The organism is Myroides odoratus (assembly GCF_965118575.1).
Classification (GTDB): domain Bacteria; phylum Bacteroidota; class Bacteroidia; order Flavobacteriales; family Flavobacteriaceae; genus Flavobacterium; species Flavobacterium odoratum_B.
The window spans coordinates 1-57,671 of record NZ_CBCPHW010000006.1; the positions used below are offsets into that span (position 1 = coordinate 1).

The 57,671-nt window shown below is 32.0% G+C and carries 41 protein-coding genes and 1 tRNA gene (1 of these 42 running past the window's edge); 22 read left to right on the forward strand and 20 right to left on the reverse strand.

The window, feature by feature from the left end:
- Window positions 1-352: 352 nt before the first annotated feature.
- Entirely contained in the window at window positions 353-2,278 is a 1,926-nt protein-coding gene (locus ACMHJ2_RS06415) for a polysaccharide biosynthesis protein (protein ID WP_413512280.1), read from the forward strand.
- A gap of 27 nt (window positions 2,279-2,305) precedes the next feature.
- Here ACMHJ2_RS06415 and ACMHJ2_RS06420 read toward each other — a convergent pair whose 3' ends face one another.
- From ACMHJ2_RS06420 to ACMHJ2_RS06430, 3 genes are all read right to left on the reverse strand, one after another.
- On the reverse strand, window positions 2,306-2,938 hold the full coding sequence (locus ACMHJ2_RS06420) for a hypothetical protein (protein WP_413512136.1): 633 nt from the start codon (window positions 2,936-2,938) through the stop codon (window positions 2,306-2,308).
- 62 nt (window positions 2,939-3,000) lie between these two features.
- Complete coding sequence (locus tag ACMHJ2_RS06425; RefSeq protein ID WP_413512137.1) at window positions 3,001-3,729, reverse strand: YggS family pyridoxal phosphate-dependent enzyme; 729 nt, start codon at window positions 3,727-3,729, stop codon at window positions 3,001-3,003.
- Window positions 3,730-3,789: 60 nt separating this feature from the next.
- Entirely contained in the window at window positions 3,790-4,236 is a 447-nt protein-coding gene (locus tag ACMHJ2_RS06430) for a GNAT family N-acetyltransferase (protein WP_413512138.1), read from the reverse strand.
- Window positions 4,237-4,319: 83 nt separating this feature from the next.
- Here ACMHJ2_RS06430 and ACMHJ2_RS06435 point away from each other — a divergent pair, with 83 nt between their 5' ends.
- The gene (locus ACMHJ2_RS06435) at window positions 4,320-5,777 is read left to right on the forward strand and encodes a PLP-dependent aminotransferase family protein (RefSeq protein WP_413512139.1); all 1,458 of its coding nucleotides are present in this window, start codon (window positions 4,320-4,322) and stop codon (window positions 5,775-5,777) included.
- Window positions 5,778-5,814: 37 nt separating this feature from the next.
- On the opposite strand, the gene ACMHJ2_RS06440 is transcribed toward ACMHJ2_RS06435, so the two are convergent.
- Entirely contained in the window at window positions 5,815-6,879 is a 1,065-nt protein-coding gene (locus ACMHJ2_RS06440; RefSeq protein ID WP_413512140.1) for a 2,3-butanediol dehydrogenase, read from the reverse strand.
- Between the two features lie 254 nt (window positions 6,880-7,133).
- Here ACMHJ2_RS06440 and tpx point away from each other — a divergent pair, with 254 nt between their 5' ends.
- From tpx to ACMHJ2_RS06475, 7 genes are all read left to right on the forward strand, one after another.
- On the forward strand, window positions 7,134-7,631 hold the full coding sequence (tpx, locus tag ACMHJ2_RS06445) for a thiol peroxidase (protein WP_413512141.1): 498 nt from the start codon (window positions 7,134-7,136) through the stop codon (window positions 7,629-7,631).
- A 147-nt stretch (window positions 7,632-7,778) separates the two neighbouring features.
- Window positions 7,779-10,301, forward strand: coding sequence for a DNA translocase FtsK 4TM domain-containing protein (locus ACMHJ2_RS06450; RefSeq protein WP_413512142.1), 2,523 nt, complete (start codon window positions 7,779-7,781; stop codon window positions 10,299-10,301).
- A 19-nt stretch (window positions 10,302-10,320) separates the two neighbouring features.
- Entirely contained in the window at window positions 10,321-10,965 is a 645-nt protein-coding gene (locus tag ACMHJ2_RS06455) for a LolA family protein (RefSeq protein ID WP_413512143.1), read from the forward strand.
- Between the two features lie 9 nt (window positions 10,966-10,974).
- Entirely contained in the window at window positions 10,975-12,489 is a 1,515-nt protein-coding gene (locus ACMHJ2_RS06460; RefSeq protein WP_413512144.1) for an LptF/LptG family permease, read from the forward strand.
- 39 nt (window positions 12,490-12,528) lie between these two features.
- Complete coding sequence (gene ribB / locus ACMHJ2_RS06465; protein WP_413512145.1) at window positions 12,529-13,665, forward strand: 3,4-dihydroxy-2-butanone-4-phosphate synthase; 1,137 nt, start codon at window positions 12,529-12,531, stop codon at window positions 13,663-13,665.
- A gap of 126 nt (window positions 13,666-13,791) precedes the next feature.
- A tRNA-Ser gene (locus tag ACMHJ2_RS06470) sits at window positions 13,792-13,876 on the forward strand.
- 272 nt (window positions 13,877-14,148) lie between these two features.
- A complete protein-coding gene (locus tag ACMHJ2_RS06475; RefSeq protein ID WP_413512146.1) occupies window positions 14,149-15,468 on the forward strand; it encodes a site-specific integrase in 1,320 nt (439 codons plus the stop codon).
- Window positions 15,469-15,578: 110 nt separating this feature from the next.
- On the opposite strand, the gene ACMHJ2_RS06480 is transcribed toward ACMHJ2_RS06475, so the two are convergent.
- Window positions 15,579-15,833 (reverse strand): DNA-binding protein, encoded by a 255-nt coding sequence (locus ACMHJ2_RS06480; RefSeq protein ID WP_413512147.1) that lies wholly within the window; start codon window positions 15,831-15,833, stop codon window positions 15,579-15,581.
- Window positions 15,834-16,050: 217 nt separating this feature from the next.
- Between ACMHJ2_RS06480 and ACMHJ2_RS06485 the strand changes: the two genes are divergently transcribed.
- Window positions 16,051-16,449 carry a helix-turn-helix domain-containing protein gene (locus ACMHJ2_RS06485; protein WP_002985533.1) on the forward strand — a complete coding sequence of 133 codons (399 nt, stop codon included), beginning with the start codon at window positions 16,051-16,053 and terminating at the stop codon, window positions 16,447-16,449.
- 150 nt (window positions 16,450-16,599) lie between these two features.
- Window positions 16,600-17,271 (forward strand): hypothetical protein, encoded by a 672-nt coding sequence (locus tag ACMHJ2_RS06490; RefSeq protein ID WP_002985531.1) that lies wholly within the window; start codon window positions 16,600-16,602, stop codon window positions 17,269-17,271.
- Between the two features lie 183 nt (window positions 17,272-17,454).
- On the opposite strand, the gene ACMHJ2_RS06495 is transcribed toward ACMHJ2_RS06490, so the two are convergent.
- Entirely contained in the window at window positions 17,455-17,997 is a 543-nt protein-coding gene (locus ACMHJ2_RS06495; protein ID WP_413512148.1) for a hypothetical protein, read from the reverse strand.
- A gap of 227 nt (window positions 17,998-18,224) precedes the next feature.
- Between ACMHJ2_RS06495 and ACMHJ2_RS06500 the strand changes: the two genes are divergently transcribed.
- The 3 genes from ACMHJ2_RS06500 (at window position 18,225) to ACMHJ2_RS06510 (ending at window position 22,063) form a co-directional block, all read left to right on the forward strand.
- Window positions 18,225-19,859: a hypothetical protein gene (locus tag ACMHJ2_RS06500; RefSeq protein ID WP_413512149.1), complete on the forward strand. Its 1,635-nt coding sequence runs from the start codon at window positions 18,225-18,227 to the stop codon at window positions 19,857-19,859.
- A gap of 22 nt (window positions 19,860-19,881) precedes the next feature.
- A complete protein-coding gene (locus tag ACMHJ2_RS06505) occupies window positions 19,882-21,414 on the forward strand; it encodes a hypothetical protein (protein WP_413512150.1) in 1,533 nt (510 codons plus the stop codon).
- 178 nt (window positions 21,415-21,592) lie between these two features.
- Window positions 21,593-22,063 carry a JAB domain-containing protein gene (locus ACMHJ2_RS06510; protein ID WP_413512151.1) on the forward strand — a complete coding sequence of 157 codons (471 nt, stop codon included), beginning with the start codon at window positions 21,593-21,595 and terminating at the stop codon, window positions 22,061-22,063.
- A gap of 64 nt (window positions 22,064-22,127) precedes the next feature.
- Here the strand turns inward: ACMHJ2_RS06510 and ACMHJ2_RS06515 are convergent, their stop codons facing one another.
- Entirely contained in the window at window positions 22,128-24,428 is a 2,301-nt protein-coding gene (locus ACMHJ2_RS06515) for a restriction endonuclease (RefSeq protein WP_413512152.1), read from the reverse strand.
- A 196-nt stretch (window positions 24,429-24,624) separates the two neighbouring features.
- Window positions 24,625-25,059, reverse strand: a complete 435-nt coding sequence (locus ACMHJ2_RS06520; protein WP_413512153.1) for a DUF3408 domain-containing protein — start codon at window positions 25,057-25,059, stop codon at window positions 24,625-24,627.
- A gap of 820 nt (window positions 25,060-25,879) precedes the next feature.
- Here ACMHJ2_RS06520 and ACMHJ2_RS06525 point away from each other — a divergent pair.
- From ACMHJ2_RS06525 to ACMHJ2_RS06555, 7 genes are all read left to right on the forward strand, one after another.
- The gene (locus ACMHJ2_RS06525) at window positions 25,880-28,000 is read left to right on the forward strand and encodes a hypothetical protein (RefSeq protein WP_413512154.1); all 2,121 of its coding nucleotides are present in this window, start codon (window positions 25,880-25,882) and stop codon (window positions 27,998-28,000) included.
- 228 nt (window positions 28,001-28,228) lie between these two features.
- A complete protein-coding gene (locus ACMHJ2_RS06530) occupies window positions 28,229-29,998 on the forward strand; it encodes an ATP-dependent nuclease (protein WP_413512155.1) in 1,770 nt (589 codons plus the stop codon).
- Between the two features lie 268 nt (window positions 29,999-30,266).
- Entirely contained in the window at window positions 30,267-31,607 is a 1,341-nt protein-coding gene (locus ACMHJ2_RS06535; protein WP_413512156.1) for a hypothetical protein, read from the forward strand.
- Window positions 31,608-31,675: 68 nt separating this feature from the next.
- A complete protein-coding gene (locus ACMHJ2_RS06540) occupies window positions 31,676-33,979 on the forward strand; it encodes an ATP-binding protein (RefSeq protein WP_413512157.1) in 2,304 nt (767 codons plus the stop codon).
- Window positions 33,980-34,372: 393 nt separating this feature from the next.
- Window positions 34,373-34,930 (forward strand): hypothetical protein, encoded by a 558-nt coding sequence (locus tag ACMHJ2_RS06545; RefSeq protein ID WP_038987123.1) that lies wholly within the window; start codon window positions 34,373-34,375, stop codon window positions 34,928-34,930.
- 112 nt (window positions 34,931-35,042) lie between these two features.
- On the forward strand, window positions 35,043-35,318 hold the full coding sequence (locus ACMHJ2_RS06550) for a hypothetical protein (RefSeq protein ID WP_038987122.1): 276 nt from the start codon (window positions 35,043-35,045) through the stop codon (window positions 35,316-35,318).
- A 261-nt stretch (window positions 35,319-35,579) separates the two neighbouring features.
- Window positions 35,580-36,203, forward strand: coding sequence for a GIY-YIG nuclease family protein (locus tag ACMHJ2_RS06555; protein WP_283840008.1), 624 nt, complete (start codon window positions 35,580-35,582; stop codon window positions 36,201-36,203).
- A gap of 117 nt (window positions 36,204-36,320) precedes the next feature.
- Here ACMHJ2_RS06555 and ACMHJ2_RS06560 read toward each other — a convergent pair whose 3' ends face one another.
- From ACMHJ2_RS06560 to ACMHJ2_RS06615, 12 genes are all read right to left on the reverse strand, one after another.
- Window positions 36,321-36,809, reverse strand: a complete 489-nt coding sequence (locus ACMHJ2_RS06560) for a hypothetical protein (RefSeq protein WP_286397775.1) — start codon at window positions 36,807-36,809, stop codon at window positions 36,321-36,323.
- Window positions 36,810-36,812: 3 nt separating this feature from the next.
- A complete protein-coding gene (locus ACMHJ2_RS06565) occupies window positions 36,813-37,727 on the reverse strand; it encodes a relaxase/mobilization nuclease domain-containing protein (protein WP_286397777.1) in 915 nt (304 codons plus the stop codon).
- 2 nt (window positions 37,728-37,729) lie between these two features.
- On the reverse strand, window positions 37,730-38,029 hold the full coding sequence (locus tag ACMHJ2_RS06570) for a plasmid mobilization protein (RefSeq protein WP_286397779.1): 300 nt from the start codon (window positions 38,027-38,029) through the stop codon (window positions 37,730-37,732).
- A 95-nt stretch (window positions 38,030-38,124) separates the two neighbouring features.
- Complete coding sequence (locus ACMHJ2_RS06575) at window positions 38,125-39,078, reverse strand: toprim domain-containing protein (protein WP_413512158.1); 954 nt, start codon at window positions 39,076-39,078, stop codon at window positions 38,125-38,127.
- 218 nt (window positions 39,079-39,296) lie between these two features.
- Window positions 39,297-40,532, reverse strand: a complete 1,236-nt coding sequence (locus ACMHJ2_RS06580; RefSeq protein ID WP_283840185.1) for a primase-helicase family protein — start codon at window positions 40,530-40,532, stop codon at window positions 39,297-39,299.
- Window positions 40,533-40,629: 97 nt separating this feature from the next.
- A complete protein-coding gene (locus ACMHJ2_RS06585; RefSeq protein WP_286397898.1) occupies window positions 40,630-40,929 on the reverse strand; it encodes a DUF3853 family protein in 300 nt (99 codons plus the stop codon).
- A gap of 208 nt (window positions 40,930-41,137) precedes the next feature.
- The gene (locus tag ACMHJ2_RS06590) at window positions 41,138-42,034 is read right to left on the reverse strand and encodes a hypothetical protein (RefSeq protein ID WP_286421107.1); all 897 of its coding nucleotides are present in this window, start codon (window positions 42,032-42,034) and stop codon (window positions 41,138-41,140) included.
- On the reverse strand, window positions 42,031-43,302 hold the full coding sequence (locus ACMHJ2_RS06595; protein ID WP_286421106.1) for a site-specific integrase: 1,272 nt from the start codon (window positions 43,300-43,302) through the stop codon (window positions 42,031-42,033). Before ACMHJ2_RS06595 ends, ACMHJ2_RS06590 begins: the two co-directional genes overlap by 4 nt.
- A gap of 582 nt (window positions 43,303-43,884) precedes the next feature.
- Window positions 43,885-45,834, reverse strand: coding sequence for a T9SS type A sorting domain-containing protein (locus ACMHJ2_RS06600; RefSeq protein WP_413512159.1), 1,950 nt, complete (start codon window positions 45,832-45,834; stop codon window positions 43,885-43,887).
- 105 nt (window positions 45,835-45,939) lie between these two features.
- Complete coding sequence (locus tag ACMHJ2_RS06605) at window positions 45,940-50,832, reverse strand: PKD domain-containing protein (protein WP_413512160.1); 4,893 nt, start codon at window positions 50,830-50,832, stop codon at window positions 45,940-45,942.
- 517 nt (window positions 50,833-51,349) lie between these two features.
- Window positions 51,350-52,324 (reverse strand): 3-oxoacyl-ACP synthase III family protein, encoded by a 975-nt coding sequence (locus tag ACMHJ2_RS06610; protein ID WP_413512161.1) that lies wholly within the window; start codon window positions 52,322-52,324, stop codon window positions 51,350-51,352.
- Window positions 52,325-52,888: 564 nt separating this feature from the next.
- Window positions 52,889-53,197: a hypothetical protein gene (locus ACMHJ2_RS06615; RefSeq protein WP_413512162.1), complete on the reverse strand. Its 309-nt coding sequence runs from the start codon at window positions 53,195-53,197 to the stop codon at window positions 52,889-52,891.
- An 837-nt stretch (window positions 53,198-54,034) separates the two neighbouring features.
- Here ACMHJ2_RS06615 and ACMHJ2_RS06620 point away from each other — a divergent pair.
- A protein-coding gene (locus ACMHJ2_RS06620) for an FG-GAP-like repeat-containing protein (RefSeq protein ID WP_413512163.1) crosses the window boundary here: on the forward strand, window positions 54,035-57,671 show its 5' portion. 2,606 nt of this gene lie beyond the right edge of the window; only the first 3,637 of its 6,243 coding nucleotides appear in the window; it begins with the start codon at window positions 54,035-54,037; its stop codon lies off the right edge, out of view.

The window sequence follows — 57,671 nt, forward strand, 5'->3', positions numbered from 1 at the left end:
TATGAGGTATGAGAAATGGGTGAAGGGAAGAGTATTCTTCACTCATAACCCATAACTCATCATAACTCATAACCCATAACTCATAACCCATCACCAAAAAAAACTATTTTTTGTAAAGTTTAAAGTAAATATTTTATGATAAGGATAGTGATTTTTGTACGGTTTACGTATCGCATTTCGTGTATTTATATATTATTCTAATTTTATTATATAATTTGCTATTTAAACATTTAATTTTTAGTAATATCTCTGTAGTTATTGCTTTGAATAGAATTATTGCTTTGATTTTTATCTAAATAATGTTGAAAATGTACTATCTTTGATATTGAAGAAGATTATCCATTATATTGCTATGATTGAGCGTTTAAAGAGTAGATTAAAGAGAGATATCCCGAGGGGAATTATTTTTGTAATAGATATTTTTATTATACTTTTTACTTATTTTATTTCTTTACTTTTTTTAAGTAATTTTTATGGGACTTATGATGTTGAATTGTTTTACTCTAAGTTACCTATTGTACTTTGCGCCTACATTTTAAGTTTTTGGTTAGTAAAACCTTACCGAAGCTTAATTCGACAAACTTCTATTAAAGATATTGAGTTAGTCTTTATTACTTGTTTATTTGCGAGTGTATTGATTACTATTCCAGCTGCTTTACAGAGAAATGGGGTGATATCAGGTGAGCAAATGGTGGATTATGTTCGACAATCCTATTCATTTATTGTATTGCATATGTTGCTTTCTGCGGCGATGTTGATTTGTGCCAGGTTATTTTATAGTCAATTTTATCGTAGTTATATTTTAGATTTCCGCAATGAAAAACGAGTGTTGATTTATGGCGCTGGTGATTCTGGTTTGATTACCTTAGGTGCGTTGGCTAGTGATACAAAAATTCGAACGCAAATAATTGGGTTTATTGACGATAATGATAAAAAATCAGGACAGCGTATCGCAGGATACAAGATTTATAATAGCAAGGAAATTAATACTGATTTTGTCAAGCAAAATAGAATTGACGATATCATTATTTCGATTCAAAATATACAACGAGAACGCCTAAATGAAATTGCAGAGTATTTAGTAGAACTCCCTGTTCGGATTAAGATTATTCCACCAGCAACCGATTGGTTGGATGGAAAATATACGAATAGACAGATTAAGGAATTGCGTATTGATGACTTGTTAGGCCGTAAGGCTATTAATTTGGAAAACCCTATTGTAGTGAATGAGATTGATGGAAAGGTAATACTAATTACTGGAGCTGCTGGATCTATTGGTAGCGAGATTGCCAGACAGATAGCGCTGTTTAATTTTAGAAGGTTAATATTAATTGACCATGCAGAGTCTTCGTTGTATGATATTCAACAAGCTATGGTATCCCCACATAAAGATCGCATTGTTTATATAGTGGGAAATATTCGTGAAGAAAAGAACATGCGTGAGATTTTTAATATCTATAAGCCTGATTTAGTGTATCATGCTGCAGCTTATAAACACGTACCTTTAATGGAATCTTTTCCTTATGAAGCAATACATACTAATATCAAAGGAACTAAAAATATTGCTGATTTATCTGTTGATTTTGATGTACAAAAATTTGTTATGGTATCAACCGATAAAGCAGTAAACCCAACGAATGTTATGGGTGCCACAAAACGCGCGGCCGAAATTTATGTTTCTAGCTTGAAAGATAAAGGGAAAACAAGTTTTATTGTGACGCGATTTGGAAACGTTTTAGGATCTAATGGCTCTGTCATCCCTTTGTTTAAACGCCAGTTAGATTTAGGCGGTCCTTTGACTGTTACCCATCCAGATATAACGCGTTATTTTATGACTATTCCCGAAGCTTGTCAATTGGTATTGGAAGCTTCTATTATGGGAAATGGGGGTGAAATATTTGTTTTTGATATGGGAAAATCAATGAAAATTATTGATTTGGCAAAAAGAATGATTCAATTAAGTGGGTTTGTTTATCCAGATGATATAGATATTAAAATCACAGGACTTCGACCAGGTGAAAAAATATTCGAGGAGTTATTAGCGAATGATGAAAATACGGTAAAAACGCACCACGAAAAAATCATGATTGCTCAAGTGAGAGAACAAGATTTGAGCGCGTGTAAAGAAAAAATAGAAAGGCTTTGTTTAAGTGTATGTGATGAGAACAAGAAAGGAGATGTGGTGTATTTGGTTGCAGAGTTAAAAGAGATAGTACCCGAGTTTAAATCTCAAAATTCTATTTACAGCGCCTTAGATTTAGTAAAAGAAAAGATATAAGATAAGGCTATCGGTTGATAGCCTTATTTATTTTTGCCAAAGCTCAATGCTTTGAAATTTGATTTCTTTGATTGTATTTCCTTTTTTATCTCCCGTAGGTTTTTCAAAAACTACCCAATACATCATTCTTTTTTTGCTATCTGGATTGGTATAAATACAACTTAGTAAAGGGGATTCTGGATTATTACCACTGCCATTTTTATATTTCATTGGTGTGGTACAATACAGGTTTAATTCGTCGTAGTTTGTATTATAGCTATAAGTAGGATTTTTATATTGTATTTGATTTTTACTATTTACTGCGTATTCACTTTGAAGTAAAAACTGAACGCCGAAATAGAGTTTGTTATCTCGTTTTAACTGTTCTATAGTAAATCTACTTTCATCGGAAGTAGTAAAGGGAATGTAATACATTTTATCTCCATCAAATCCGTCGAAAATACTATACGATAAATTGCCCTTTTTAACTTCTTTATTGTCAATAGACAAGGAGTTTACTGTAGCCTGAATTTTTAGGGTATCTGGTACAGATGCAGTCATTTCATATAATAAATCACCGATTTTTTGTCCAAAATTTTTAGCTTGTGCAAAACCAGAGAGAGAAGTTGTTAAAAAAAGAATTACTATAGATAGTTGCGTGTATAGATTGTGTTTTTTCATTGTGAATGATTTAATTCAATATTAAAAATACAATTTTTTAATGAGAATAAGTCTTTTGAAGCTTATTTGTTTTCATTCCAGTAATAACTATCGGGGTATGTTCGTTCGCCAAAGATGGCTGTGCCAACTCGTACAATTGTAGCTCCTTCGGCAATAGCAATCTCTAAATCCCCGCTCATTCCCATCGATAGTTCTTTCATTTCAACCTGGGGTAAGTTGAGTTCTAGGGCTTGGTTTTGGATGGTTTTGAGCAATTTAAAACAAACTCTAATTTTGGTTTCATCTGCAGTAAATAGTCCAATCGTCATTAAGCCTTTGATTTTTAGTGTTTGTAATTGAGCCACTTGTTGTATAAGTTCTAAAGCATCTGCAGGTGCAATTCCAAATTTACTTTCCTCGTTTGAGGTGTTAACCTGAATAAGTATATCGATTGTTTTATTTTCTAGTTTTAAACGTTGATCTAGCTTTGTCGCTAAATCTAATCGATCAATGGAGTGTATACATGAAATATTGTATTTTACTATTTCTTTTATTTTATTCGTTTGTAGATGACCAATAAAGTGATTCGTTGGGTGAAGATCTACTAAATCAGCGTATTTTTCTTTGACTTCTTGAACCTTATTTTCTCCTAGTAAAGATTGACCCATTTGAAGTGCTAAGCGAATGCGTTCAGCAGAAACAGTTTTAGTAGCAAGTAATAATTGAACTTCATTGGGATTTCTATGGTTAGCGATACAAGCGTTTTCAATGCGCTGTAAAATGTGGTTTAAATTTTTTTGAACGGATGTCATAAGCATTAAAATTAATTCAAACAAAATTGGCGAAGCCGTGACTTCGCCAAAAAAAAAGATTTATTTCCACCAATAGTAGTAGTTGTGTGCTCCATCATATTGAAAGCCACATTTTGGATAGAGATTATTACCAATGATATTTGTTTTTTCTGTTTCGAGCATCAGACCACAAGCTCCGGTTTCATCACACCATTGTTTACTTCTGTCGATTAAAGCAACTGACAACCCTTTGCTTCTGTGGTCAGGATGGACAAATAAATCACTTAAAAGCCATTGTTTTTGTAGTTTGATGTAGTGAAAAAGCTTGTATAATTGAACAAATCCAACCGCTTTATTATCAGCAATGGCCAAAAAAATATCTGACTCGCCATGGAGTAATCTTTCTTTAATAAAGGCGGTACTTTTTTCTAAGTCAGCTTCTTGACGATAAAAAATACGATAAAGATTAAAAAGTTCGGAAGCTTCTTTTAAGTCTTCTAAGCTAGCTTTTTTAATTGTGTAGTTCATATTTTGTTTTTATTTATAGAGCAAAAGTATAGGTGATTAGGACTATCTTTGTCGTCCAGTTGTGTTATAACTAATAGTCCACTATGTTGCCATTTGAAAGAATAATAACAATTGATAGGTCGAGTAATGTGCCGATTTATCGACAAATTGCAATTGCATTAATCAATGCAATCAGTCAAGGGATTTTAAAAGCAAATGCACATTTACCTAGCACGCGCGATTTGGCTAAGCTGTTAGGGGTGCATCGCAAAACAATTGTCGCTGCTTATGAAGAATTAGAAGCGCAAGATTGGATTGTTGCCCTACCGCGAAAGTATGTTGCAGTTTCAGATAAGATTCCTCATCTAAAACCCAAGCAATGGATTGCGGATGCAATCGATGAAGCACCTTATTTTAGTTTTAAATTGCCCTTTAAAGAAATCGAAACTCCAAAAGAAAAGGTGACAAATAGCTGGCCATCAATTAGTATTGATGATGGTTTTCCTGATGTTCGATTATCTCCTATTGCCGATTTACTAAAAATATATCGTTCCTATACTTCAAAAAAGCATATTATAAAATCGGTTACTTTTGGAACAGCCCAAGGTAGTCTTAAGTTAAGAGAGGTGCTAGTTACGTATTTATCAGAAACGCGAGGATTAAATATTGAGAAAGAGAATATTTTAATTACTCATGGTGCGCAAATGAGTATTTATCTAGCTGCTCAATTGTTGTTAACTCAAGGAGATATCATCGTAGTAGGCAAGCCAAATTATGCCACGGCGACGAAGGTTTTTGAGCAAACGGATGCAACAGTAATCGAAGTTGATGTAGATGAGTGTGGGCTTATAGTGGACGAGATACAAGAGATTTGTAAAGAAAGGCTTGTTAAAGCAATTTATGTGATTCCTCATCATCATTATCCTACCACAGTTACAATGAGTGTTGAGCGACGTATCGCCTTATTAAAGTTATCTCAGTACTATGGATTTGCTATTATAGAAGACGATTATGACTACGACTATCACTATGCTTCTTCTCCTTATTTACCTTTGGCAAGTAGTCCACATACGGGAAATATTATTTATATAGGCTCATTCTCTAAACTATTGGATCCCTCTATTCGCATTGGTTTTATGGTTGCCCCTTTCAATTTTATTGAGCAAGCGGTCGCTTTGAGAAAGTTGATCGATGTAGGAGTGGATGGGTATATGCAACATGCAATCGCGGAGTTAATTAAACAAGGAGAATTAAAAAGGCATATTAAAAAAGCGAAGAAGTGTTATTTTTTACGTAGAGACTATTTGGATGCGTTGTTACAGTTGCATTTAAGTGCGTATGTTGCATATGTTTTACCTTCTGGAGGAATGGCCATGTGGGTGGTATTAAAAGAGCCTACTAGGATTGAGCAGTTAATTACCCATCCACTGCTAGCTATAAAAAGAGTCGATGTTGAATTAAATGCTTTTCGCTTTGGTTTTGCTTCGATGAATGAAGAAGAATTGGAACAAGCTGTTTTAGTATTGCGCACTATATTTGAAGAAAAAGAAAAAAAAATATAAACCAAAGACTGCTTGAGAGCAGTCTTTGGTTTATTATTTATTTAGCAATTTCAATTAATATTTTTACTTCGGATGGATTTTTAATCAAAGCTTCAAAACCTTTATCTACAATTTCATCTAAACTAATCTTATTGGTGATTAATTGCTCTACAGGCATTTTTCCACTTGTAATTAGTTTCATGGTTTGAGGGAAAATATTTCGATAAGCTATCACCCCTTTTACTGTAATTTCACGTAAAACTTGTTGTAAAGCATCATGTTGAACGGGTTTACCAAATAAAGCCACAAGAACTGCTGTTCCTCCGTTTCTAATGGTGTTTAGTCCGGTGTCATAGGAAGCTTGTACGCCTGCGCAATCTAGGAATACGTGGGGACCTAATTCATCTGTAACTGCTTTTATTTTTTGATTTAACTCTTTATCAGTGGCATTAAACACATGGGTTGCGCCAATTTCTCTTGCTTTTTCTAATCGTTTTTCAGCTACGTCGGTAACAATTACAGTACTCGCACCTGCTGCTAAAGCCGCTTGGGTACACAGTAATCCAATAGGACCTGCTCCTGAAATAAATACCGTTTCCCCCAATTGCAAGCCACTTTGCATAACCGCATATACGGCAACAGCGGCTGGTTCGACCATTGCACCTTGTTCAAAAGTCATGGAATCAGGCATTTTGTGTACCATATAGTCTTCTACTACTACATAATTTGCAAATCCACCATCACCAGCTAATCCAATAAAACCAAGATGCTCTCCTAGATTATAAGCGCCAGCTGTAGTGAATGGACTCTCAAAGTTTTTGTAAATAGGCTCTACAACAACGCGATCTCCTTTTTTGAAATGAGTAGTTCCTTCGCCAATTTCTTCAATAATACCTGAAAATTCATGTCCTAACGTAGTAACTCCTTGATGACCATTAAGTGGGTAAGGCGCATCCATGGGAATTAATTGAGGACCGTGGTTGTATTCATGTAAGTCTGAACCGCAAATTCCCGCAAAATGTACGGCAATTTTTAGTTGTCCCTTTTGTGGGGTTGGGATGTTTACTTCTTCCACTCGGATGTCTTTTGCAGCGTACCAACGTGCAGCTTTCATTGTTTTCATAGGTAGTTTTTACGTGTTTACTTCAAAGTTAAAAAAAACTTGTATACAAAAAGGGTTTAGAAGTTAAGCGTATATGAAATAATGAGGTTTAAGACATTTGAGCCTAAGAAAAGTACTGTAATGAATAAAAATAAGGAGATTATCAGTTCAATTTTTAATGAAATTAATTTGTTATTTGCGCTAAGTCTTCGCAATATTTAAACAGTATTGTTAGGCAATTTTTCGTATTTTTGTGTGAATAAAACAAGTAAGGTATGGCAACAGTTACATTAAAAAATAATCCATTTCACACCCTTGGTGAGTTACCAAGTGTACAAACAGTAGCTCCTAATTTTGAATTAGTAGCTACAGATTTATCAACAAAGAAACTAAGTGATTTTGCAGGAAAAAAAGTAGTATTAAATATTTTTCCAAGTATTGATACTCCTACATGTGCTGTATCTGTGCGTACATTCAATCAAAAAGCAGCGCAGTTAGCAAACACAATCGTTTTGTGTATATCTAAAGATTTGCCTTTTGCCCAAACTCGTTTCTGTGGAGCTGAGGGAATTGAGAATGTCATCCTGTTATCTGATTTTAGAGACGGATCATTTGGCAAAGCGTATGGTTTGACTTTTGTTGATGGACCTTTAGAGGGATTATTATCGCGTTCTATTGTAGTTATTGATGAGACGGGTTCTGTTGTATATACAGAACAAGTGGCAGAAACAGCTAATGAACCAAACTATGAATTGGCTTTAGCTGCATTATAAGACTATAATTCAGGTAATGAAGTAAGATATTTTTAAAGGAAGGTGTTAATTTGTTATTTAAAGTTAACAGCATGCTTTAAAGATATCTTTTACTTTGTTACATTAGCGAGAAAGAATAAAGCCTATTTTATCAATTGCAACGTATAAATGGAAAAAGAAAGTAAATCAACGAAGAAAAAAACGGTTCCACCTGAATCTAAGAAATACGATACAACTATTTTAAAGAATTCGCGTTTCCTGTTTTCTATCTTATTGATTATTATAGGGATATCCCTAACACTGAGTTTTATCTCTTATTTTATTTCAGGAATAGAAGACCAAAGTAATTTAACGGATGTCGGAAATAGAGAACTAGAAGTCTATAACTGGTTAGGTAAATTAGGAGCTTATTTGGGGCATGTTTTTATTTATAGTGGATTTGGTATTGCCTCTTTTTTCTTTGCCAAGTTATTAATTCATACGGGGATATATTCGTTTTTTGGTATTGCTTCTCGACGTATTAAGAAAGTTGTTTTTTGGGATTTGACATCCATGGTTTTATTGGGTAGTTTTCTAGGATTCTTTTGGGAATCTAATCCACTATTAGGAGGAACGGTCGGGTATGAAATAAATTTGTACTTGACAGATTATTTAGGAACAGCGGGTTCTATCTTACTTATCAGTTTTATAACATTAAGCTTCTTTTTGTTTCGCTATAAATTATCTCCTACTAAAATTAGAGATTTTATTTCGTCTTTACCAATACATTTTTCTAAGTTTTCTGCAACTGCAAAAAACAAAGAAGATAATTTTGATAAAGAAATTGTCTCAGCAAAAGAAGTGAATAAAGAAGGAATGGGAGATTCTGATTCACAGGAGGAAGCCCCTTTTTTAAAAGAAGATTACAGTATAGTAATCCCTCCAAAACAAGAGGACACAAGAAGGGAAAAAGAAACAGCAACTTCTGCTTTTTCAATTGATCATAAGAGTATTAAACCAACGATAGGACATAGTTCAGAATTGAATTTGCACCCTAAAATTGAGCGTGCTGAAATCGAAAGAGAAGAGGAAGAGGAGCTTGTTTCATCTAGTGATTTTGTTATTGAAGCTGCTGTAGATGAAGGAACTGTAGAAGAAAATTTAGCCGCTAAATTGGTACAAGATTTTGGAGAGTTTGATCCCACGTTGGAGTTGTCAAATTATCAATTTCCTTCCATTGAATTATTGAAAGATTATGGAACCGGAAGTATAACGATCAATCAAGAGGAATTAGAAAAAAATAAAAATAAAATTGTAGAAACGCTGCGCAATTACAAGATTGATATTGCTCAAATTAAAGCAACAGTTGGGCCTACAGTTACTTTGTATGAAATTATTCCCGAGGCGGGAGTTCGCATTTCGAAAATTAAAAATTTAGAAGATGATATAGCTTTGTCTTTGGCAGCTTTGGGTATTCGTATTATTGCACCGATTCCAGGAAAGGGAACCATTGGTATTGAAGTTCCTAATGCGAATCCATCCATTGTTTCGATGCGCAGTGTCATTGCCTCGCCAAAATTTCAAAGTGCAGAAATGGAGCTACCTGTAGCCTTAGGTAAAACAATTTCAAATGAAACGTTTGTTGTAGATTTAGCAAAAATGCCTCACTTGCTTATGGCAGGTGCAACTGGACAAGGTAAATCAGTTGGATTAAATGCGTTATTGGCTTCCTTATTATATAAGAAACATCCCGCAGAAGTGAAGTTTGTTTTGGTTGACCCGAAGAAAGTTGAATTGACGTTATTTAATAAAATCGAACGCCATTATCTAGCTAAATTACCCGATTCAGGAGAAGCAATTATAACAGATAATACAAAAGTTATCAATACATTAAATTCACTTTGTATTGAAATGGACAATCGCTATAGTTTATTGAAAGATGCGATGGTCCGCAACATCAAAGAATACAATGAAAAATTCAAGCAAAGACGTTTAAATCCAGAGAATGGACATCGTTATTTACCTTATATCGTTTTAGTTATTGACGAGTTTGCAGATTTAATTATGACTGCGGGCAAAGATGTAGAAACACCGATTGCTCGTTTAGCTCAATTGGCACGTGCTATTGGAATTCACCTGATTATTGCTACACAACGTCCATCCGTGAACGTAATTACGGGTATTATTAAGGCGAATTTCCCTGCTCGAATTGCTTTTCGCGTGACTTCTAAAATTGATTCACGAACTATTTTAGATCAACAAGGTGCGGATCAATTAATTGGTAGAGGAGATTTGTTATATACACAGGGCAATGATTTAGTCCGTGTACAATGTGCTTTTGTGGATACTCCAGAAGTAGAGAAAATAACGGAATATATAGGTGGACAAAAAGCCTATCCTGATGCCTATTTATTGCCAGAGTATGTTGGAGAAGATGGAGGAGGAACAACTTCAGAAATCGATATAAGTGAACGAGATTCGCTATTTAGAGATGCCGCTGAAATTATTGTTACCGCCCAACAGGGATCTGCTTCTTTATTGCAACGCAAATTGAAATTAGGTTATAATCGCGCAGGAAGAATTATTGATCAACTGGAAGCAGCAGGTATTGTAGGTCCTTTTGAAGGAAGTAAAGCCCGTAGTGTACTTATTCCTGATTTAGTAGCCTTGGATCAATTTTTCCAAGCAGAACAAAACGATTTATTTAACTAAAACACACAAACGAAAAATTATGAAAAAAATACTGCTTCTTTTCTTTGCTTGTAGTACACTTATCACCTATGGACAGAGTAGTCAACGTGCAAGAAACTATTTGGATGAAGTAAATAAAAAAATTGCGAGTTATTCGAATATTTCTATTGATTTTCACTATGCTCAAGTTGAGGCTAAATCGGGAGAAACCATTCAAGAAACGGATGGACATATCGATTTAAAAGACAATTTATATCGAATGACCTTTATGGATATGACGCGTATTTTTGATGGAAAGAAAATTTATACCATTAGCGAAGAGGATAAAGAGGTGACGATTTCAAAATATGATCCTACTAAAATTGACAATGCGTTACCCTTGCAGATTTTGACCTTTTACAAAGAAGGCTATGATTTACAGTGGGACATTTTACAGAAGGTAAAAGGCAAGGAAATCCAATATATCAAATTGGTGCCCTTGGATAAAAAATCGGGCATTAAAGAGGTGTTGGTGGGGATTGATCATGTTACTAAACAGATCTATACGAAAATTCAAGTCAATAAAAATAATTCGAAGTCTATCTTAACGGTTAAATCTTTTAAAACTAACCAAAGTATGTCGAAAAATCATTTTACCTTTACTGACACAGATTATTCAAATTATTACATCAATAAAATAGATTAATTACACTAAGTGAAAATACTAGACCGCTATATACTAACCTCTTTTGTATCTACACTGTTTACGGTGTTTATCATTCTCTACTTTATCTTTATTTTACAGGGAATCTGGCTATTTATTACAGAATTAGCTGGAAAGGATTTGGACTTTTTTATTATTGTACAGTTTTTACTGTTTTATTCTCCTAAGATGATTCCTTTGGTTTTGCCTTTATCTGTCTTATTGGCTTCTATTATGACCTTTGGGAATTTTGCAGAGCATTATGAATTTGCAGCTATGAAGGCCTCAGGTATTTCATTAAAGCGGGCGATGCAACCGTTGTCTATTTTTATTGCTGTATTGGCTCTTATTTCTTTTTGGTTCGCGAATGATGTTATTCCCAAAGCGGAATATCGCTTTATTAATATGCGGAAAGAGATTTTGCAAACAAAGCCGGCTATGGCTATTGCAGCTGGGCAATTTAACGATGTTGGGTCAATCAATATCAAAGTGGATAAAAAAACAGGGGATAAAGGCCAGTATCTGGAGAATGTAACCATGCATATAAAATCTTCATCAGGCTATGATAATAAAGCTGTTATTCGCTCTGTTGATGGAGAATTAGAAGCGGATAATGCTTCTAATATCTTGCAGTTGCATTTGTATGATGGCAATTACTATGAAGATATGGTACCGAAGTCAACGAATGATATGAAAAAGAAGCCCTTTACAAAAGTGGCTTTTGAAAAATATACAATGAATATTGATTTAGGTGCTTTACAGGATGATGGCGCTCAAAAAGAGGAAATTAAAAATACCTATCACATGTTAAATATTAAAGAGTTGACGTATACAATTGACTCTTTAGAATCGGCCTTGAATCGAGATAAAAAATCCAACACTGAGAATCTATTAGTTCGTTATAACAATATTTATAACCCCTACGATTACAATAGAAAAAGCAAGGCAAATCAAGCGGAAGTAAAACAAGAGATTGGAATTGATAGCACAGCAACGGAGAGTAAGATAAAGGTTATTGATATGAAAGAAGATATTTTAAAGTCTTTTTCAACCAATAATCAAGAGCGCGTTTTGCAATCGGCTATTGATTATACTAATAATATTTTGTTTAGTACGGAAAGTAATGATGTATCTATGTTGGGACAAACAAAGAAAATAAATGATCATTATTTGGCCTTATACGAGAAATTTGTAATTGCATATTCTTGCTTTTTAATGTATTTTATTGGTGCTCCATTGGGTGCAATTATCCGAAAAGGAGGCTTGGGATTGCCTATCGTATTTGCCGTAATAATTTTTATTTTGTACCACTTTGTGAATACGTTTGGGAAAAAGTTGGCCCAAGAGGATGGAATTCAACCGATACTAGGGGCATGGGCGGGCGCTTTAATTTTAACGCCACTAGCCATTTTCTTGACTTTAAAAGCAACGCGAGATAATGGAGAGGTAAACTTCTTAGGATTTTTCTCTACGATAGGAGATTTCTTAAAAGGATTATTTTCAAAGAAAACGCAAACAACAGAATAACATACAGCAGAATAACACACAGAAAAATATACTTATATTATGTCAATCAATCATATTCAATTAAATACAATAGAAGAAGCTATAGAGGACATCAAAGCGGGGAAAGTAATTATTGTCGTAGATGATGAAGATCGTGAGAATGAAGGAGATTTTATAGCTGCGGCGGAGATGGTAACTCCAGAAATGATCAACTTTATGGCTACACATGGACGTGGATTAATTTGTGCGCCATTGAACGAGAAACGCTGTAATGAATTAGATTTAAAACCGATGGTTCAGAATAATACAGTGCTTCATCAAACTGCATTTACAGTTTCTATTGATTTGATAGGACATGGATGTACAACCGGTATTTCAGTACAAGATCGAGCTAAGACCATTTTATCTTTGGTAGATGACCGTACGAAGCCAGAAGATTTAGGTCGACCAGGGCATATTTTCCCTTTAATTGCCAAACAAGGGGGTGTACTGCGCAGAACGGGACATACAGAAGCAGCGGTAGATTTAGCTCGTTTGGCTGGATTTAAAGCGGCAGGTATTTTAGTAGAGATTTTGAATGAAGATGGAACGATGGCTCGTTTACCTCAGTTGATGGAAGTAGCTAAGAAATGGGATCTAAAGATTATTTCGATTGAAGCTTTGGTTGCTTACCGTATGAAACACGATAGTTTGATTGACAAGAAGGAAGATTTTGAAATCGAAACGCGTTTTGGCAAGTTTAGATTGCGTGCGTATCAACAAATTACAAATAAACAAATTCACATTGCTCTAACGAGAGGAGAGTGGAAAGAGGATAACGCTGTATTGACTCGTATCAATTCTATGATTGGAAGCAATGATATTTTAGATGCTTTAAGCGGAAAGTTAGATTTGCGTATTGAAGCTGCTTTTAATACAATTAATGCAGAAGGTCAAGGAGCTATTTTATTCATCAATCAAGATGCTCAAAATATTAGTTTATTAAGACGTTTAAACTTTATTAAGGAACAATTGGGGGGTAAATTGGATATGAATACGCCTAAATTACCAGGTGACGAAAAAGATTTTGGTATTGGTGCTCAAATTTTACACGACTTAGGAATTACCAATATTCGTTTAATGACGAATTCTGAACCAGAAAAACGCGTGGGAATGATAGGGTATGGTTTAGAAATTACAGATTATGTTACGTATTAACTAGTGATATATTAACGTGTTAGGGTATTTTTGGAAAATATTGGTTAAAAAATTATTTTTCTTTTTTGCATAATTAAAAAAACGCACTATATTTGCACTCGCAATACAGTAGTAAAGCAGACCACTGGAGAAATGGCAGAGTGGTCGATTGCGGCAGTCTTGAAAACTGTTGACTGTAACAGGTCCGGGGGTTCGAATCCCTCTTTCTCCGCTGATTTATAAAAGATAACTTTTTAAAAGTCATCAAAAAAGCACAAAACCTATGATTCATAATGAGTTATAGGTTTTTTCTTTTTTAGGGGTATCGCATTTTATTCAAAAATGCACAAAAAAAAGTTACAGATTCGGTGCACAAAAAAACAGGTAAGCGATGTGCATCTTTTAACTGAGCAAACCCAGACGCCAAAGGGTGCCAGAGAGTTTTAGACTGTGTTTTTGGAACGTTTTAATTCGACATTTATTAATATTTAAAACAGTTGAATTATGTTAGAAAAACAGTTGTCAATTAATTTCTTTCTCAAACCAAGTAGAGAGAAAAGTGATTTAAGAGGTGTTTACCTAAGAATCACAGTAGATGGTATTCGCAAAGAGACTTCTCTAAGTCATAAATGGGATATCAACAGATGGAACCAAAAAGCAGGTCGTGCCAATGGAGCTAAAGAAGATGCTAAAACGCTAAATTACATTTTAGATACAATCGTATCTAAGATTACCAAGTACAAATTAGAACTTTTAAGTAATGAAGAGCCTATTACTGCTTCTGTACTTATGGATTATATCCAAGGTAAAGGAACTAGTAAGGCTAAAGTTTTAGAAGAATTCCAAAAGCACAACGATGAAATCTTTAAACTTGTGCCTAAAGAGTATGCTATTGGAACACATGAAAGATATGTAACAGCAAGATCACATGTAGCAGAGTATATTCGTTATGTCTATGGTAAAGAAGATATAGAGTTTAGAGAACTCAATTATGAGTTTGTAATTGGCTATGAACACTATTTAAAGACCGTTAGAACGTGTTCTAACAACACAGCTATAAAGTATATCTCAAACTTCAAGAAGATTGTTTTACGAGCTGTAGCAAAGGGAATTATTTCTTCAAATCCTTTTGTACAATACAAACCTAAAAAAACTAAGCTCAATAAGAAACCATTAAGCAAAGAAGAGTTATCAATTTTGGAAAACAAAGAGTTTACTAATGAGAGACTGACTACAGTTAGAGATGTCTTTGTTTTTCAGTGTTATACTGGTCTTGCTTATATCGATGTATTTCAGCTAAAGAAAAGCGATATTACAAAGGATGAAGAAGGTAATTTGTGGATTAGAATTAACAGACAAAAGACAGATGCTAATATCACTATACCATTACTTCCAAAAGCTATTGAGATAATGGAAAAACATAAAGATCATCCTGATTGCATTGGAAAAGACGTAGTGCTTCCTGTTCGCTCTAATCAAAAGATGAATGAGTATTTAAAAGAGATTGCTTCACTGTGTGAAATAAGTGAACTAAACACACACAAAGCAAGAAGAACTTTTGGAAGTACAGTAACTCTTGGTAACGGTGTTCCTATTCACGTAGTAAAAGAAATGTTGGGGCATCACTCTGTTAAACAAACTGAGGAATACGCTCTAACAGAAGAAGAGTCTATCAAAACCGAAATGCAGAAATTAAAAGGTAAGCTTGAAACAAAAGCAAATAAACATGCTGATAGTTACACAGACTTAATTGAGAGTTTAAAAAATCTAAATCCTGATAAATTAGCTCAGCTAACTACCTTTATTAATCAGTTAAATGGATAATAAAAACTCCCTTGGATTCTCTACAATTTCTAATAATTCAACTGTCATATTTGTAGCACAGAATTCGAGGGAGTCAATTTTCAACCTTTTTAATGAGTAGAAGTTAACTTCTACTCATTAAAAAGGTTCATAATATCTTTTCTGTTGTAGTAATACGAACCAAGTATTTTGCGATACTGTAATTTACCACTGATACGTAATGTTTGGAGTGAAGCTGGTGAAATACTGAGTAATTGTCTTGCTACTTTAGCCTTTACCCATTCAAGAGAACTTTCCTTGTTTTGTTTAACTAATAACTCTTTTAACTCTCCAATGATTGTTTGAGCAAATAGCTTTAAATCTTCTTTTGTGATTTGATTTTCCATGATAGTTGTTTTTTAGGTTAAACAACTAAACTAAGACCGAAACAAGCGAAGCTTGTTTTTTTAGGATTTTTTAGGTCTATTTGGCTTTATCTAGTCCATTGAACAACTATAATATTCTCATATTGGGATATCTTACCGATTATTTTATAACTTTACAATTCAATCTTTTTTAAATCATTGGCTTTATCTTTGAGCCTTGTTAACTCGACTATTAATTATGGAACATAAAATACATCAAGGAAGAAATGTAAAGCGTTTTAGAGAAATGCTTGGAATCAAACAAGAAGTTCTTGCTTTTGATTTAGGAGATGATTGGAATCAAAAGAAGATATCTCTACTGGAACAGAAAGAAATCATTGATAACTCATTGTTACAACAGATTTCTAAGGTACTTAAGATACCTGTTGAAGCAATTGAAAATTTTGATGAAGAACAAGCAGTAAATATTATCTCGAATACTTTTACGGAAAATTCAGCAATTAACTTATACTGCAATATAAATCCAGTTGAAGCAATTGTGCAATTACACAATGAAAAGATTGCTCTGTATGAGCGTATGCTTAAAGAAAAAGATGAGATGATGAATCGCTTAGAAAAGTTGATTCAAAGTAAATAGATAAAAAACTAGATATATTATAAAAGCTTAATCTACTGGTTAGGCTTTTTTGTTGGACTTTCTTTAAGTTGACAAGAGATTATGGAAAACCATATCAATAAAGTATTTATTATTTATATGTTTGAATAATATTTAACGAAAACGATTATTATGATTAAAAGATTTATTTTAATTGGAATTGTTTTATTACTCATAGGATGTGGTAATAAAAGACAAGAAGAAAGTAAACAATTTACTTCTGAACAAGAACATGTTCAGAAAGAATCAACCCCACAAAATAACAATTGGAAAGTAATAAATGTTGAAAATCATCCTAATTTAAATAAAAGTATAGTCTATGTTGCATTAAAAACAAAAATTTCTGAAGACGTATTAAAAGATATTGGAGAAACAATTAGAAATATGTATTCTGTATCAAATTTGTATGTTTTTTACAGTATTGAGGATGGTGACGAAAACTGGGCATATACACACTTTAGACCTTCTTTGGAACTAAGAATAATAGGTTCTACCATTGAACAAGATAATAAGATAGAAGAATCAGAAGAAGTCAAAGGTGACATTTTAGGTAAATGGAAAAGTCATAATAGTCTAATGGGATCAGTTTTAATATATCATCAGATAGGTAAAATAAAGTACATGACAATAAAGTTTTCTGATGGAGGAGAGTCTGTAAAAAAAGTAAAGGTATCGTCCAAAAAAGGGAAAATGCAATTAACGGATGATAATGGATTTGGGGAGTATTATATACTAGAAGAAAATGGTAATTTGGGAATGTATGGAGAGAATGGCAAATTTGATGAGGCTGTAAAAATAGAGTAGAAATACTAAATGTCTTTTGTAATCATCAAATAAGATACATTGTTGCCTATATTGTATAGTTGATGATAAAGCAATTTTCTTTTCCTAAAAAGAAAAGACAAACCCCATTATTTGGATATAATAATAGAAAAAGGTAGAATTACTATGGATGGTATTCTACCTTTTTTGTTTTTAGATAAATATTTATCGATAAGAGGTTGTATTTCTTTGCTGAATAAGTTTAAAAGCATCTAACATTTTATGAAAGTTGAGCATTGAGACGTTACAACAATAATCTTTTTGATATTTACTATTAGCCATTGTAGCTAAGATTAAATCAAAGAATGATTTGTTTACTTGTTCAATAGTAAATCGATTAAAAACATTCTCAAATACTATATAAGGATTCTTACATTCATCTTTATTCAAATATTTAATCCTCTTTAGTTCTTCATCAGATATTTCAGAAATTGTGAGACCTTTTTTATAAAACTTCTTTGGTTTTAGATATATCCTATATCCTGCTTTAAATATGGATTGTAAAACAGTTGCATCATAGATAACCTCAGAAGCACTTATTTTATCATACATCTTATGACTTAAAGTATAGCAACAGTAATTGCGTAATTGCTCTTGGAAATATTCTATATCGGCAAGTTCTATTAGCCATTTGAGTAGTTCATACGGACATTCAATATTATCTTTTGTCCATAAATGAGATTCTAAAGTAAAATCATATGTTTTCATAATTTAAGGTTTTAGGTTACTTATAAAGTTACCTTACTATAAATCAGTAAACTATTCGCGTTCATTGGTAAATTATACGCTTAAAATTAAAGACGATTTAATTTAATAATGATGAGTATTGGGGTTTGAATGAAAAACGATAGGTGAATATAATATGCTCTTTCAGAATAGATTACCGTAATCCAAGATAAGAACTTGCAGTTGTTAACCTTAAACACTGTAAGCTTATGAAGACTAAATTAGAAATCAACGAATTACAAGGTATCCCTCTTGTAGTTCAAGAGAAACTACTCTATGAGATCAATAAGGGGAATGTTGAATTAATCTTTGCAACAAGTCCGCATTTTTCAGCTATCAAGCAAATAACGGTTATTCTAAATAAGAATATACTTGAGACCAAAAGACAAGAACTACAAGAATCTTCTTGGACTAAAGAAGTGTTTGAACAGTTTGGTGTTGTTGTAACGTTTTGTAAACACATCGTTTTCCCTTTTGAAAGCGATTTTCACTTTACTTATTTATCTCTTTATCTTAATCCACAGTTTATTATCTATTCTCGTAAAGAAAGTAGTTGGGGAAGTCTATTACAAAACTTTTACACTTTCTCCATTAAAAGACAACTCCTACAACTTGACAATTGGGTATTGGAGGTAAAGCAGAAGCACGAGGATTATAAAGTTCGTTTTATTAATTCACTTGTTAAACAGAAGCAATTTCAAGCTGTATTAATTCTGTATGTACATATCATACGTCTTTACCTTCATAGCGTACAAAGCATATTATTTCCCAAAAGTGCTTTAATCTTTAATTCAGATGTAGAGTTATTGGAATCAATAGAAAATAACTACCCAGAACTAAGTCAAGTCTTTATCAATAATGAAATTGATAAAGCATATCTGTGTAATCTATTAAATGTTGATAGTAATAGCGAGATGACAATCGAAGAAAATGATCTTACTAAAGTTGAAAGTCTATGTACTGCTATAAGCGAACAATTTGAAAAAGGAGTCAATAGCTTTTTTACTCCAAGAATTGAGTATCTACTTAGTGATTTGAAAGGAAAGCAAATTTTCTCTAAAGTAGAATATGAACAGTTTATGCTTAATGCTGTGATTAAAAGACTTCTTCAAAGCTACCGTATTGACTTGATCTATTTGATTGAAAGTAAAGTTTCTAATGACTCTATAGAATTCCTCTTGTTTATAGTCGGTACTGATATCAAGATACAAATGGAACAGCATATGTCAACCTTAATTAGAAATCACTTTAATCAACGAGTTGAAATTACTTGTCTACTACATAAAACTACTTGGACAGAACGTCATGGTACAAAGTTCTTGCCTTTTATCTACAAACGTATCACAGATGATAATGTAGTATACAGTAGAACCTCAAAAAAGCATGCTAAGTTTATTCTTCCCGTTTTTGAACTGCCCGAAGATACTGATAGTTCTAATTGGCAAAAGGATTTTTGGAAACTATGCCAAGATAACTTAGATAGCCAATGGTTACAGATGGAGTTGTTTAGTTGTTCTACTTATCAGATTGGACATGTTGTACAGTTAGGAAGTATTTTCAAGCAATTGTGTCTTTCATTCTTATATAAGAAGTTGAACTATGTACCCCATTTTGCTAGTCCTCGTTACTTGTGGAAACTCGTGCAATGGGCTGATAGAGAGTATAGCAATCAGTTAATGAGTGTAGAACAGTCCGATGCTCTTTTTTATTTTTTAAATACAAAACTGCCTTACTTTCCAAGACAATCAACCCCCGTTAGTACTCCTACGCAAGAGCAGTATGTAAACACACTGCACATTTGTAATCACTTCTACAATCACCTTAAAAAATTATATACCAATTAATAACCCTTAAATATTTTAAATTATGGAAACTAAATTTCAATTATTAAAAGAGCAGAAGTTCCCTGAGAACCTAGAGAAGAAGCTCATAACAAGTATAACGGATAAACAAGTTAATACTATTTGGTATGGCGGAGTTTATGATTCATCCTATGATCTTGAAGTGTTCTGGCTTCGCGTAAAAGACAAAGAGGAAGCTACTAAAGTATTTAGTAAAAAGTATACTAAAGCACTCTTAGAAGACAGTAATTATCATATTGTATTATTGGATGATAACGATTTTGACTTACAAGATAAAGCAGGTAGAGCATTCACTAAATTATGTTTAGGTGATACGCTTTTACTCTACAAAGATGATAGTATAGAACTGCCAAGAAGTGATGGTTACTCGTATGATGTAGAGAGATACAAACTCAAATATATAGAAACCTATAAGCGTTTATCATCTTATTCAGATGATTTTATCAAAGAGGAAACCTCAGGAGTGTCTTATCTCTATTTAAAATTCTTTGAGCATGATTTAGATGTTATTGAAACAATGCTCTTTGGAACTACTAATACAAAATGTAACATTACAGAGAGACTGTTATTGCTTGAGCGAGTATTTGCTCCCATCAAGAGCCTTTTTATAAAGAAAGAGGAAAATTTATACTACATAATAGATTCGATTGATAGGGACTCTGAAACTGCATTATATGATGATTGGGCGTTAGCACTTCAGAAAGTTCAAGCGAAGTTGCATAGTGTAGTTATACAGTTGCTTGACAAACTCGAAGTAGATTCAAGATCATATAAGATAAAATCAAAAGGTAAGGCAAAGAAGAAAAAAGTATTCAAGCATTTGTATCAATTATTTCCTCTAACTAAGACTAAGGGAGTAGAGGAAATCTATAAATTTCATGAAACTGTAATCTTCGAAGCTGAAAGAACAATTAAACATTTTTATCTTTTAGTGCTTACTATTAAAGAGGAAATTGACGAAGTACAAAAGGTAATTGATAGTTTTAGTTGTAAAGATGATAATGTTAGATTTACGATTATCGCTCATACAAGACTTTTTGTTCAAGAATATAGCTTTGAACACATCCATTTCTTTGAAAAGGTAATTAAAGAAGAAAATATAATCTACTCAAATGGGTATTATCCTTCCATTCATTGGATGAGTAATTATGACTGTGATTATAGTGAAAGTGCCTTTAGACTAGATTATTCAATCTCCAAAATTAATAAGTTAATTAAGAAGAACGTTATTAACTCTAAAAAGGAAGGTTTTATCTCTACAAATAAATTACATAGGTGCTTATATATAAAGCTACAGATGTATGTACTTTTTCACACGTACTATTTACCCCACACAACAAATTTAAAAACACTCATAGATTTAGCCATTTATGCAGATAATGAAAATGCATCTAAGCTGAGTAAACTGTTTAGTCAATTAGATTCCTTTTTGCTAATCTATACGCAGAAGAATACTGGGCAGAAAGACAATAATCTGATTTTAGATAGTTCTATTATTGAATCATTAAAGCAGTTCTTTGATTTTATAAATGCATAAAGTAAATGGGGGATATTTTTATTAAAAAATGCACAAAGTTAGGCAATGTCTAGCGGTTCGCTAACAAGAAATTCCCCCATAAATGCTTGACTAAAGTCTTCGCTTTATTGCGTTGCTTCTTGCGCTCGCTAAGCCATTACCAATTGTGGCTCCATAATTAATTTAAAAATTTAATAGTATGGAAACTACAGTTTTAAACACGGAATGGCTTATTGCCTCAGAAGTAGAATTAATTTACAAATCAAAAGTAAAAGCTTCACAGAGACCTCAGATTACATCTTCTTACAGTGCATATCAAATAGCATTAAAGGCTTGGGATAGTAATAAGATTGAATTATTAGAACAGTTTAAAGTTCTTATGCTTTCAAACAACAATAAAGTACTTGGAGTATTAGAAGCTTCAACGGGAGGAATAACCGCAACAATAGTAGATTTAAGAATTATTTTCTCAGCTTTACTAAAGGCTAATGCTACAGCTTTTATAATTATTCACAATCATCCATCTGGAAAGTTAGATCCAAGTGATGCTGATAGACAAATTACAAGAAAGATAAAAGAAGCAAGTAAGATACTTGATATTACTCTTTTAGATCACTTAATTATAACCGAAGAGAGTTACTACTCCTTTGCAGACGAAGGCACCTTATAAGGTAGGTGCCTTTGTTTTTTAAGATGTAAAACTGTGTTTACAAGATTTAATTTATAATTAAAAATCAAGAACGTTCAAATATTGCGTCAATATCATCCTCATTCGATGAGCTTGAATAATAACTACTGTAACTATCACGATTATAATCTGGCTCATAGCTTTCTAAATATCTTGTAACCTTGTAATCTATATCTACTCTTGAAACTATGTTAGATGTATCAAAGGCTATTCTATCTATTACTTTTATATTGAAATCATCTAAATAAGAATCTATATAACCCCTAATCTCGTCTTCAATTCCATGCCTGTCAATATCACAATCTGAATAGTAATAATCGTAATCATAATGATAATTTTGCTTAACATATTTAGAATAATCAATATCAAAATCATTATTGTCAACAATGTTTATCAAGTACCTTTCTAGTAAAGAGTCGATTTGAACAAAGATTTTTTCATCATCAACATCGTGTTTATCCACAAAATCCAAAAGACTTTTTAAGGTATCTTCATCATCAATATCTTCAATAAAACGGTACAAGAATTTGAAGTTTTTAAATTTAATTTCAGGTTCAAATTCTGATAATATCATTAATAATTCCCATACTTTATCACCGCTCGCATTTTCAGTATCTATAAGAGTATTTAAAAACAATTCTATTCTTTGAGTAATTTTTTCATTGAAAAAATCTAAATAAGAAAGAGCTATTAAAAAATCCCAATCTTCTTCATGCATTTTTCGGTCAAAAAAGTAATCAAATAAATTTTCTAGAATCCTGTTTGAATTAGAACGGGTGATTTTTTTCGAAAAAACTAAAGCTTGTAAATAAGCTATTGAAACAACAGTTTCTAACGATTTTAGTATATTGGAAATTAATTCAGTTTCTTCAGAATATGAACTTAAAATGAAATCAGCTATTGATGGGTTAAATAAAATATATTCAAATTCATTTTTATCAATTTGATTCCTATTTAATAATGATTTTGTTACTAATTTTCTTACTGCTTCAAAGCTTTTATCCGAATGATCTCCAAGGTTTACAGGATGAACTTTTAAAAAGGTAGTATAAGCATCTCTTAAGGTACTCTCAGAAATTTTACCTTTATTGAAAACAGTTAAAAATGTAAGAGCTCTCACACAATCATCCATTTGGTTTTGAAAATAATCAGCCCAAATAATTTCAGGCTTATCCAAACTATTTATTATATATTTCCAATAATCTTTCGGATGTAAATGTTCAGCGAGAGTAGAGTCAGTAATAAACTCTATTATTCGTGGGTTAAAGTTTCGATGTTTAATTATCTCCTTATATCTTTTGTTTTTATATATTTCTTCAATAAAATCTTCAGTTAAGTTAGAGTAGTATATATGATTATAAAGTATATGTGCTTTATCTATATTAGTTAAATTTTCAACTTTAAGTAAAAATTCATTTTCTCGAATTTTACCACTTTGAAAAATATGGCTTAAACTTGATGCCTTATTTAAAATATTGGTACGTGATGTAAGAATTAGTTTTTTAGAATTATCTCTGCGAATTCTATTTATAAATTTTACTATATGTGAATCTTTTTTATTATTGATGGCATCATATAAATTACTTCCTAAAAAATCATCACAATAGAATAGAATTTTCTTTTTTTCTTTTTCTCGAAATAAATTTTCAGCTTCACTTATATTCTCTTCTATGTCGCAAAATTCAAATCCCTTAGCTATATAGAACAACGCTAGATTATCTCCAAGAGTCGTTTTGCCAATTCCTGGTTCACCAGTCAATATAACCACATTATTTTCTTCAAGAATTCTTAATCCCTTATTATGATTTTCTGTTATTGCATATTTATAAGACTTTTCTTCAATATCGCGAATTGTACTTTCGCTTCGTCCCTTTATTGCGCTATTATAAAGTAAATCTAACACAATAGTGCTTGTTATCCATAATTTAAAGTTTCTTTCAACAATATCTTGGTTTTCTTTTTTTGATAAAAAAACATTTAAGTCTTCATTGCCATAAATATCTTTCTCTGATTTAATATATGGAGTAAAAATTTCTCTTATTTGCTGTTTGTTTTCTCGAGAGAGTTCTTGTGAAGTAACAAAAACATATTTATGAGGATTAAGTTTTTTAACTTTAGCTACCTCTTCAGACTTTAATTTTGAAATTAAAGAACTATAGGGGGTTTTTAAGTAATGTTTGCATTGTATAATACCTTCCTTTGACTCTCCTATCCAAAATCTACCATCAACACCTCCATCTTTACCAGATTTAAATATTTCTATCCTTTTATCTAACTCTCTCTCTATTATTGAAGCAACTAAAATTTCAAATTCCCTAGCATTTAGTTTTGAAAAATCATATTCCATATTTCAAATTAATTTTACATCCAAATTTAGCAAAAATAACTTCTCTTTTCGTTAGCGACATGTCATATCAAATATATTTGAAGATACAATCAGTGGTAATATACAGTTTTACTAAATAAAAATATTATAGAAAATAATATCAGAAACAGAAACTTGTGATAGTAAATAGAATTATAACTATTTAAAGTAATTGTATTTAAAATATAGGCTTATTCTTATCATTAAAACTTGTAGTTATCTGCTGTTCAAACTCATTGAAATGATGCTCTAATAAATTATATAAATAAGCATAGATAGTTAGTTTATTATCTGCGATGACCTGAACAATTCGAGAAAATATCTTGTGATGCTCAGGATCAATATAAACCGATTTTCCATGACGTGCTGTGCTTTTGACATCTTTAAAAAAGAGTTCTTCATAATCTATAGATTTACACTTTTTAGTAGAGTTTTGTTCTTTTTTTACACGTATTTGTTTCTTTGGTTCATCCACAGTTTCTTCCTCTTCGGCTCTTATACCTAGAGCATTGAGTTCAGCCTCTGTAAATCCCTTAGGCCTTAGCCCATCAACCATTAGTGCCATCATTGCTTCTTCGTCAATTCTATGTTTATTTTTAAATTCTTCATTCATAATTTCTTGCTTTTATATCTGTTTATAATTCTGTCTTTTTATGTTTTTAGTTAAATGTTATGTTGTCCTTTTAGTTGCAATCCCAATGTTTCAGACATTAAACAGTATAAAGGTTCTGTCAACAGTCTTTTTGTGGGTTTAATTGTTGGGAGTTATGTAAAGTCATAGCTACGATATTGCGTTTGCCCAACCATAACATTGATTAGACAAATAACTAGAGATATAGACAAAGTATGAAAAAAAGGTATTTAGGTGGCATACTTGGCGTTAACTAATAGGGGGTTAAACAGTATTCTCATTATAAAAAACATATTGTAAATATGTTGAAAAAGTTACCGCAAAGGTAACAGCAAGTTATGTTGTGAGGCACTCGAAATTAGAATCGTGCCATCAAAACGACTTGCTCTTGCAGAGGGCTAGAAAACTACTCCGAAGTCGCTAGTTTTTGTTGAAATCGTAGATAGACTCAAAATATTGAGTGGTTTACGGATTTCCGTAATAGAATTAACAAAAAAATTAATATGTTTGAAGGCAAGTAATAAGATACGAATTGAATATTTTGAAACACAATAAGTTGTTCATGTAACAAGTAAAGATATGCTGATTTTATATCGTTATCCTTTATTTACACAAGTTAGATGTGAATTAAATTATTTCGTTATATATCAGACTATTCTCTTTAAGCATCTTATTTACTTAAAAACAATTAGCTTAACATGCTGATTTTACGAAATGCTACTATAAATGTTTTTCACGAAACGGATGGTTGTATTATTCGTGAAGAAAGATGTTATCTGCAATATAAATACTACTATTAATTATGAAAGATAACCAAAGATTTTTGGAATTTGCTGAATCATTAAAACTTGTTAGAAAAACCAGAATCGAAGATTTTATTGAGGATAAAAATATTGATGATATTTATACGGATTTACTTCCAAACAATGGAATAATTAATAAACTTAATCTTCCACGAACAACACTGTTAGTTGGACGGAAAGGTACAGGAAAATCAACTATTTTTCAAAAATCTCAAAAAGATCTTATCTCGAATAAAAAGTGTATTTCAATTTATATCGATGTAAAATCTTTGTACGATAACTCAACGCCTGATATTCCAGAAGATGCAAAAAAATTAAGTATAGACTTCCATAAATACCTTTTATATAGTAATCTCGTTAAAGAAATAATACTTGAAACAAGAAGTCGATTAGATGAATTTGTTAAGGGCTCAATTTTTAAAAAAATATTAGGATTTGACCATAACCAAATTTTATCAATTAATCATGAATTAGATACCATTGAAACATCTATTAAGGACGTAATTAAAAATGTTGATTTATCCTTAATTCAATCTTTTAAAATGATTAATGAAAATAGTAATAACCAAAATGGAAATTCAAGTATTAAAATTTCAGAATCTCCAGGTATTGAATTTTCAACTAATTCTACTTCAACTCAATCTGCTAAGTCTGAATTTGAACAAACTTTAATAAAATATTTGGATATTAAAAAATGTCTAATCAATAATCTTATTAAAATAAAAAGCATTCTTGATATTGAACATTTGTATATATTTTTAGATGATTATTCTGAAATTGATGAGCAAGCACAAAAAGTTTTTATGGATTGGTTTATAGCTCCACTTGATAATTTATCAGATGATTTTGTTAAATTTAAAATTGCTACATATCCTAATAGGTTTTACTATGGAAGGTTAGATAATTCTAAAATTGATGAAATTTCTTTAGACTTCTTTGATGCTTTTTATTCATTTGAAAAAGAGGTTAATATTTCTAAAATGGAAACTTTAGCACTTGACTATACTAAAAGATTGATGAAAAAAAGGTTAAATTTATTCTTCCCTAATAATCATTGGGAACGCTTTTTTGATATTGAAGAAAATGAGCTATTTGATTTGCTTTTTAGTGTTTCTTTCAATATACCTAGGAAAATCGGTTACATTCTTTCATATTGCCACGAATCTTGCTTAATACACGATCATAAAATAACTAAAACGGCTATTGAAAACGCTTCTCAAAGATATTATACAGATATAATATTGAAATATTTTTTAGCTAATCAATTTGTATCAAAACCATTTGCTGATAAGATTTCAAATGAACATCAATTTGAACTTCTGAACAAATTAATTGATAGACAAAAAGTTAATTCTAGTCCTTTAAATAGATCAACAGTAAAGGGTAAGCCAACAAATCATTTTACAGTAAATAAAAGAATATCATCACTTCTTAATAATCTAGAACTAAATGGTTTCATTACAACATATAATCATGTGATGGATAAAACAAGTGAATTATCTGTAATTTACTCATTAGACTATGGTCTTTGTAAGAGACAAGGGTTAAATTTTTCAAGAGCCGATAATCCTAAATTATCTGATTATTTTTCACATTCGCGTTTTAATATGAATGTTTTAATAACTGAATATTTTAGTCATACACAGATTATTAAATGTAACATTGGGCATGAGTTTCCTTATGAAATGTTAGAGAATCTTAAATTATTCAAAATGAAATGTCCTACCTGTCTCGATGAAGGGAAAATATCAATATGTGATGTTACAATTTCAAATCTTGATGTAAAAAAACAACTAGAAGCCATTGAAACTTCTCAAAACAACAAAATAACTTTTTATGAATTTCAAGTTTTAGATTATTTAAAAACCATCAACAAAACAGTTAGTACAGATACTATTTCCAATGCATTAGATAAGAGTTCAACAACTATTATTTCTATAATACATAAATTAAATGAAAAGGGATTAATTACGCAAGACCTTGCAGTTAGTAAAAAATTAAAGAAAGATTTTTATTATATAAGTGAAAAAGGCGAAAAACATGTTGCTAAAATTTTAGAAATGATTCAAAAAATTGTTGAAAAAAATGAGCGTGATAATAAAAAAAATAATCAGCATTAAAATATACTGTTGCTAACATGGGTTTCGACAAAATAGCTAGTTTCTCTTAAGATTGAAGATTAATTTTACAACCCACAAAAGCCAATTATATGAACTATTTTCTTAAATTTAGTCAATTAATTGGCTTTTGGTCTAAGTGCGCTGAATTGAAACTTTTACTTTCAATTCCCGCCACTTCGCAAAGCCCAGGCACGTTATATACGATCATAAACAAAATAACACCTACTAATGGGACACATCATAAGCAAAATTAATATTCAAAATTTCAAATCAATAATCAATCAAGAATTTGAATTATCAAATTTCACTCCCTTAGTTGGTTATAATAATGCTGGAAAATCAAATATTCTTGAAGCAATAAAATGGGTATTAAGAAAAACATCTTTGTCTTCTTCTTCTTTTAATAACTTAACCCAACCAATAGTTATTTCTGCTTCAATCGATGGAATTTCGGAAGAAATTTTAAATAATATAGATCCAGCACATAGAGCTAGAATTGAACCTTTTTTAGATAATGGCACTTTAACAATTAAACGAATTCAATCAACTCCAGCACAAACTGTTGCTCAAATTCAATTACAGGTTTTAGATCCTAATGACAATGTAACTTGGCAAAATAATCCTGCTGGTATTGACAATGCTATTAAAGACTTGTTTCCTGAACCAATTCAAATTGGTGCAATGGAAAATTCCGAAGATGATATATCAAAATCAAGTAGCACTTCTACAATTGGTAAATTATTAGCTGAAATAATTGGCCCAATTGAGCAACAATATGGTCAACAAGTTAACGCAGCCTTAAGTGGATTAAAAGAAATTTTAGATGTTGAAGGCATTAATCGTGCACCTGAATTAGATACTTTTGACCAACAAGTAAATACAAAATTAGATGCATTCTTCCCTGATATTAGAGTAAAAGTGCACATACCTACACCAGAAATAAAAGAAATATTTAAGAAGGGTACAATAAAAGTATATGAGAATTTTTTTCCTAACGCAAAAGATGTTAGTTCATTAGGTCACGGAGCACAAAGATCAATACAGATGACTTTAATTAGGCATTTGGCAGATTTAAAATTAGAACAACAAATAAATAGAACAACAACACTTTTATTAATTGATGAACCAGAATTATATTTACATCCTCAAGCTATTGAAATTTTAAGAAATTCATTAACAATATTATCCAGTCAAGGTTATCAAGTAATTTTTACTACACATTCACCTTTTATGATTACTCAAAAAGATGTTGCTAATACAATTCTGGTAAGAAAAAATGATTTGCAAGGTACCTATAAGAGGACAACATTAAAATCGGCAATTCCTACAATTGAAAATCAAGCACCACATCAACTAACTTTACTGTATTCATTAAGTAATTCCAGTAATATTCTATTTTCAGAAAAAATAATAATAGCAGAGGGAAAAACAGAGAATAAATTAATTCCAGTTTTAATAGAGACTATCACAAGTAAAACAATATTACATCATAAAACTGCCCTTGTAAAATTAGATGGTTCAGGTAATACTAAGAAAACTATGCAAGTTTTGTCAACTATGGATTTACCTACAAAAGCAATTGTTGACTTAGATTATGCAATGAAAAATGGAATTTCAGAAGGTTATTTACAAGTAAATGATCCTGATATTATTGCTTGTCAAAATGAATTATCAAATATTGCTTCAACTAATAATATAACAATTGGTGCTGATGGTTGGCCGTCAAAAAACCCAAATATATCTGCTGCCGAAGGATTTGCAATACTTGCTCAAACTCCTAGTGTATTACATAATATCGAAAATATTTGTTTAAAACTTCAAGCACATAACATATGGGTATGGAAAAAAGGTACAATTGAGAATCATTTGAATTTGCAAGGTAAGAATGAAGCTGTATGGGCAAGCTTTTGTAATAATCTTGAAACGAGGAATCTTGAAACGCTTTTACCAAATGACTATCAAGAAATAGAAAATTGTATTAACTGGTTGCTTCAGTAATATCTAACAAATAGTTTTGTCTAGCAAAATGGAGAAAGAAGAGTACAAATAGCATAATTATTAATTTATTTCAAAACATAAAGTTTCATATTTTAATATCGTCAAGTTATAAGTATTACTGTGCAACTTTTACGCCCTATAAAAACACTATATATGTTATGTATAATTAAATAATTATTGTTTTTTGGGATTGTTTTGTTTAGTGCAATATATTTTCCTTCAACATTAAATTTTTTTAGTACGTTAAGCAAGAAAAAAACTCGCAAAAATGAATCAAATAGAAAAAAAAGAGATATTAAAGAGTTTAAACGAGAAAGAATTTCGCCAAGACCTTATTATACCATTGTTAAGTAAAATGGGATATTTAGCTCCTATTGAATATCATGGTACAAATGAAAGAGGAAAAGATATTATATGTTTTGAATATGACAAGCTAAATGAGCAAAGATTTTTATCTGTAGTTGCAAAAAAGGGAGATTTGACAGGCAATGCTGCAACAAACACAGGGTTAATGAATGTTGTAAATCAAGTTCGACAAGCATTTGACAATCCATATGAGGATCTTTTTAATATGAGACTAGTTTTTATAAATGAAGTGTGGGTTATGACAACTGGTAAAATAGTCAGCGGCGCTCAAGATTCTGTAATTCACACATTAAGAAAAAACAACCTTGACAAACAAATTAGAATTATTGGAGATGATAGACTAATACAAGTAATTGATCAACATTTTAGTACTTATTGGAATTCTAATTTAGAAACGAAAGAAAGTGTTATTATTCAAAGAGATCGTCTCATTGCATTTATTGAATCACTTTTATCTGCCAATAATATTAACAAATCAACTATTGAGTCTGTTAAATCATCAATACTTTATTCTAATTTTAACCCTCTTATTTCAAAAAATATTGATGGTCTTCATATTACAAGTGTATCACCTTATTCTATTGAATTAGGTATAATAGATGATGAATTTGATGATTATATTGTTTCATATATATATGGTGTGACAAGTAACATTTTTCAAAAAACAAAAAGACAATTATTACATAGTTTTTTTGATATTGAAGAGACAATTGAGCATGCAAATAAAATTTCAAAAATTACAGACCCTTGGGAATTTGTAACTAAAACTCGTTTGAATTTAGGTAGAGAATATCCATTTGAAAGACCATATGGAGAAGCTTATAAATTTATGGATAACATTGCATATTTAGAAGAAGGTTTAAATGAATTAAAAATATTTAAGGCTTTTCTAAAACATAAAGGTAAAATTAAGTGGGTTAAAGAATTAGCAAAATCAATAACAGAATTATTACCTGAAATTGAAAATATAATCAGTAATAATAAGGAAGAGGAAATAGTATTTAATTATAAATTGAATGATCAAGAGAATAAAATACTAATTGAGTATAACAATATTAATATGACTTGTTTTACTTCTAAATTCAAAAGAATAGAAATTAAAGGAGCTAATCGAAATAAAGACGGTTCTCTTAAGCCTAGCGTAGTAATTGATTTTGCATTATTACACTTTAGAAAATATATAGAGGTACAATTACAATATGATGATGAAAAATGGTTGCAAGAATATGAAGAAGAAGTATAAATTACTTAACACTAAAATATGTGTTATAAAAGGTTTAAAAAGATTACTATATTTCACGTATAAACAACATGAATAAATACAATTTTTCCACATTAAATGATAAAGAATTTGAGGAAATTTCAAAGGATTTATTAAATGCTAAGTTTAATCTCGGGTTACAAAGCTTTAAAGGAGGTAAAGATAAAGGAGTCGATTTGAGATATTCTACAGATGAGAATAATAATGATACCATAGTTCAGGTTAAACACTTTATAAATTCAAAATTTTCAGACCTTAGATTTCAAATCAAAAATATCGAAAAGACTAAAATAGAGAAACTTAAGTGTAATAGATATATTCTTGTGACATCCTTAGATTTATCTGCTATTCAAAAAGATGAATTAAAAAAATTATTACATCCTTATGTTCTCAATTCAAACGATATCATAGCGCAAAATGATTTAAATGATTATTTAAATTTATTTCCTTCCATAGAAAAAACATATTATAAACTTTGGTTTTCAAGTACCGTAATTTTAGAAAATTTATTTAATAAAGCTTTAGAGGGACGTACTAAATATTTTTTGCAGTCTATATCAAATAAAATGAAATTTTATGTAATTAATGATAAAATGCATGAAGCTAATGAAATTCTGTCATCAGAAAAAGTTATTCTTATAACAGGAGAACCTGGTATTGGTAAATCTTCGTTAGCAGAAATATTAATCTCTATAAAATTAAAGGAAGGATTTCAAGTTTATAAAATAACCAAAATAGAAGATGTTGAAAATATAATCTCACAAGACAATAATGTATTACAACTTTTTTATTTTGATGATTTTTTAGGTGCTAATTATGCCGAATTACTTAATTCTTACAAAAATGAATCTCAATTAACTGATGTAATTGATAGAATAATTAATACGCCTAATAAGTTTATTATTTTAACTACACGTACAGTTGTGTTAAATACTGCAAATCAAAAATGTGAAAAAATAAAAAGATCAAGTATAAATATAGATAAGATAGAGTTAAAACTACAAGATTACTCTAAGTTTGAGAAAGCAAAGATTTTATATAATCATTTTTATTTCAATGATATAAAGAAAGAATTCTATGATGTAATTTTATCACGAAAATTTTATTTAGATATTATAAACCATCAAAATTATTCTCCTAGACTAATTGAGTTTATTACTAATAAATCTAATACTTTAAATATCTCTCCAAAAGATTTTAAACATTTTGTAATTAATCATTTAAATAATCCTAAAGAAATTTGGTCGCATCTATTTAATAACCAGATTGAAGATGCTGAAAGATTTATGTTAGTAACATTGTTTACTTTTGGTAATACTATAGAAGAGTCTAAACTAAGAATAGCATTTAATGAAAGATTGCAACATGAAAAGCTAAATAAGAGTTTCACAATAAAGAGTGATCAATTTAATAAATCATTAAAAATATTACAAGGTGGTTTTTTAAAATCTACTTTAGATAGTTCAGTAAACGAAAAGTTCTTTTCTTTTTTAAATCCATCTATAGTAGATTTTTTAATAAACTTTGTGGAAGCTAATGAATGTGAAAAAGAAAGTATTTTTGATAGTTTAATGTATTTAGAACAGGCAAAAAGGTTCTTGCCAACTAATGGTATTTTATCCTTAAATATTAATTTACAACAAAAACTATATCAACAAATTAACACAAAAAAACTATTAGATTTTGAAAAACTAACAGATAGTAAGATTTGTGACATTATTTATACTCTACTTGTTTATTGTAGTAAAATTAATACTGATCTATTAATTTTTAAATATTTGAAAAAAATAACAGAATTTAATTATTTAGATTTTAGTAATTTAATTTCTATTTTAGATAGAATTAATTCTAATGATTATCCTTTATCATTTAATTTCATTAAAGAAGACTTTATAAATATAATTGAATCTGTTATAGTATTAATAGATCATGAAGATAGTACTGAAATAATTATTCCTTTATTTGATAAATATAATAATTATAATACCTATTTAAACAATGCTCATGGTTCTAGTTTTATATCAGAAATAGCTACTAATATTCTTATTGCAGCATCTGAGGAGTTAATAGATCGTAATAGCTCTATTGTTTCAATTGAAAAAGTTAAAGATATTTATGATGAATTAGATAATATAAAGGAGATTTTGTATGATAATTTAAAAGAAAGTAGTATTCTTAATTTTGAATTTAAATATAGAGATGACCATTACTTTTGGGAACATAAAGTTTTTGAAAATGAATATAGTTATGATCGTTATAAGTATACTCGTGAAGAATATGAAGCACTAGAAAATCGTGAAGATTATGAAAGAGAATTTAATGAAGATAGCCAGATTGAAGATCTCTTTAGTTAAAAAAGTACCTTGTATAAATATTCTAAAGTAAAATCGGTAACTTTGTATAAGAATAAGAATCAAACGATTCCAATCATAGTTAAAAACTTTCGTAATTAGGTGCTCACCACAATTTAAAGAAGTAAGTATCTCTATTTATACAGCATACGAAGTAAAAGAGGCAATCCCTCTTTCTCCGCAATTCACCTTGAATGTCAGGTGATTACAAGAATAACACCCAATTTTACACCCAAAAATGTAAAGTTGGGTTTTTTTATTGAGCTTATTTAAGTAATTTAGACTTAAATTTGTTAAATGCTCATATAGTTGTTTTTAAAGAAGACTTTAGGATTAATCCAGACTTTATTTCCTTTGTTTAGGAAAAACAATTTATATTACTTACAATCAAACTTCATGAAAAGAATCATTTTATTAGTAATCATGTTATTACCCCTATTTGTTTTTAGTCAAAATAAAGAGGTTGATAAGAGAAACGGTTTTAAAGAAATTAAACTAGGAGAGCCTATAGAATCGTTTGGAAATCTAAAAGTTCTTCCTCAGAGTGATGATACTAAAATTGTAGGTATTTGGAATACCTCAGAAAACAATTTAAATTTTATATTCAGTTATAAAATAGATTTTTTCGAATTAACTTTTGATAAAGAGAGTAGAAAACTAATCATGCTTGATGCGAATATCATTATTCAGAAACCATACATAGATAAATATGTAACCAATATATGGGAATCAATCAATGATAAGTTAATTGTTAGTCTTGGTTTACCAAGTAAAGTCAGAAATAATCCAGTTTTTAGTTTAGAATGGTACGGTAAAAGCACAATTATAACAACAAGACTTATTCCTGATGAAATGAAACTTGATGATAATGCCAATACTATAGGATTAACACGAATAATTTTCACAGTGTTAAATCCTGAAGCGATTCAAGAAAAATTAAAGCAAGGATTCTAATTTACCATTTAAATACACAATATAAATGTCAATTTTAGGTTATCTTCAAAAATAGATAACAGTGAGTCAATTTAGCTTTTCTTCAACTTTAACATTTAAAATAACCGAAAATATGAAAGAACAAATAGCGGGAATAATTAGTTTATTAGGAGGTATAGGTTTAGTATTATCTACGTTAATCGTAATAGCTAATGAAAAAATCGATGACAACTTAGATTTTCTAATATTGATACTAATGCTGATTACAGGAATTTCAATTATTATGTATGTAATCTGGACAAAGTTTGGTAAAAAAGAATTTTCAGAGCTTAACAAATTGGAGTATGAAAACCAACTTTTAAAAAAACAAATTGAACAAAAGGAACTAAAGAAAAAGCTAGGAGAGTAAATAATGTTGTATTTTATAAAGAATCAAATAAAAACAAAGACTATCATCATAAATCATTGATATTTTGGAAATAACATTAAAGTTTTATCTAAATGCCAAATTTTAATAAGCGTTGCTAATATAAAAAAGTATATAGTTGACACTTATTTTTAATTTATAAGAGACTACGTGAAGTTTTTCAAATTGTAATAGAACAACAATACAAAAAACGTTCTACTTAATTAAAGAAGATAATTTGTTAGGAAAATTGTAACTACAATCATGAATCAATTAACATTTGAACAATTAGCATTTTTTAAAGAACAAAAAATTGAATTGAAATATGTTTTTAATGCATATGGCTTAAAGAAGGAAGAATATAAAGAAATCATGAAAGATTTAAACAAGATTATTGCATTTAATGTTACACCTTGTAAAGCCCATGGACATACATTAAGAACAAGAAGTGGACATTGTTGTCAATGTGATACTTCAAAAATTGCATTTCAATTAAGAGCCAATGCAAGAGGTGTTACATATCTTGCAGGTTCATTAGCTGGAGAACTGATAAAAATCGGTTATACAAAAGCTGTTGAAATAAGATCAGAATCGCTTAATCGAACTAAATATGCAAATTACTCTGATTGGGAAATTTTATTTGCAGTAGAAAGTAAATTCGCTGGAAAAATAGAAAACCTTGTAAATACTGAGCTTAATAAATATTTCATATCAAACAGTTATGAACACGATAGTCATAGTCAACAAACGTATGAAACTTTTAAATGTTCTTACGAAAAAGGTAAACAAATGATTTTAGAAATCTGCAAAAAAAATAATTTGGATTTTAAAATTGTAAAAGACAAACAAACGCGTAATTATAACTTTAAAAATCTAGTAAAAAGATAATTGAACAACAATATTTTGTAACTACTGCATACTTCCTTTTTTGGAAGGAAATATAAATTACAAACTTTTCTCAATATTTTAATAAATTGTTAAAAAACTCAAAAACAATTTTAAATATTATTTCTTTTTATTCCATTCATTAAAAGATTTAGCTACCTTAGGATTTTCTATAAAAAACTGATTTACATTTTCTAATTGATTTATTAATTGCTCCTTTTCGTTTTCTAAACGCTCATATTGGGATTTATCAATGGTATTCTTCACGGCTACATACATTGATAAGCCTGTTATAAAAAGTAGAAAAATGTTCAGCACTATCAAGTACAACAACCTTTTAGTACTAACAGCCTTATGAACTTTCAAAAGTTCTTCATTGTTTTTTGTTATCTCTCGATGAAATTGCTCGAATTCATTCCGTAATCGTTGCTGTTGTTCTTTTTCTATTTGTCGAAGTTCAGCAACATTTACTGTTACTTTGATATTGCTCAATTCTTTGATGGTATCTAAATGAGTTTTTTCACTTTGTTTAATTGTTTGCTCTAATTGTATGACTTGTTGAAGTAATAGTTCAGTCATATCAGTTAGTTTAGGTTGGTTCTTTGCCATAGTTTATCTTTTTAATGTTCTTCGTTTTCGTTTTTTCTGTTCATCATCTTCATCATTACCACCAAACTGTAAAATAGATAACATACTAAATAAAATAGATGTGTCTGTTTTCCAATTCTGCATTTGTGGTTCAGATGACTCTTGATTGGTAAAGAGTTTGTTTGCTTCATCTTTAGGCTCTGTAATTACTGTATTTTTAAATAAGTCATTGAGTTTCATGTTTCGGTCAACTTCACTTGCTTTTAGGTTTGTACCTGTTGGTAAATGAATAAACCGATACCCTTGAATGCTCCCCTGTTTATTAATAGTTGGTTTAACCTCAATCTCTTTTTCCAGCATTAGATGAATGTACTCTTGTAAATCTTTTGGCTTCTGCCTTAATACATCTCCATGAGCTGTTTTAATGTCGTTTTTAGCTATTAAGTTTGTGTTGTTGGCTCTTTGCTTCTTGTTCTCATTTTCTTGCCTTATAGAAGTCCATCCGTATTTAAGTGCTATTTCGTGAGCTACTCTTTGAGCTTCAAAACCAATATAATTATCTTTTAATGCCTTTCCGTTTTCATCTATGCGATTGGCAATGATATGAATATGCTTGTGCTCTTTTTCTGTATGAACAAAAGCAATGTATTGAGCTTTAGTAGGATCGATTTGTAAACCAAGTAAAAACTCAACCGCTAACACTCGTAAATCTCTATCACTCATCTTTTGACTATCTGCAATGGTTGGAGATATAACAGCTGATATTGTGTTGTTTTTGCATCTGCTGTTTTGATTTTGTAATATCTGCATTGTTTGAAACATATCTTTCGGAGTTTCCCCCGAAAGATTATTTCTCAATAGTTCATATCCTTTTTTAGAATCTATCACGTAATTGAATAACGCTGTGCCACCAACACAGGATTTTGCTTTAGCTATCATAATTACAGTAGTTTTTGTAAGTGAGTCCGAATTAGATTAGCTGTTTCAATAGTATCCTGTTTAACTCCTGTTGTATCGCCAAGCTTAAAAAGGTTGCTTATTCGCCTAAAATTATCTGCGTATTTGTTCAGTAATTTGTAAACTTCTACTTCTTCAGGAGTTAATTTATAGGCTAAAGTATAATCAAGTGCGGTGTTTCGAATGTATTCTGAAACGCTACAACCTACTTTTTCTGCTTTATTTTTTATGATTAGAGCTTCTGTAAGGGTAACTCTAAATTCTATCTTCTTTGTTTTTTTCATCGTTTTACCCATTTTGCGACCTTCGGGAGAAAAACGAGTGGTCTTTGGTTGTCAAATTTCCAATTTGTAAGGACAAAGACACATCTCGATAATTCTCACGTCAAATCATTGCGGTTAATAGTTAGTAAATAATCATTCAAGTCTTTGTGATTCTTGTACAGTTTTCGTCCATCAACAACGTTTGCATAGGTCTGAGCTACTTTTTGAAAGGCACTTTCTCCAGCTTTATCATTGTCGAAACAACAAATAATACTTTCATACTTTAATTCTTTGTACAAAGTATTATTGATACTTTTAGCCATTTGTACATTGATACATTTATACAATTCCCCATTTGTACATTTGTACAAATAATTATTTGGTGTTTTAATTATTGTATTATTCAGCATTGATACAGAATTAAGAATCAAATAATCATATTGCTTTTCTGCATTTGGATAAAGGGTTAAAAAGCTGATGTAATCACTCCAAGATTCAAACAAGACAATATGTTTACTTTTGTTATCAAAGTAGGTTACTGCCTTTTTTCCAAGACACATTTTTATATACACGTTTCTTAGTTCGAAACCATTTATGGTGGTATTGGGAAAACCAACAGCGTAATATGATTTGTTGTTTAGAGTATAGTGTACTTCCTTACAATAAGTTTGAGCCATTTTAAGGCTAAGATTACGCTCAGTGATATATTGTATCAAGTTTGGATGTGTTAATGGCTTAATCGCTTGAATTGTATATGTTGGTTCTTGAATAATGTTAGAACTCACAATAATTGGCTGATGAAAAGAAAAAGAATCGTTTTTGAGCAATTCTAAAGCTGATTTAATATCGCAATTATTGTACTTCATCACGAAATCAAGTGTTGTTCCACCAAAACCAGCAGAATGGTCATAAAACACGTTTTTATCAATATTCACTTTAAATGATGCTGTTTTTTCTGTTTTAAGAGGATTGAGATACCACCAATCAATTCTCGTTGTCCTCGTTGGAGTATAACCTAATTTTTTAAGTAAGTCTATTAGGCTAATTTGTTTAGCTAATTCACAATTCATATGTTTTGAAATAGTTGGGTTAAAAATCTGTTTTTTTTGATGCAATGATGCAGAAAGGTGTTAATCAATTGTATTTCAATAAAATACTCTGCATCACTCTTGCATCACTGCATCAAACTCATTTTGTTTCTTGCATCACTCTTGCATCAAACTTGATGTGTTTTTAGTTTGATGCAGACTTTGATGCAGTGTAACTTATTAATAAACAATGATTTAATCTATTCTTGCATCATTGCATCAAATATTTTATAGAATAAATCTTTTTTAATGATGTAGTAACGTCCTCTACGTTCTATTTTAACAAATTCTCCATGAGATAAAAGCTCTATTCCTTGATAAGATTTTGTGTTATTTTGTGGTTCAAAATTCCATTTCTTTAAAATCTTTCTTATTTCACTAGCAGATATAATTAGTTTTGGGTTTGTCTTGCGTAATAACAAGAGTAAATCATTGGGAGCTACGCAAATTTCATCCTCATCAACCTTTTCAAAACACAGGTTTAAAAGTTCTAAAACTGAAATCTCTATTTTGTTTTTACCAATTAGCTTTAAAAGAGAAGCTGTAAGTATCTGTTTAGGTGTAAACCACATTCGGGTTTGTTGTGTGGTGTAATAAGGTCGTAGAAGTAAGTACTTGATAAAATAAGGAACTTCACTTGTTAGCTTCTTGATAAAGTGAACGTCTTCTGATTCAATAGGTTTAATCTTTCGAATCCAAAAACGTATTTCTTCTTCGTCTATTTGAATAAAATCATCCTCATTGTTAGAGCAAAGAATAAACTTGGCGAAAAACTCTATTTCCTGTCTGTCTTTTCCCTTTGCTTCAACTTTGTCTTTGTCTGTAGTAGAAAGGTACTTTAAACGCTCTGTAATCTCTTTCTTATCAAAGAATACTTCGTCTATGGCAACTAATAACATACTTGCCCAATCAGCGTTAAATTGAGAACCAAAAGAATCTCCTTTGATATAAGTCATATTGAGTCCAAAGATATTTTTAAGCCATTTGATAAAAGAGCTTTTTCCTGTTGCACGTTCTTTACTAACAAGGCACAATATTGGTAAGGTTTGCGTTGGCTTCTCATACAATAGCTTTAGATAGTCTAAACCATATTCGTATTGTTCACTTCCGAAGATGTGCTTTACAAAGTGTAGTGAGTTTGGAATCAATTGTTCTAATTCATTTATGCTAAAGTTTTCTTCTATTGGTTTCATATTTAATTCATTATAGGTATTAAAAAAGTTTTCTACGATTGGTTGATAGTTAAGATGGTCTGGAATACAGCAAAAGCCATCTAATTTTAAAACGTTTTCTAAGTAGGACTTTCCGTGATCTGATACAATCGTTTCACGAGTCCAACGCACCATTACTTTAACTTTATCGCCTGATATCAAAGGTTTTTCGATGATTTTAAAGTAAGCAGTTCCTACTCGGATATAGGGTATATCTAAGCTCATCTTTTACTTGTGTTTTAATAATCCTTATCTTTGCACGATAAGAATTGAGTTATACTTTAATTGGATATTAAGGGACGATTTGCGGAAGTTGTCCCTTTTATTTTTTAGCGAATAATTCCAATGCTAAGTCAGCATCGACTATGATTTTTCTACCTCTTTGGATAATCGCTTTTTTGATATGACCTTCTTTCTTGATTTTATTAGCAGTGGTAATACTACACCCAAGTAGTTCTGCTATACCACGTATTCCGTAAACATAACGCTTTGTAGATTGTTGCGCTTCTTGCGAAGTATTGAGTTCTTTAAAATCCTTTATAGATACTGTTTGTAATAACTGTAATAGTTCTTCTCCTGTCATTTGCCAAACTGGCTTTTCTTTTAATTCACTTATATACATAGTTTTAGTTTTTAAATTATACGATTTTGTGATGTTCGAACAATTCAAAACTATCTGTAAATTTCTGTGAAAAGGGGTTATTTGGAAAGAAAAATAAAAAATCATATAACTAATAATGAGTAAGTTATATGATTTTTATGTTTTATTTTTGAGATTTAAAAAAAACAAAGTCTTTAAAAACACTTTATAGACCTTCGTTATAAACTTTCTATTCTTTTTCCTTTTTTTTATAGCAATGAGATATTAATGTGGATTCTGCGGTATTAAGTTCAATAGAAAGATTTTTGATAACTTTTTGCTTTACAGAACTCGTACAATTGTTAAAAAGGACAGGTAATTTTTGTGCAAAATTTTTCTTTTTGTTTAATGTTTCATTGAAAATTACTTTTGGCTTCCTAAGATTAACAATGGCATAAAAATCTTCAAATGCTAAATCACCTTCTTTAAAACATTCTGATTCTAAAGCAGAATTGTAAAGATTTAATACATCTTTTATCTCAAATAAATCAGACTCTAAACGAAGTCTATCTTCAGGATAATACGCATAAATATCTTCCTTAACTGTTAAAAGGTAATCTCGTATTTTGTGATAATAGTTTTGAATTAGATGCACATTATCCTGTGTATAGGTATCTCTTTCTGCTAAAACCCTATAAAGTTCTTTCTCCCAATACTTTTTATCTTCATCAAATTCACATTGTGATACCCAGATAGGTTTTTCTTTTTTCTGTATTTCTTTTAAATCCTGTCGCGCAATTAAGATTTTGTTCTCAAACATTTTAGGAAGTAGTACTTTATCATATAAATGAATAAAATCAAAATGAGTTATTAACTCGTCTTTATCATCAATAAGCTTATTAATAACTTCAATCTGCTTTAGTATATTCAGAAATACTTTTTTAGATAAACTCTCTGCTTGTCCTGTTATTAAAAGAGCATCAATATCAAGTTTTGTTAAATCGCTAAATGCTTTAGCATAACTCTCCTGTCGAATACATTGATATGTGTTCTGCTGTAAGGAATCATTATCTAATAAATTTGATAGTTCTTTTAGTATTTTTAAATACTCATTTATGTGTTTCAAAAGAGGATTATCTAAACTCATATCATATCAAATTTAGTCATTGCATTCGCTTTAATTGTATCAGCTACATCAATATAAGGTTTCATTGATTTGTAGTCTGAATGTCCTGTCCATTTCATTACAACCTGTACAGGTATCCCCAATGATAGCGCCGTACAGATAAATGTTCTTCGACCTACGTGAGTGCTTAAATGTTCATATTTAGGTTTTACTTCATCTATTCTTTCATTGCCTACATAATACGTTTCTCGGATTGGTTCATTAATCTCTGCTAATTCTCCAAGCTCTTTTATGTAATCGTTCATTTTTTGATTAGAAATAACAGGTAGTGCCTTACCTTTTTCAAAAGGTACATCTTTGTACTTTTCTAATATTGCTCTACTGTGCTTGTTTAATTCAACTCTTAGCATATCGTTTGTCTTTTTAGTAACAAACTCAATAGCATCATTTTTAATGTCGTGTCTTGTTAGGCTAAAAGCATCTGAATAGCGAAGCCCTGTATAGCAACAGAAAAGCAATACATCACGCACACGTTCTAAGTATGACTTAGTGCCTAAATCCGTTGATTTAATCTGTTCGATTTCTTCTTGGGTTAAGAAGATTATCTTTTTAGATGTCTCTTTTAGCTTTGGTTTGAAATCTTCAAAATTATAAGCAATAGTATAATTATTATTTTTGCACCATTTCAAAAACCACTTTACAAAACTAATTTGCTTTTCGATGGTACTATTACGCATTTGCTTTTCAATGCGTAGAAATGAAACGTAGTCTAATAAAGTCTGTGCGTTTATATCTGAAAACTGAAAGTTGCTTTTGAAAGAAAAAAGATGTGAGCGAACAGTATTAAACTTAGTGTAAGTAGCAGTTGTCCAATCGTTGCGTTTTCCGCTGTTTTTTACAAATTCGTCAAAAGCCGTAAACAGGTTCTTTTCTGTTGCTGATATGGTTTGTTTATCCGAGTAGCGTTTTATTTCATCTTTTAAGAGTTCAAATGAAGGTACTTCGTTTTTCAATTCATACTCTTTAAAGATTCTATCTATTGTAGTAGATAGCTCCTGTATTGCTGTATTGATTTCGGAAGAACTTTGTTTTAGCTTATTGGTACACCCATTGCGTACCTTTTCTTTTGCTTCATCCCATTTAGAAGCATCAATGCGATAGCCTGTAAAGAGTTCTACACGACCACCATTATATACCACTCTTGCACGAATTGGAACGTTCTCTGTGATTAATACACCATCCTTCTTTCTCTTTTCAATAGCAATAGTTATCTTTCTTTTTATAGTCATAGTTATTTGTAATAGCACCCAAATATACACCCAATTTTAATACTATCATATAGTATTTTAAGGTATTTAATCGACTTAACAAATACATAACTATCAATAAATCAAAATAATAGTATTTTATGACATTCTATTTGCACATAGGTTATATTCCCTCTTTCTCCGCGAAGAAAACCGATAATGAAAGTTATCGGTTTTTTCATTTTCTGCAAGTTGTGTGGAGTTTTACTCTCAGCACTGTAGGCTTCCCTAAAAATCGGACAGTTATTAATTCGAAATTATTAACTTTAAAGTAAACGGTCAAGTATGAAAACAAGTAATTTAAGTAAGAACCAAATCATCCAAGACCTCAAATAAAATTGCGATATAGCCTTAGTACTTACGCATAATAAAGTAGATAGTAACTTTAGAAAAAAAAGCTTTTAACAGTTACTAGATGTAGTCTGTATCTCTACTATTATACTAATCTGTTTTGTTGTTAACGAGTGTATTTGTGGAATACATATAAAAAAGAGAGGTCTTATAAATTTGAAATAAAAAAAACCGATAGCTAACTATCGGTTTTATATCTTAGACCAACGAGTCTTATTTTTTTAGTATTTTACTTGTTTCCGTATTTCCTGTTGCCGTAGAAATTTGGATGTAGTATAAGCCTTTGTGTAAGCTTTGTAAATTAATCATATATTGTTCTTCAAAAGTTCCCTGTTTAACTTCTTTACCTGTTGCATCATATACCGTATAGGTTGTTAGTTTTTCATCCGTATTGATGTATACATATCCAGTAGTCGGATTAGGGTAGAGGATGAATTGTTTTACAGTAAAGTTTTCGGTACTTAAATTGCCTGAACCACAAGGATTATTTTCCAATTTGGCGATGAAAAAATCCGTTTGTCCTGTACTGACTAAGCGATTTATTTCTGTTGTGTTGTTTATAAATAAACTGACTGCAAAAGTACCCCCAGTAATATAATTTCCATCTTTATCTGTGGCCACTGCTTTCATGAATTGGCGGGTACGAGGGTCTCCTGAGATGGTATGCATACCTAAAGTTTTACCCGTTTGTTTGTCAAAGCGCAACAAGGTTGGATCGGGTTGATGATATTCTGGATTGTTCTGAGTAAATTCATCCCATTTGAAATAAGACTCCCCACTAGCGAAGGCGATTTCATTTCCATTGATAGCAAGTCCTTTGGGTCTTAAGGCTGTATTCGTTGAATAATTAGCAGCAAAAGCTGTCGGTACTTTTACCCATTGGATTACACCTTCACTCGTGAACTTCGCAACCATTGGAAAGTTTGTGTCAACGGCAGTTGTAATAAAATGAGGTTGAATGGCAGCGTTGTTGGGATCGTAAATTTTTAAACTTCGATCATTGTAACTTTTCCAAACATAACCCCCAATATAGACACTCGAATCTGTATCAACAACGAGTGAATTGATCGTATTATAAGGCAATTGATTACCTACAGGATCAGAATATAGCTCTCTTCTCCATCGTTCGTTTCCTGTTGTAGCATCGATGGCTAAAAGATAGGATTTGTTGATGATAGGTTTACCCTTGTAAACAACAGGACTAAGTGGAGCACCCATTCTTTCACCTGCTAGATAATACATACGCTTCGCTTCATCATACGCGAAATAGCTGCTATCGGGAAAGAAAGCAGTGTCACCAGATACAGGCAAAATCATACTGCTGCTGTAGTTCAAATTAGCATCGTATTGTACGACATGAAACTGAAGACTTCCGCGATTTGCAATTGGATCCCAGCCGTATTGATTAGGAACGGTCACCTGATTATCTAAGTGCCTACCTTTTGCTAAGCCCACAATAAAGTGTAGTTTATTATTGGAATCCATGACTAAATTTATAATTTGTCCATACATGCCATCTGAAAGACCTACATTCCCTTGCAACGCCTTTTTGCCTAGATATTGACCTGTACTACTATACTTGACTAAGAAAATGCTTTTATACCCTTCTTGCGGAATTAAATTATACGGATCTTCAGGAATAGGTGTTGGGTTTGGAATAAAGTCTGTGGAACTGAAATGGACCGGATGTCCATCGGGTGTGGTATAGGCATTTTGAACATTAGCTCCAATATATACATTGTTTTGTTTGTCCAAAACCAACGTATAAGCACTATCATCACTGCCTCCACCAAGGGCTTGACTCCAACGTACTTCGCCCTCACAGGTTGTGGAAAAGAGGAATATATCTCTTTGTTCATTGGAAGAACGATTGTATACCGTTACAGGTTGATTATTGAGATTGGTATTCGTCTGACTCGTAATAGAAGCAATAAAGTAATAGTTGTTATCTGAACCTACTTTGATATCGTAGATTTGTTCATCACTAGTTTCTGCTCCGAATCCTCCTGAAGTTCCTCCTCCTTTGATTGCCCATTTCCAATTGTAGGTTTGTGCTTGTGTTAAAACCGGACACAAGAAGAAAAAAGAATAGAGTAGGATTAGCTGAGGTAAAAGAGAAGTATAACCACAATTGGTGGTAGTTAGGCGTAATTTTTTTGTCATATGCAACTTAAGTTATATTGTTATTTATTTGTTAAATATATCTAAAAATAATAATAAAAAAAAGTGCTAAGGTTTTTATTCTTAGCACTTTTAAAAAAATATATTTTATTTTTTAATTAGTTTTTCAGTTGCAATGCGTTTGCCATCTGCTTCGAGGGTTATTAAATAAGTACCACGAGTAAAATGTCTTACATTCAAAGAAACTTCTCCTGCTTTACCTTCTATTTTTTGGTGGTGAAGTCGAACTCCCATCATATTATAAACGGTAATATTTTGAGCCTGTTCGTATTCCGTACCCACATTAAATGTCACTGTAGTTTGATCTACGGTTGGATTAGGAGATAAGATTAATGACGCTGGTGCCTGAGTCGTTCTAGCCCTCCAATGCGTTTCGGGTAAAATTATTTTTACAGTATCCGAACAATTTGGACTATTTATTACGAAGACATCATTTGCTCCAGGAAAATACGTTCCGTTGACATGGAATTCAACAGGGAAAGCATTATAACCCGGACTTAAAACGAATACATCTGGTGTAAACGTTCCATATCCATTTAAGCTGCTTAATTGAATACTCATTGGACTACCTGTTGGATTATCTATAAACATATAATAGATAAACCCGCCAGGGATAATTTCCATTAATTCAAAACCTACTCTAAATTTACAAGGAGGTGGAGGGCATCGTCTAAAGTCAAATTGAATATCAGGTGTATTACTTCCAAATTTACATCCATCTTGTTCTACGATTAGCTGATAAGCACCACCGGATATAATAGATTGAGGAGGCGTGTATGGGCTACCTGCTTGTACAGCAGTACTATTTACTTGCCATTCATAACCTGAATACGTTCCTAGTGGGCCGATTAAGTAAGCAGGATTACAAACGGTATAACAACCCGATGGAACAACCCAAAGGGCTCGTTGCGGATTGTGTGGCGTTTGAATATCACCAGTAGCACTACATCCAGTTGTTTCGGTATAGGTTACACTATACGCACCACCATGGGTTACTTCAATGGTTTGTCCACTCATTCCATTACTCCAATTATATACGCCAGTTGTTGGTCCATTAGCCGTTAATTTTAGCGTATATGGATCACAATTAATTAAAGAATACGAGATTGTTGGAGCTTGTACTTGAGGGTGAACCACCACAGTAGCTGTAAAGCTATTTATACAAGAAGCATCATTTGCTGCACGAGTCATAAACGTATAGTTATACGTGCCTGGTGATAAACCAGCGATAGATAAAACTTTATTGGTATTGCCTATTACCCAGTTACCATAACCTGAAGGCAAGGATGGGCCTGACCAAGCATGTGATACTGTAGGATCTGTAGTTATTCCTGTTAGTACAGTATTTTCTCCATAGCATAAACTTGTGTTTCCACTGATACTTGCAAATGGAGGTTGACGTAAAATGTACGTTTTGGGATTAGCAGCCATTACAGAGGTTGCACATCCATTTTGATCAATAAGAATCGGCCAGTAACTTCCGCTTTGTGTTGGTAAGAAACTCGTACCTGTTGCTATTTGATTGTTTCCTTGCATCCAGATTACATTGGAAGGCATTGGTGCCGATGACACAGTCAACGGTAGGGCGCTTCCAACACAATAATCAGCAGTAGGTTGATGGATTGTTATTCCAGTAAAGTTTGCTTTTCGAATCTCTACACTAGGGACATTAGAACCCATCGTTTCATAAGTACAACCATAAGGTGTTGTAATTCTTAGTTTGATAGAGACACTTCCAATTGTTGAAATTTGAATTTCAGTATTAACTCCACTAGCAACAAAAGAGGTGCCGTTAAAAATCCAAGTATAACTATTGTTGGCATTATAATTTGGAATAGTCAACATAATTTTATCCTCCGCACAATAGGTTAATGGCGACAAAGAGAAATTTGGACTAGGTTCAACATCTAAAGTAACTGGTAATGAAACAGTGCAACTTGGAAAACCAGGTGCACTAACCGTTAGTGTATACGTATGCGTACCTGGAGATACACTATTTATGGTGTAACTATTACCTGATGCACCAAAAGGAATTCCTGGTCCAGCGTAGGTAAAGTTCAAACTACTAGTTGCAATTCCAAAAGTTAATGTATTGTTGTGCAATACCACTTTGTATGTACCATCGCCATTACAAGTAATAGCAGTAGCTAATTTAGGTTCATAGTGTTTTTTAACGGTATAGGTTTTAATTAGGGTACAAGTACCATAAGTTAAATAGCCTGTTATCGTATGGATACCTGGTGTCGTCGTCGTAAATTGACCTACAGGCGCATGTTCTGTTCCTGGTACAAGGGTTAAATGTGTACTACCTGACCAGGTTATGGAAGTTGGCGGATAGTTCGCATTGATTCCAGTTGTAATGGTATTGCAGTCTGTCCAATTGGCAAAAACACTTGCATTTGGATCAGGTGAAATCGTACAACCTGACCCTGTTCCTGGGTTACCAGAACAATCTTCTATTACATAAATTGGATCAGATTTAACTAAACAGGTATTTTGATCTAAAACTTCTAAGTAATATGTTCCTCCAGGGTTTGGACCTGAAATCGAAAGGGTAGGACCATTAAAACCTGGAATAGGATTTGGATTACCTACTTTGTACCATTTAAATACTACAGAAGATGTAATACCAGTGGATACTGTAGAAGTTAAATTAATAGCATTGTAAGTAGTAGGACAAACTACATAACTGTAATTCGGAGAGATGTACAATTCCGTTTTAGGGAAAACAGTTACATTCGTCGTCGTCGTCGTTGAGTAGTTGCATACATCCAATTTAAGGGATAAGGTTCTCGCAATATTGTTGTTAGAGTTATTGGTAAATCCGTTTGGAATGACTAAACTTGAACCCCCTGTATAGGTAAAATTACCTTGAGATACCCCATCTATAAATACCTGTATTTGTGCTGATGTAACTAAAGCAGGTGTGATAGATAATGGAATAGTAATCGTAGTTTCACTAGGGCAAATAGCAGCGATTGCGCCAATAGTCAATACTGGATTTTCTACTAATTTAATCGGATAGACTGCCGTTACAATTTTTCCACATTTCGTTACTGCCACTTTTACAAATCCGTTGGCTGAGGTACTTATTTCGTTAAAACTCACCGTTGCCGTTGCACTGTTGATGCCATTGATAACACTTCCAAAATTTGTGGCTCCTGTACTACTTTCAATACTCCATTCGATATAATCAGGAGTAATATCTCCTAAGTTTAAGGTAAAAGTAGCACTGCTACTAGGGCAAAATTCGACTAAACCACTGTTGTTGATAATACTAGGGTTTACCACAATTTGCTCTACCATAAACTCAACAGGCGTAGAATCACAAGTTGTTCCGTTTTTCACGGCTTGTTTAATAACGCGAACTATTGCAGGAGTACTTGTGAAGCTCACATCTGCTTGAGGTCCTGTATTGTTTCCAATTACCTGACCATTTACAACACTCCAAACATAGATAAAACCAGCTTCTTGCTCATTAATAGTGTACGTATATGGGGTGTTCAAGCAAATTTTATGCGGACCATCAATAGTACCTGTAAGAGCAGGTGTTTTGATGATTTCTACAGTTACTGGATCGGCCTTACAGCCATTATTTGATGCCGTTATAACATGGGTACCCGCATTTGGAAAATCATAATCAATTTGATTTCCGGTTTGATCATAAATTACATTTCCATTTAATAGAATTTGCCATTGTACAGTGGTTCCGTTATGAGTGTAGAATGACATTGGCGTGTTTTGACAAGCGGTCAATTCTCCTTTCATTTGTATTTGAGGACGTTCTTCTACTCTAAATTCTATTTCAGCTCTTCCGCCACAATTTCCGTCATCGATAAGCGTATTGCGGTATCGAACTCCCAAGCTATAGCTACCTGGTGTTAAGCCATCAACAACAATTTCGTTGCGTTGATCGGTATGAACCAACATTGGGTGGTATGGTTGCCCGTTAATCATCCATTCGAATTCCGTAGCTGGCCATTGTGGAAGAGTGAAACGCCCTTGACCGCCTTCACATACAACCCTTGGTCCTTGAATTTTTGCATCTCTAAGGATAACAGGAACTTTTACCGTTGTCCATATTGGACACGAACATTTGGAGCGATAACTGATATAGCCAAAACCATCTTCAGGATCCACATGGTCCCAAACTACCTCAATGGAAGTGCCGTTATTGGCTATTATTGTACCTCCTTTAACTTCCCATTCTCCACCGCAGCCATCGGATACACTATAGGTTTCACGGCTACCTTCGCAAACTACGCTCGGACAAGAAATTTCAAATTCTTTCGCATCCATGACCTTAATTTCCCATTCATAGGTTGCGCTGCAATTGCAACTATTGGTCACCGTAAGTGTTATTCTGTAAGCTCCGGGTTGATTGTAGGTGTGGGTTGGTTCGAAAGTACTAGAAGTGGTATTATCTCCAAAATCCCAAAGATAGTTTACAATATCAGATCCTCCATTGTTGTTGGATAGGTTATTAAAACTAATAGGTAAGAAAGTACAAAACTCCCTTTGTTGCGGGTCGATTCCGTCATTTTCAAAATAGGCCTTTGGACTGTGTATTTTCTCAACACAAACGGTTAATACTTCAACTGTATTATCGTCGTAAGTAATCGTTAGCGTTAAACTTCCATTGCCCGCATTTCCCCATACTGCGGTAGCATCCGTAGTACTGCTGTTTTGTAGATATCCACCATTGATATCCCATTCAACTTGAACAAGATGATCGGCTGAGAAAGTGTAATTTACTTTACTACCCTCACATACACGTAAACAAAAGCCTGCTTGAATTTGTTCGTACAAGTTGTAGTGATCTTTTTCCCCTCTGTCGTCGTATTTGATACAACCGACTTCCTTATCCCACTTTAATACAGGATTGTTTGCTGTTTGTGCCTTGATGCCTGAAGACCACAAGGCAATAAGCATAAGAAGCCAAAAGACTCTAATGCCGACTAGGTTTGCTGTTTTTGTCATAAAAAAAAATTAAGTTAATAATCGTATAATGAGATATAAGATTAACATTTGGTTTATTCTTTTTTATTAATAAAAAAAGAATAAAAATTCGTACGATATAACTTCTTTAAAAACAAAAATAACAATACTATATCCTAGGGCTTATATTTAAGGGTATTCGTCCTTATTTGTTTAATATGTATTGAAACAGGGGTTTTTGTTTTAAATAACTGATATAAGTCGCATTATTTAGCTTTATTTTTCACTATCAAAAGAAATAAAAAAAAACAACAAATCCTAATTGTATCTTAAAATAAATAAAATGCAAAGAGATTTATTAACTGTTTATTAACTTATTTCCGTGTGGAATCAGTATTTTTGACGCTTTTTTTATTTTAATAAAAAGAACTATTTTTAAGTTAATTGTTGAGTAATTGTTTTTTTAAATATTTATAAATCATTGGAGATATAAAAAAATCAGTAGTAAATAAGGTTTACTACTGATTGCTTAAGCGTATTTATTTTTTGCTGTATTTCTTTAATACTTCCAGAGCATTAAGCCTGCTTGATATCCTGCTCCTAAAGTCCAAATGAGTACGTAATCGCCCTCTTTTAAGGATTTTACGGATTTTTGATAATGTTGTAAGGCAACAAAGGGACTAGATGAACCAGAATATCCAATGTCTTTAGAGTAAAAGGGAATTTTGTCGTCTGCTATTTGATAGTTTTGTTTTATGATTTCTATATTTTTTAGTGAAAACTGAGAAAACAAGAATAAATCGATAGCTTGTATGGTTAGATTATTTTTGTGTAAGAAATCATCTATTTGGGTGGTAGCATATTCAACACTTCCAATTCCATCAAATATTTTGTCCCATTTCATTACTTCTCCCGGAATAAAACAAGAATGTCCATTAGGAGGAAATAAAACGGTATTGCAAAAACTGCTGTCTGTGTGGTAATGTACGTCTAGTAAGCCAGAGGTTGTATTATCTTTTTCAACAAGAAAGGCAAACGCAGAATCTGAAAAACAAAAGGCAGTTACGGGATTATCTTTATCTAAGATAGGAGATAATTTTTCTGCACAGACAATTAGCGCTTTTTGAGCAGTTGTGTTACTTTTTAAATAATGAGCGGATTGATCTAGTGCAATAAAAGCGCCTATACAATTGGCATTTAAATCATAACACATTGTATTGGATTTGCCTTGTAAGGCTTGATGGATGATAATAGAGTCACTAGGTACTTGATGTTCAGGGGTGGAAGAAACAAAGATAATAAGGTCAATTTCTTGTATGGAGACTTGACTTTGCTGTAGCAGGCCTTTTGCAGCCTCAATTCCCATAGATAGTGAGGTTTCTACTGAATCAGAAGAAACAATATATCGGTTGGTTCTTCCTAGTGCTTGTTGAATTTTTTTCATTGAAACACCTTTTTCTTCAAATTTTTGTATCACCTCTTCGTTGTTTTCAAGATTGGAAGGGTGATGAAAATACATGTGTTTTAGTTTCATAATAAAAGATTTTTATTGTTTTGTAATAGGAAACTAAAGTTAGGGATAATTGATTTTAAATTATTTTTTTATGTTAATTATATATTTTAATTAATTATATTTGTTAATAATAAAGAATAGATGAGGTAATGATTTGTTCTCCTGTTCAGGTAAATTATTTTTTTGCTGGTTGTAGTAGATAAAAAACAAATGCGCCTCCAAAATAGAGTAAACAGTCGAAATAATCAGCTGTGTACCGTGCGTTATGTTGAGGTAAATACCACTCAAAATAGAAGCAATACATGAGGGTAATTACTGCGATCAACGGCAGTGATAAGCGTATTTGTTGGTCTTTTTTAATTTTTTTCACGCTGTATAAGCAAATACTAAGTACCAAAGGAAGGACTAGAAAATCATTGACGTAATTGTTAAGCCAAGCTGGAATAGGAACCTGTAATTTTTGCAAGAAATAGAGGGTACTAGCTAGGCACAGAGCAATATAAAACAGGATTTTTTTCATACAAAACGAATAAAAGTCTTTTTAAGACTAGAATTGAGACGATTTTTTGCTGAATTTCAAAATTATTAAGCAGCTAACATTCCTATTAGATAGGCAATACCTGCTGCTATAGTTACTACAACAAGCCAGATAGAATGCACGATGAAAAAGAGAATTCTCAGAATGGGGTTAGAGTGATTGCGTAATTTTTGTATGATTTTATCAACTTTAGTACGTTCTTGGGTTAGTTCTTTTTGGATCCTTGCCTCTTGCACCCTTTGTTGCTCTAGCTGACGTTGTAGAACAACATTAATAATAGATCCACAATGGGTACAATAATCCGTATTTAAATTTTCAGTATTACAATTTTTACAAGTAATATAATGTTTGCTCATGATTTGCTTTTGATTTAGCGTTCGGATATCCCAGAGAGTTAGTTGATAGAATTGTATCCAAAAAGAATTAAAATCCAAAAACAGTTCTAAAATACGCCTTTTTCGTCATAAAAGAAAATAGATTTAATTAAGTTATTGATATTTAGTGTTTTAAATATATTTAATGCCATGTTACGGAGTATTACTTCGCCTTTTAGTTCGCTATTTTATTTAAATGAAGGACTTTATTTATCAAATAGGTAAACCCTTTCTGACTAAAAAATGGCGTCTGAAAAAAGAAAAGGTATCGAAATTTAAATCCCTATATATTTAAGATTTAACGCTAGAAGAAGAGTTAAAATTTATCCGCTTATTTAAGTGTTAATCGCATGCTGTAAAAGATTGAAATAACTTGAAATAACTTGGGAAAGCTTGGTCTGCCTCATCTCTTTTGGTGTCATCACGGAATGAAATTGAAAAATTACTTTTTTACTGACAGCAAATTGCTTGTTTTTATTAGTGAAAAATTAACTAAATAAAACAATATTATATTTATTTAGTCTAATTATGACATCCTTTCTTTCTTTTCTCTAACTAGAAAATAGAATATTCGGCAAATAATTCAGCTTTGTTTTTAATTAGATTTAATATAAATAGCTTTGTATCAAATTAAAAACACTTAACCTATGAATTATTTATACCCTAAATCTGAGTTTAAAATTTTGTTTGTGACTCACCAATTTTGTTTGTATCAGACAGAGAATCGTTTGCTGTGTATCCTCTCTTAAATGAATACTTAGCACAAGCCAATAATCGATTTTAATCTAAACGAATTTAATCACTACAAAATAAAATACGATGTATATCAATACAGTTAAAAGGGCACTTTGCCTGCTAAGTCTGTGTATTTTGGGTAGTTTTAATACCTATGCACAGCATTTTCGAGAACACACAGGTCAAACTTTTCAAGGTGTATTCTATGGCGATTGCTCTACCTTAAATAGCAACAATGACGCCTATCCGGATCTTATTTTTTCAGGTACAACAGCAGGATATGGCTCAGGGAATACCGCAGTATATTTAAATAATCAAGATCACTTCACTCCCTTAAGTGATAGTTTCTCAAAAATCATGTATTCCGCTATTGGAACAGGTGATTTGGATGGCAATGGGTTTATGGATTTTGCTATTACGGGATTTCGAAAAGAAGCAGGATTTACGGAGGAGAAAGTTTTTGAAATTTACTACAACAATGGAGATAATACATTTACTAAAAAAAATATTGGAAACATTGCTCCTACACAATTTGGCTCTATTAAAATAGCAGATTTAAATGGAGATGGCCGTCTCGATCTTTTAGTTAATGGTCAGAGTGATGGAGGCTATAGTACGAAAGTTTATTTTCAACAAGAAGATGAAGAATTTGTTGAGGCGAATCTATCGCTTATAGGAACTTATTTTAGTGCAACTGAAATATTCGATGCCAATGGCGATGGCTTACCCGATATATTAATAACCGGGTTTAACACAAGTTATACACCAGATACCAAATTGTATCTCAATTTGGGAAATGGCAATTTTCAAGAACACAATGCAGGACTGGATGGGGTTTATTTTAGCTCAATTAGCGTAGCTGATTTTGAAGGGGATGGCGATTTAGATGTACTACTTAGTGGAATGCGCAAAGATGCAAATGGCGAAATGAAACACAGTTTGATTCTCTATCTAAATGATGGTCAGGGAAATTTTACACCATCCCCTCATGCTTTTGAAGGTATAATTATGGGGTCAGCGGCCCTTGTAGATTATAACAACGATGGATTTTTAGATGTTTTTGCTTTTGGTAGTACTGCCTCTTCAGGTATAACTACAAATTTGTATAAAAATCAAAACAATGTATCTTTTGTTCGAGATGAGGAAAACTCTGCCTTAATTAGAGGTTTAAGTACTTCTAGAGCCAAGTGGTTTGATTTTGATCAAGATGGCGATATGGATCTTTTTGTGATGGGGTATACAAGTGATGGAGAAGCCATGACGATGCTGTATGAAAATACAGTAGATCCTGTTGTAGAAGAAAATTATTGTGAAGTAGGTGTTGATTTTGATGTACAACCTATTACGTTGGTAAAAATGGCAGGAATAGAGAATCGCACAGATGCTCGCGTCAATGGTACCCCAGCGTATGAAAATTTTACAGCTATTGAAGGAAGCGTTCAGCAAGGACAAACCTATACCTTGCAAGTAAAAGGAAATACAGATGGTCAATTTAGCAATGACATTCGTGTATTTATCGATTGGAATCAAGATTTTCAATTTGATATGACTACAGAATATTATACCGCATCTTTAGCACCTTCTACAGGAGAAGATGCAGTGGAGGTAACGCTTAATATTCGCATTCCTGATGATGCCGTTTTAGGTAAAACCCGTATGCGAATTATCAAAGACATGTGGAATGTATATGAAGAAGGTGAATTTGATGCTTGTTTAAATGCGTATTATGGACAAATTGAAGATTATTCTTTGCGCATAACAGCAGGAGAATCAGAACCAACTTGTAACAATAATTTACCAGGTTTAAATCCGGGTGATACCGGCTGTGTTACTTTTACCTATAACGGAGCAGAAGTAACGTATGCTACAGTTCGCGCGGCGGATGGAACCATTTGGCTGCAACAAAACTTAGGAAGTGAACAAGTTGCAACATCAGCTACAGATACTTCTGGATTTGGTGATTTATTCCAATGGGGTAGATGGGCAGATGGGCATCAAAAGCGCACATCAACTGTTTCTAGTGAGGTTGTTACGCCAAATAATCCATTAGGATTGGGGGCAACTAACACTAAGTTTTACGCTACTTCTCCTTCTTGGTGGGCAGCAGGAAATGCAACGGATACTTGGGAAGCTCGTACACCTCAAGATGTATCGGCTATCGATGGATGTGATCCGTGTAAAGCTTTAGGTGAAGGATGGAGTTTGCCAACGCAAGACCAGTGGCAAGCGAGTATTGACGCAGAGCATATTACGAATATTCAAACGGCTTTTGACAGTAATCTTCGTTTGACAGTGGCTGGAGCAAGAGGCAGTTCTGGGGTGTATAATGATGGGGTTCGTGGCTATTATTGGAGTAAAACGACGTCATCTAATAGAGATTTCGCTAAGCATCTGTATTACAGTAATTTTATAGTGAATACAGGCGCAGGTGCGCCTCGTGAACAAGGATCGGCTATTCGCTGTATCAGAATAGCACCAATTGTAACACCCGAAGAGTATTGTGAACCAGAAATTTCGGAAGCAGCCTATAGTTTGCCAATCTATTCATTTACGTTTGGCGAAACTACACAAACTAGTGGAAATCAAACGAATGTAGATCCAATATATGAAGATTTTACTGCTATAACTATTTCTGCTGTCAAAGGACAAACCTATGGGGTTACCGTTAAAGGAAAAACAGACGGACAAGATAATTTGTTGGTTAAAGTCTACATTGACTATAATCGCGATTTTGAATTTTCAGAAGACGAAAGTAGCACTATCGGTTTTTTGACTAATGTAGGCAATGAAAGTGGAGAAGTTTCAGGAACCATTCAAATTCCTGCGATTGCTTTGACAGGTACTACAAGAATGCGTGTAGTAAATATGTATCACAATCCAGAATCTACTTGGATGCCTTTAGAAAATGTACCTTGTCCAACAGGCTATTACTTAGGTCAGGTAGAAGATTATACGATTTCAATTCAAGAAGGCAATGTTACAGTAACTGCTGTAGAAGTGTATACGGAAAACAATCGTCCTGCCGAAATTACGGCCGAAAATGGAACTTTACAGTTGGTGGCTCGCGTATTGCCTACGGAAGCAAATCAGGCTGTAGTTTGGTCTATTGTTGAAGGTACTACTAATGCTAGTATCAATCAAAATGGATTAGTAACGGCTTTGGCTAATGGCGTGGTGAAAGTAAAAGCTACCTCGGTTCATGATCCATCAAAAGCAGCAGAGATACAAATAACTATTGACATTGAAGCTTTGCGTTGTCCACCTATACAAGTAATTAAAGTACAGGAAATTGGAGAGCAAACTGCTACAATCACTATTGAATCTCAAGCTACAGTTTTTGATGTTGAATATGGAATAGCTGGTTTTGAACGTGGGCAAGGAACGACCGTTTCCAATGTTTCCAACGTGCACCAAATAGAAGGGTTAATTGCTGAAGTTGCTTACGATGTATATGTACGAGTTGCTACTTGTTCCACCTGGCAAAAAGTAAACTTTACAACGATTAAACTAAAAGAACAACGTATTACAGTTGCAGATGTAACAAAACAATATGGCGATATTCCTTTTACAACGGGAGAATCTACTAGTAACTTACCACTTGCCTACACCATTGCAGATCCAGCTATAGCCGTAGTTGAAGAAGGAGTAATCGTGATAAAAGGGGCCGGAGAAACAGAAGTTGTCGTGAATCAAGAAGGAAATATCGAATATTTGCCTGCTG

Bases quoted from the DNA above. Each gene is read 5' to 3' on its own strand.
- ACMHJ2_RS06415 (WP_413512280.1), top strand. From the start codon at position 353: ATGATTGAGCGTTTAAAGAGTAGATTAAAGAGAGATATCCCGAGGGGA.
- ACMHJ2_RS06420 (WP_413512136.1), bottom strand. From the start codon at position 2,938: ATGAAAAAACACAATCTATACACGCAACTATCTATAGTAATTCTTTTT.
- ACMHJ2_RS06425 (WP_413512137.1), bottom strand. From the start codon at position 3,729: ATGACATCCGTTCAAAAAAATTTAAACCACATTTTACAGCGCATTGAA.
- ACMHJ2_RS06430 (WP_413512138.1), bottom strand. From the start codon at position 4,236: ATGAACTACACAATTAAAAAAGCTAGCTTAGAAGACTTAAAAGAAGCT.
- ACMHJ2_RS06435 (WP_413512139.1), top strand. From the start codon at position 4,320: ATGTTGCCATTTGAAAGAATAATAACAATTGATAGGTCGAGTAATGTG.
- ACMHJ2_RS06440 (WP_413512140.1), bottom strand. From the start codon at position 6,879: ATGAAAACAATGAAAGCTGCACGTTGGTACGCTGCAAAAGACATCCGA.
- tpx (WP_413512141.1), top strand. From the start codon at position 7,134: ATGGCAACAGTTACATTAAAAAATAATCCATTTCACACCCTTGGTGAG.
- ACMHJ2_RS06450 (WP_413512142.1), top strand. From the start codon at position 7,779: ATGGAAAAAGAAAGTAAATCAACGAAGAAAAAAACGGTTCCACCTGAA.
- ACMHJ2_RS06455 (WP_413512143.1), top strand. From the start codon at position 10,321: ATGAAAAAAATACTGCTTCTTTTCTTTGCTTGTAGTACACTTATCACC.
- ribB (WP_413512145.1), top strand. From the start codon at position 12,529: ATGTCAATCAATCATATTCAATTAAATACAATAGAAGAAGCTATAGAG.
- ACMHJ2_RS06475 (WP_413512146.1), top strand. From the start codon at position 14,149: ATGTTAGAAAAACAGTTGTCAATTAATTTCTTTCTCAAACCAAGTAGA.
- ACMHJ2_RS06480 (WP_413512147.1), bottom strand. From the start codon at position 15,833: ATGGAAAATCAAATCACAAAAGAAGATTTAAAGCTATTTGCTCAAACA.
- ACMHJ2_RS06485 (WP_002985533.1), top strand. From the start codon at position 16,051: ATGGAACATAAAATACATCAAGGAAGAAATGTAAAGCGTTTTAGAGAA.
- ACMHJ2_RS06490 (WP_002985531.1), top strand. From the start codon at position 16,600: ATGATTAAAAGATTTATTTTAATTGGAATTGTTTTATTACTCATAGGA.
- ACMHJ2_RS06495 (WP_413512148.1), bottom strand. From the start codon at position 17,997: ATGAAAACATATGATTTTACTTTAGAATCTCATTTATGGACAAAAGAT.
- ACMHJ2_RS06500 (WP_413512149.1), top strand. From the start codon at position 18,225: ATGAAGACTAAATTAGAAATCAACGAATTACAAGGTATCCCTCTTGTA.
- ACMHJ2_RS06505 (WP_413512150.1), top strand. From the start codon at position 19,882: ATGGAAACTAAATTTCAATTATTAAAAGAGCAGAAGTTCCCTGAGAAC.
- ACMHJ2_RS06510 (WP_413512151.1), top strand. From the start codon at position 21,593: ATGGAAACTACAGTTTTAAACACGGAATGGCTTATTGCCTCAGAAGTA.
- ACMHJ2_RS06515 (WP_413512152.1), bottom strand. From the start codon at position 24,428: ATGGAATATGATTTTTCAAAACTAAATGCTAGGGAATTTGAAATTTTA.
- ACMHJ2_RS06520 (WP_413512153.1), bottom strand. From the start codon at position 25,059: ATGAATGAAGAATTTAAAAATAAACATAGAATTGACGAAGAAGCAATG.
- ACMHJ2_RS06525 (WP_413512154.1), top strand. From the start codon at position 25,880: ATGAAAGATAACCAAAGATTTTTGGAATTTGCTGAATCATTAAAACTT.
- ACMHJ2_RS06530 (WP_413512155.1), top strand. From the start codon at position 28,229: ATGGGACACATCATAAGCAAAATTAATATTCAAAATTTCAAATCAATA.
- ACMHJ2_RS06535 (WP_413512156.1), top strand. From the start codon at position 30,267: ATGAATCAAATAGAAAAAAAAGAGATATTAAAGAGTTTAAACGAGAAA.
- ACMHJ2_RS06540 (WP_413512157.1), top strand. From the start codon at position 31,676: ATGAATAAATACAATTTTTCCACATTAAATGATAAAGAATTTGAGGAA.
- ACMHJ2_RS06545 (WP_038987123.1), top strand. From the start codon at position 34,373: ATGAAAAGAATCATTTTATTAGTAATCATGTTATTACCCCTATTTGTT.
- ACMHJ2_RS06550 (WP_038987122.1), top strand. From the start codon at position 35,043: ATGAAAGAACAAATAGCGGGAATAATTAGTTTATTAGGAGGTATAGGT.
- ACMHJ2_RS06555 (WP_283840008.1), top strand. From the start codon at position 35,580: ATGAATCAATTAACATTTGAACAATTAGCATTTTTTAAAGAACAAAAA.
- ACMHJ2_RS06560 (WP_286397775.1), bottom strand. From the start codon at position 36,809: ATGGCAAAGAACCAACCTAAACTAACTGATATGACTGAACTATTACTT.
- ACMHJ2_RS06565 (WP_286397777.1), bottom strand. From the start codon at position 37,727: ATGATAGCTAAAGCAAAATCCTGTGTTGGTGGCACAGCGTTATTCAAT.
- ACMHJ2_RS06570 (WP_286397779.1), bottom strand. From the start codon at position 38,029: ATGAAAAAAACAAAGAAGATAGAATTTAGAGTTACCCTTACAGAAGCT.
- ACMHJ2_RS06575 (WP_413512158.1), bottom strand. From the start codon at position 39,078: ATGAATTGTGAATTAGCTAAACAAATTAGCCTAATAGACTTACTTAAA.
- ACMHJ2_RS06580 (WP_283840185.1), bottom strand. From the start codon at position 40,532: ATGAGCTTAGATATACCCTATATCCGAGTAGGAACTGCTTACTTTAAA.
- ACMHJ2_RS06585 (WP_286397898.1), bottom strand. From the start codon at position 40,929: ATGTATATAAGTGAATTAAAAGAAAAGCCAGTTTGGCAAATGACAGGA.
- ACMHJ2_RS06590 (WP_286421107.1), bottom strand. From the start codon at position 42,034: ATGAGTTTAGATAATCCTCTTTTGAAACACATAAATGAGTATTTAAAA.
- ACMHJ2_RS06595 (WP_286421106.1), bottom strand. From the start codon at position 43,302: ATGACTATAAAAAGAAAGATAACTATTGCTATTGAAAAGAGAAAGAAG.
- ACMHJ2_RS06600 (WP_413512159.1), bottom strand. From the start codon at position 45,834: ATGACAAAAAAATTACGCCTAACTACCACCAATTGTGGTTATACTTCT.
- ACMHJ2_RS06605 (WP_413512160.1), bottom strand. From the start codon at position 50,832: ATGACAAAAACAGCAAACCTAGTCGGCATTAGAGTCTTTTGGCTTCTT.
- ACMHJ2_RS06610 (WP_413512161.1), bottom strand. From the start codon at position 52,324: ATGAAACTAAAACACATGTATTTTCATCACCCTTCCAATCTTGAAAAC.
- ACMHJ2_RS06615 (WP_413512162.1), bottom strand. From the start codon at position 53,197: ATGAGCAAACATTATATTACTTGTAAAAATTGTAATACTGAAAATTTA.